Genomic DNA, 57,671 nt, shown 5'->3' on the forward strand with positions numbered 1-57,671 from the left:
ATAGCTATCAGAAATAGCTACCAGGGAATCAGACGCAGTATCACCCCACCCACGTGCAACCACCTTGAAACCCACGTGAACACCCCCCACCCACACACCCAGACACCCACGCGGACACCCCCGACCAGACACAACCCGACCCCGACACACCAGAAGAACGCCAACAAGCAAGAACCGCAGCACACAGACCCTGGCCGGTTGAGCGGACGCGGGCACCGGACCCCGTCACGCACGTACCGCTCGGGGAAGCCCTCGTCACACCAGAGCCCCTCCAGCCCGTCGACCTGTCGGTGGTCATGCTGTCGGCTGCGCGACCCTCACTGGGTCCCGTGGGATTGGTGGTACCTCGTACGAAGGCCGGGTTCGTGGGCTGTCAGTTCTTCATTCCGGCGGGCCACAGGTACGCGTCGTGGGGGATGGTGGTTCCACGGGCCCAGGCGTCGAAGAAGCCGGTGAGGTTCTTGCCCGCGACTTCGGCAGCGAGCTGCTCGAACTCCGTCCAGGTGCGGTGGGAGTTCGCGTAGCGCGTCGTCCATTCCTTGAGCAGCCGGTCGAAGTCCGTGTCTCCGATGGACTTGCGCAGGGCGTGCAGGGCGTACGGCGCCTTGGTGTACATACCCATGCTTGAGGGGACGATGGTCTGCCGCCACCAGTCGGCGTCGTCGGCCAGCGTCTTGATCTCGTTGCGGTACCTGGTGTCCAGGTCGGTTCCACCGGACGCTTCGGCCCACTGCCATGGTGCGTACGAAGCCAGCCCTTCGCTGATGGCGGCGTCGTCGTTGGTGGCCGGGGCCACGGAGTTGCCGAACCACGAGTGTGCCAACTCGTGCACCAGGATGCTGGGGTCGAAGCCGTCGGTAGAGGTCCCTGAGATGACCGCACGGCCCTGTCCTGCGTAGTAGGGCGTATTACGGTCGACCGGGTCCACGAAGATTCCGCCGACCGAGTCGAAGGGGTAGGCGCCGTAGCTCTCGGTCAGGTGTTTCATCATCGAGGGCAACTGGTCCGCGGCGGGCTTGGCCCTGTCTTCTGCGCCCTTGCCGAAAGCGTTGACGACCGGGGTACCGTCGTCGAGCCTGGAGCGTTCCAGCTTCCACGGCCCGACACCGAGCGTCGCATTCGCCGGCCTCAGGGGTGCGGCCGTACGCCAGCGGAAGGAATTCCGCCCGGCCCGGTCTTCGGCGGGCAGTTCGAGGCCGTTCGAGATCGCCACCCAGTTGGCGGGCACGGTGGCGGTGACGTTCAGCTGTGCGCGGGCGGACTTGTCGGTGCTGGTGGGAAACCAACTGCTCGCGGTGTCGGTGACGGTGACGGCGCCACCGTCCTCGGTCCTGGCCCATGCGGGATTGTCCTTGCCCGGCTGTCCCGCGTAGCGGATGCGCACCTTGACGTTCTTCCCCGTGCCGATGCGCTGGGCTGGAGTCACGCGCAGTTTTCCGTCGGAGGCGCTGAACGACCTGGCGGCTTTGCCGTTGATCTCCACAGCCACAGCAGGCAGCGCCAGGTTCAGGGTGAGCTCGTCCAAAGGCTTCTTGGTGGTCAGTTTCACCGTGGTGTCGCCGGTCAGTACCTCGGTCTTCGGTTCGTACGCGACGCTGACGTCGTAACCGCTCACGGCATACCCCGCTCCAGATCCCGCCGCACCCGAGGCCGCCATCGCCGACTGCGGGGTGAAACCTGTCGCCAGCACGGTCAGTGCGCACGCGGACGCAAACTTCTTGCGCATTCGCTGATCTCCTTGAGTTCGACAGCGTCATGCCATACGAACACTTCACTTTGACCGTTCTATGACCGCACTTGAATGAACCAGTCACGGTGAACTGTTCCGGGTCCGGGAGCGATCTCAGATGGCGCGAGCACAAGGCCACCACGCTCGCTCTGTCCGCTCCGGCTGCCAGGGCTTGAGTCCGGCGGTGAGGCCGCGGAGGTATCCGTGGACAGCCATCGTGGGTCGGTTTCGGGGCGGGCGTGGCCGGGAGGTCCTCGGCCAGGGCAGGCGCGGATCCCGCCGCCCGCGCGTCCCCTGCCCGGCCGTGGGCGACAGGACTGGGCCGGCTCGGCGAAGGCCAGGACCCGCGTAGCGGCCCCGGCTCTGGCCCATTGGCCCACTGCCCCGGCCCCGGCTCCAGCCGCAGCCCCAGCCGTGGGCATCCCGTCCGTCGCTCGACGTGTGACACGGCCCCGCAGGCACTTCCGCGCGTGTTGAATCATTCGGGTTGTCGGCGGCGAGAAGCGGCGTGTACCGGTGTGACACCTTCCGCGCCGCCGCCAACATGATCACGAAAAGGGGCGGCGCGAGGGGCGCGGCCCCGCGACTGAAGGGCACTCCCTTGCGACTGTTCATGCGCGCCGCAGCGGTCTCCGTCTGCGCGGCCGGCCTCGCGTTCTCCCTCGCTCCGGCGGCCCAGGCAGCCCAGGCGTCCGGCTGCCGCTACTACTACACCAGTTGGTTCACCGGCCCGAACGGCCAGACGACCGGCAGTGGCGAGTACGCGGAAGGCGACCGGGACCCCGAGGGCCGGATCTGCGAGAACGGCTGGTGGGTGTCCCCCCAGGACGAGCGTGACGGCGGCCCCTTCGGGCTCTGACACTCCACCCGACAGCTCCGCCGTGTACGCCCCCGCCTCGCGAGGCAGCGCGGCGCGGGCGTATACGGGTGGGGGCCCGCCGACAGTGTCGGGCCCCCAGCCGGGGAAACAACAGGCTCTGCCGAGGGGGGCATGCTCGCCGGTGCCGACGTCTGGCCGTAGACCCGGCCATGCCACAGCTGCTCGCCGTCGGCGTTCATCCGGCCAGTCTCCCCGCCACCAGCCACCCAGCCACCACCGGCATCGCGGGCCCCGCGCCAGGTTGCTTCACCGGGCGTGGCCGACCTCGGGGAAGTCGGGAGAAGGACCGTCGAGCAGGCGCCCACGGTCGCGGAGGTGGAGGTCGAAGAAGGCTCGCGGATAGGCGCGTTGGAAGGCCTGCGCCCGATGGCCGGGAATTGTCCCGACATCCTGCTCCAGATCGTGCGGTGACATGCCCAGGAGAGGGGCGATCAGCGGCAGGATCAGCACGTCGTCGCCGAACGACTGGTGCGCGGCTCCCCGTACGGTCAGATGCAGACGCCAGCCGCGCAGATGCGACCAGAACGTGCGCAGGGCGGGGTTGTTCTCCATGCCGCCCTTGCCCGGGGTGTCCACGACCAGGAACGGGCGGTCGAGCCCGGCGTCCACCACCGGGCCCGCCGCGCCTCCGTCCAGACTCGCTCCCGCCGTGATCCGCCCGTCGGTGAGCATCGTCGCGGCGGTGGTGGCGCCGCCCAGGGAGTGGCCGAGCATCCCGACGCGCCGAAGGTCGAGCGCTCCGCTCAGGCCTGGGGGCAGCGGGGTTCGGTGGACGCCAGGGTGGCCGCCCGAGCGCAGGACGGCGAGCCGGTCCAGGACGAAGCGGATGTCGGCGGTGCGGACCGCGAGGGCCTTGGCGTAGTCGCTGATCCCGCCCGCCGGGTTCGTCTCGACGCGTCCACCGGGGAACGCGACCGCCGCCGCGTCGTAGGTGTGGTCGACGGTGACCACCACAAAGCCGTGACTGGCGAGGTCTTCCACGATGCCCGTGCCGAACGACCGTGACGCGTAGGCGCCGGGCGAGTAGAGAACGACGGGCAGGAGGCTTGATGGGCCGCCGACGGGAGCGCCTTCGCGGCCGTGGGTGTGTCCCAGTCGTACCCGGCCGGGCGGCAGGCCGAGCAGGCTCAGGTACCGGTCGGCCGCCTCCGGGGGCATCCAGGGAACGGAGGGGCGGGTCGCCTTTCCGCGGGCGGGGTACCAGATGCTGATCATGAGCTCGCGGCAGGGCCGGGAGGGCACCCAGGGGTCCGGCCGCGCGGTGTCGGTCAGGTGCAGCGAGATCGTGCCGAGCGGGTAGGGCCCGTTCGGGGCCGACAGTTGGAACCGCACGGGTTCCTCCCGCCGCGGTCGCGCGACGGCCGTCGGTGCGAGCGGACCCGGGATCATCGCGGCGGCCAGGCCGACGCCCGAGGACAGAAGTGTTCTCCGATTCATGGGCTCCACTGTTCCGCCGGACGGGCCCGGCGGCTTCGTCTCCGGGGAGGAACCCGGTGTCAGCCCAGGAAGGTAGGACGGGCATCAGCCGCGCGGATGACTCAGCCCGCGAGATGACGTCCTCCGGGCTGACCGGCTCGGGGCCCTCGTCTGGATAGCGTGGTCGGTATGGACGACGGGGAGTCACGGCCGCTGGTGGCCAGACGTCTACGGGACGCGCACTGGCACGGTGTGGACACGGTCGCGGCCGTGCTTCTCGCCCTGGTGTTCGGCGCGAGCGAGGCGCGGAGCGGTGGCTGGGGCGCGGCGGCCGTGGCGGCGGCGGTCTGGCTGCCGGTCGCGGTACGGCGTAGGTGGTCCGTCCCGGTGCTGTACACGGTCCTGGCCGGAGCCGTCTGCGCCCTGGCGTTCACCGGATGGGAGGAGTCATGGCTCCCCGTCGGGGCCGCCCTGTACACGGTGGCGGCGCGGGAACCACGGCTGCGGTCCGCGACGGCGCTCGGCTGCTCGCTGGGCGCCGTCGCGGTGGCCATGGCCCTCGTACCGCGACCGGTCACGGTCTCCGAGGTCGCGTCGGGCGTCGTCTTCGCGTCCTTGATGATGACCCTGCCGTGGCTGGTCGGCACGGCGTTGAGAGAGCAGCGGTCGTACGCGGCACTCGCCGCCCGGCAGGCCCTGACGGACGAGCGCCTGCGGATCGCCCGGGAGCTCCACGATGTGGTGGCCCATCATCTGACCGTCATCACGGTACGGGCCGAGGTCGCCCGTGCGGTGGCCTCCACCAGCCCCCAGGAGGCCGAGCAGACCCTCGCGCTGGTCGGGGCCTCGGGCCGGACGGCGCTCACCGAGATGCGTCGGATGCTCGGCGTTCTGCGATCACCTCATGAGGCTGCCGAGTTGGGGTCCGCCCCCGGTCTGGCGGACCTGCCCGCGCTCGCGGACGGGGCGGGCCCGCGCGTGGAACTGTCCGTCGACCCGGGTCCGCCACTCCCCCAGGGCGTGGAACTGGCGGTCTACCGGATCGTGCAGGAAGCCCTTACCAATGTCGTCCGGCACGCGGGATCGGCGGACTGCCGGGTGACCCTGTCCCGGACGGGCCCCGAAGCCGTCGAGGTGGAGGTCGTCAACGACGCGCCGTCCCACCTCCCGTCCCGGCGTCCTGGCGGCGGCCACGGACTCATGGGGATGCGGGAGCGGGCGGCGATGTGCGGCGGGACCCTCTCCGCAGGTCACCTGGCGACGGGCGGTTTCCGGGTACACGCGCGGCTGCCCTGCGGACCGGGGACGGCACGGTGAACCGGCCGGTCCGGGTTCTCATCGCCGATGACCAGGCGCTGTTGCGGACGGGCTTCCGGCTGCTCATCGAGAGCGTGCCCGACCTCACCGTCGCGGGCGAGGCCGTCAGCGGCGACCAGGCCGTCGAACTCGCGCTGCGGCTGCGGCCCGACGTCGTGCTGATGGACATCCGGATGCCGGGCACGGACGGCCTGGAGGCCACCCGGCGCATCTGCGCGGACCCGGGCGCCGCCGACACCCGTGTGCTGGTGCTCACCACGTTCGACCTGGACGAGTACGTGTACGCGGCACTGTGCGGCGGGGCCAGCGGATTCCTCCTGAAGGACATCCTCCCCGCCGATCTGCTGACCGCCTTGCGGGTGGTCGCCTCCGGTGACGCCCTGCTCGCGCCCACGGTCACCCGCCGTCTGATCCACGAGTTCGCCGCACGCAACGAGCCGCGCCCGCGACTCGCCCGGGAGCTGGCGGGCGTGACCCCACGGGAACGGGAAGTGCTCCGCCTGGTGGCCCGGGGCCTGCCCAACCCCGTGATCGCCGACCATCTCGGGCTGAGCATCGCGACCGTCAAGACACATGTACGGCGGCTGCTGAGCAAGCTTCAGGCCCATGACCGGGCCCAGCTGGTCGTCATCGCCTATGAGACGGGCCTGGTCACCGCAGGCGACATGCCTCCCGTCCACCGGCATTCCCCTGGGCTGGGACGGTTGGCCTGAAGGGGGACACCTGCGGCGCGCCGACATCGACGAGAGCGGTCCAGGACGCGGAGGGCGATGTTCCCCGGGCGTGGTGGCGGCGTATTTCCCCAGCCGCTGGGCGTCGGCTCAGTGGTCGACCGTGCGGGGCGAGCCTGCGGAAGGATACCGATCGCACCAATATCCCCGGACTTCCGCCGCGCTTGAGACGCAGAGGGGCTCAGCCGCACCGTGAAAGGCCGTCCTCTAGCCTCGGGTTCCATGAACCGTCCCGCTGTGCCCCCTCCCCTGACCGAGGCCGAGGTGATCGAAGCCGAAGCAGATCTCGGTGTCGCCTTCCCCGGCGAGTATCGCCGCTACTTGCTGCAGGTGAGTGCGGGCGGAGCCGTCGCACAGCTTGAGAAGACAGAGAACGGTTGGTGGTGGGCGGGCCAGAGCGCTGGGCGCCGCGACCTTCTGCCCCTGCCCTTCCCGCACCCGGACTCCTATGAGGATGCCGAACAGGAACTGGACCAGCGCGAACCGAGGGTCGAGGGCTTCCCGGCCGACGACTCGTTCTCGCGGGCCTGGGACGCCTGGGACGCCGAGTATGAGGAATTCGAGGATCGGAAGACCGCAGGGTCTGCCGTTGTGCGGGAGCACGGCTGTGGATTCGCCACGCTCATGGTGATCACGGGTCCACTCGTCGGCACCATGTGGTGGGACGGGCGGGCGACCTGCGGCCTGATCATCCCGCTGTCCCTCGACCACGCCGGCGGGGCCCGACCTGTCACTTTCGGCGAATGGCTCGGCCGTGACTCCTGGAACCTGCTTCCGCCCGGTTGGGGCTGAGGCCCGGCGTCATCGAGCCGGTTGGGGGAAGACGGGGGTGACCTGCTCTGTTCGAACGTCGCACGGTGGAGCCGTCGTTGGAGGACGGCTGCCTCACGGCGGGTGATCCCGTCCTGGTAGAGGACCTGGAGGAAGTCCAGATGCCCGAGCTCGCCACCGTGGGGCGGGCGAGGCAGGCGCCCGGGGGCTCCGGCATCCCCGTCCTGACGTACAAGGCCCGCACCGGCGTCGGCGGAACCTTCCGAGTCTCCTCCGAACACCACCTCGGACGCCCCCTCACACCACCCGGGCCCATCTCACCGTACTGACGCCGGTGCAGGCCGAACACCGTCGCCCACCCCCGCCTCCGCGACGGGCGGCGCCGATCTTCGGCCCGGTCCCGCGCGCATGCCGCACTGTCCGGAACCGGACATGTGCCGCGGAGCGGCTGGGTCGCCGTCGCGGTTGCGGTTGTGGTTGCGGCGAACCCCGCGCTCCGGCCGGTGGCCGAGATCGCGCCCCTTCGATCATTTCCGGCCATTGCGGTGCGACTGGCCAACCTGACGGCGGGGCCGCCCGGTTGGGGCCTCAGGGAGCGAGGTCCACTCCGGACCCGGTTCCGTCATCAGGAGGAAAGTTGCTCAGAAGACGCCAGGAAGTCGGCAGAACCGTTGTCGTCCTGTCGATCGCGGTCGTCCTCGCGGCCGTCTCGGTCACCGGGTCACCCGGTCACGCGACCGCCGCGCCCACCGGATCCGGCGTGGTCCCCACAGGCGATACAGCACGATCGGGTCCCGGTTCCGTGATCACCCTGATCACCGGCGACCGGGTCAGGGTCGACGCCGAGGGAGCCGTCACCGGTCTCCAGCGGGCGGCAGGGCGGGAACGCATACCCGTACAGACCCGCATACAGCACGGACGCACCCATGTCATCCCGTACGACGCCCGGGAGCTCATCGCCTCGGGCACGCTCGACCAGCGACTGTTCGACGTCACCGAACTCAGCCGTGCGCAGAGCCGCGTGTCCCACCGCGACGGCCTCAAGGTGATCGTCGGCTACACCGGCGGACCGACGGCCGCCGCGGCCCGCACCGATGTGCGGACCCTGCCCGGCACCCAGCTCCGGCGCACCCTGCGGACCCTGAACGCCGACGCGGTGACCGCCCCTGCCGAGGGCCCCGCCGCCCTGTGGAAGACCCTCACAGCGCCGAAGGGGGACAGCGCCCGGACCGTCGCCTCCGGGATCGCCCGTATCTGGCTCGACGGCGTCAACCGGGCCTCCCTCGACACCAGCGTCGGACAGGTCGGCACCCCCAAGGCCTGGGCGGCCGGATACGACGGCACCGGCGTGAAGATCGCCGTGCTGGACACCGGGATCGAGGCGGCGCACCCCGACCTCAAGGGCCAGGTGATCGGCGAGGCGAACTTCTCCGCCTCCCCCGACACCAAGGACCGCAACGGCCACGGCACCCATGTCGCCTCCACAGCCGCCGGTACGGGTGCCGGGTCGGCCGGAAAGTACAAGGGTGTCGCCCCCGGTGCGAAGGTCCTCAGCGGCAAGGTCCTCGACGACGACGGCAGCGGCGACGACTCCTCCATCGTGGCGGGCATGGAATGGGCCGTCGCCCAGGGCGCGGACATCGTCAACCTCAGCCTCGGCGGCTGGGACACTCCCGGGACCGACCCCAAGGAAGCCCAGGTCGAGAAGGCCTCGGCGGAGAGGGGCGTCCTGTTCGCCATAGCGGCCGGCAACGACGGACGGGCGGCGCGGACCGTCGGTTCGCCCGGCTCGGCGCCCTCCGCGCTGACCGTCGGCGGCGTCGACGACAACGACGCGATGTACGAGATGTCCAGCGGCGGCCCGATCCCCGACGGCAGCGTCAAACCCGACATCACCGCTCCCGGCGTGGGCATCACCGCGGCTTCCTCCCCCGGCAGCACCATCGAGCGGATGTTCGGACAGAACCCGCCGGGCTATGTCACGATCTCCGGCACCTCCATGGCGACGCCGCACGTGGCCGGGGCCGCCGCCCTTCTCAAGCAGAAGAACCCCGGCTGGACGTACAAAGAGCTGAAGAGCACCCTCACCGCCTCCGCGCAGGAGGGCCCGTACAGCCCCTTCGAGCAGGGCTCGGGCAGGCTCGCCGTCGACCGGGCCGTCGAGCAGACCGTGACCGCCGACGCGAACACCGTCAACTTCGGCCGTCAGAACTGGCCGCACACCGACAACACCCCGGTCACCAGGACGGTGACCTACCGCAACCAGGGGTCCAGGGACGCGGTCCTCCAGCTCAGCGCCAAGGGCGTCGGCCCCGACGGCACGGCCGTCCCGGCCGGGTTCTTCACTCTCGGCGCGGACCGGATCACCGTCCCGGCAGGCGGCACGGCCTCCGTGACCGTCACGGCCGACACCCGCCTCGCGGGCGGGAACTCCGTCCCCGGCGGCTCCGGTTCCGGCTCCTACGCGGCGGCCCTGACCGCCACCGGTGACGGCCACACCGTCCGTACCACCGCTTCCGTGGAACTGGAGACCGAGTCGTACGACGTCACCGTCCGGCACATCGCGCGCGACGGCTCACCCGGCGACGACTTCACCACGGAGCTGCTCGCCAACCATTCCACGACCGAGTTCCGCTGGACGGACCGCGCGGCCGGGCTCGCCGTCATCCGCGCGCCCAGGGGCAGTTATCTGCTCCAGTCCAGCGCCGCCGTCGACCCGCTGGACGCCGGAAAGGGCTTCGACCTGCTCTCCCAGCCTCGGCTGACCGTCGACAAGGACATCACCGTCACCGTCGACGCGCGCACGGCCGAACCGGTCGACGTCACCGTCCCTGACCCCGCCGCCAGGTCCACGCACGCCGTCACGGGCTACACCCTCGACGACCCGAGCGGCGGCTGGCTCGCCTCCTCCTACTCCCTGGAGTCGTTCGCGGGTCTGCGCACCGCGCACATCGGACCGCAGATCACCGACGGTTCGCTCGCCCAGACGTGGAGCACCCAGTGGAGGAAGCCGTCCGGCGAGGAGTACCGGACCGTCTCCGGGGGCAAGGTGAACCGGTTCGCGACCGGGTACACCAAGCACTTCACCGCCGGTGAGTTCGCCACGGTGCGGGTCGGCCTCGGCGGCTCCGTCAAGGGCAAGCGGGGCGATCTGGACCTCAGGGGCACGGCGGGCGTCCCCGAGTCCGGCCCCCGCCTGTTCTCCCCCGAGTCGCTGCCCGCCTCCCGGACCCTGCTGCTCTCCACCGCGGATCAGGCCACTTGGGACATGCAGTACCTCCAGATCGGCTCGGTGGTCCAGGGAACGGTGTTCCAGGACGCGATGTACCTCCTCGGCGGTGCGAAGACCTACCAGGCGGGGAAGGAGTACCGGGAGACCTTCAACACCGGGGTCGTCCAGCCGTCGCTGCGCCCGGGTTCCGGTGTCTTCCGGGAGGGCGACCTGCTGTGGGGCAGGCTGGGCCTGTTCGACGACGCCCAGGGCCACGAGGGCCTGACGAACATCGCCTCGTCCAGGACCACGCTGCACCGGGGCACCACGAAGATCGGTGAGTACGAGGGCGGGCTCTGGGGCGCGCAGGGCTTCGAGGTGGCGCCCGAGGCCGCCGAGTACACCCTGACCAGCACCTCGACCCGTGCCCCCGACGTGTCCCGGATCTCCAGCCGGACCGATGTGAGCTGGACCTTCCGCACCGAGCGCCCCACCGCCGGTGCCAGGACCGAACTGCCCGTCTCCCTGCCCCGCTTCGGCGCGGTCGGCGGCCTCGACGGCACCGTCCGGGCAGGTGCCACGACGACCCTCCCGGTGACCGTCCAGGGCCCGGCGGCGGGCCGCAACCTCGGATCACTCGCCGTGTCGGCGTCGTACGACAACGGCCTGACCTGGCGGAAGGTCCCCGTCACGAAGGGCAGGATCACCCTGCTGAACCCGGCGAAGGACAAGTCCGTCGCGCTGCGCGCCGAGGTCACGGACGTCAAGGGCGGCAAGGGGACGGTGACGGTGTACGACGCGTACTTCGGCAAGTGAGCGAGCCCGCCCGGCGGCCGTGGGCCGCCGGGCGGGGGGGCCAGGTGCCGTGGGCGTCACGGCCGATTCCGTACGGATCACCGCCGGGCGATCACTCGTCCTCCGACTGGTGGCACTCCTGGTCGGTCTCGGCCCGTGCGGTATCCGGGTGGGAGGGATTCCACAGCCGGTCGGCCTCGCCACGGGCGAGGTGATCTTCGTAGATCCTCACCTTGTACCGCATGACGTCCAAGGTCTCGCGCAGTTCCCGGATCTGTGCCCGCACATGGCTTTCGTGCCGACGCAGCAACTCGAGGCGCTCGTGTTCGTTGCCCGGGCCCTGGCGGGCCAGCTCGACGTACTGCCGGATCATCGCCAGTGACATGCCGGAGGAGCGCAGTCTCGTGCAGATGGCCAGCCACTCCAGATCTGCCTCGTGGTAGATCCGACGGCCGTTGGACAGGCGCCGTACCGGGTTGGCGAACAGGCCCTCCCGCTCGTAGAACCGCAGTGCGTGAACGCTGAGCCCGCTGCGCTCAGCCACTTCGCCGATGCTCAGGTCCATGAGCGCCCCCGTCAGACAGCTATTGATCTAGACCCGACTCTAGCTTCTACCGTCGAACCGATGGCCGATGGGGCGATCGGAACGAGGAGAGAACATGAGCGTGTGGTTCGTCACCGGTGCCTCGCGCGGGCTCGGCGCGGAGATCACCCGTGAGGCCCTGGACCGTGGGCACAGCGTGATCGCGACGGCGCGGGACCGGGCGGCGGTGCTCCGGGCGTACCCGGACAGGCCGGACGGCCTGCTGGCGGTGAGCGCGGACGTGAGGGAGCCCGGACACCTGACGGCCGCGGTGGAGGCGGGCCTGGCGGAGTTCGGCCGGATCGACGTCGTGGTCAACAACGCCGGATACGGACTCGTGGGCGCCGTCGAGGAGGTCTCCGACAAGGCTGCCCGGGCGCTGTTCGACGTCAACGTCTTCGGTGTGCTGAACACGTTGCGGGCGACCCTGCCGACGTTGCGCGCCCAGCGATCCGGGCATGTCCTGAACATCGGCTCCGTGGGCGGCTTCGCCACCGCTCCGGGCGTGGGCCTGTACGGTGCGTCGAAGTTCGCCCTGGAGGGCGTCTCCGAGGCGCTGCACGGTGAGCTGGCCCCACTCGGCGTCCGTGTCACGATCGTGGAGCCGGGCGGCTTCCGCACCGACTTCCTCAGCAGTTCGAGCATGGAGGTCGAACCGGCCTCCATCGCTGACTACACCGCCGGTGCGGGGCCCGTGCGCGAGGCGCTGGCCCGGAACGACGGCCGCCAGCCGGGTGATCCGGCGAAGGCGGCGAAGGCCGTCGTCGACATCACCGAAGCCGCCGAGCCGCCGCTGCGCCTGCAGTTGGGCGCGGACGCGGTCGAACGCGTCGAGGCGAAGCTGGACCTGGTACGTCGTGAACTCGACGACTGGCGCTCCGTGGCACTCTCCACCGGCATCTGAGCCGCGGCGTCCGTCCGCCAGGCGCCCGGTTCGGGAACGCCACCGATTACCAGGCCCTTTCCCGTGAGAGCCGGGATGGGACGGAAACCGCGTGGCGGGAATCGCACCGGTTGCCGCTCGTGCCACTTCCCCCGCCCCTCGCCCTCCCGCTGCTGCGGCCCCGCTCCATGGGTCCCCTCCCGCAGGCTCGGCCCTCGCCGAGGCTCCCCGTCTCATGGACGACCGATCCGGCTGGACCCTTGTCTGTCAGCGCCTGACGGGACACGGCCTGATCCGTCCCGCACGGCCAGCGCTTCCAACTGACCACGATGCAGAGGGAGCTGGGGTGAGTGAGGCGGCTGAGGCAGTCACATGGTTGCGAGTGCGGGGAGCGAGCCGGGATACTTCGCGGACTCCCGACGGAAGGACCCCCGTGCCACGGATACGCCCTGTCTCGCTCGGTCTCGCCCTGGCCAGTACCGCGCTCGTCCTCGGATCGCCGCCGGCGTCGGCCACCGACCCGATCACGGGCGCCGTCCCGGTCACCGTCGAGGAGGCTCGGCTCGACCGGGCCGCGCCCCGGGAGATCCTGCGCCGCAGCGGGTTCGACGCCGTGGCGCGGGAGTTCGCGGACGCGCTGGCGGACACGGACTCCTACCGGGAGGCCGAGCGGACCGTCGAACGCCAGGGCGCCCGGCTGTGGCAACGCGCTGTCGACCGGGCGCAGGGGCGGGGGCCCGCCCGTGGCGATCTCAGCCGGGACGACGACCGGCCGCTGTACTGGGCACGCCTCGGCATGACCCGCGAACTGCGCTCCTGGCAGCCCGGATTCGCCCTCGACGACGCCGCGCGGGCCCGTCTGTCCGAGCGGCTCGAACGGTCCTCGCGGGGTCAGGACTCGATCCGATACCCGGGGAAGGGGAAGAAGAACAAGGCCGTCAAGCGGGTTCTCATGACGGGCTTCGACCCCTTCACGCTGGACCGGGACACCCGGATCAGCAATCCTTCCGGCGCCACCGCGCTGGCCCTGGACGGCACCTTGATCCGCACGGCGGACGGTGGCCTCGCCCGGGTGGAGACGGCCGTTTTCCCGGTCCGCTGGCAGGACTTCGTCGACGGGAGCGTGGAGCGGACGCTGCGCGCGCACCTGCCGGAGGTGGACCTGTTCACGACGGTCAGTCAGGGGCGGGTCGGCCGGTTCGACATCGAGCGCCACAACGGGGCCTGGCGCGGCGGTTTCCCCGACAACGAGAACGTCTCGCGCACGGAGACGGTCCCGGTGGCCGACCCGGCCACGCAGCCCCAGTGGACGACGACGACCCTCCCGTACGCGGCGATCGTGGCGGCGGACACGGGGCGGTTCCCCGTCTACGACAACACCACGGTCACCGAGGTGCCGGCCGGGGCGAGCGCGCCGGTGAACCGTGCCGACGGACCCACCGCGGGCTCCGCCGCCCGCGCGGGCGGCGGCGGGAACTACCTCTCCAACGAGATCGCCTACCGCGCCACACTGCTGCGCGACCGGCTGGGCCTGCCGGGCCTGCCCGGCGGCCATGTCCACACCCCGGTACTCCAGTTCGGCGCGAACAACACCGACCCGGCGACGGGCACGGTCACCGACCCGGAGTTCGTCCACAACCGCCTGGACATCATCGCCCAGGTCCGTGCCGTGATCGGGGTGGCCGCCTCGTCCTGAGGACTGCCCCGGTCGGACGACGCGAAGGACGACGCCCGACCGGGGCCTCCTCCCCTCCCGGGGACACTCCTGATCACGTGAGCAGCACCTCGACGCCGGGCGCCGCCATGACGTCTCCTCGCGTGTGCCATCGCGAGGAGACACGGTCACGGGACCGCCGTACGCGAATTCATGTTCCGCGCTGACTACGACTGCGCGGGACGGCTCGTCGACGCACGATGAACCACACAGAGATACGACGTCCCATCAGTGCCTGGCCGAATCGACACCCACTCCCACCACGGGAGAACCAACGGTCAAGAGCGGTGGGACAGTTACACCTCCCAAGGGCCCAACTGCCCGACCCCACTGGCCGGGTGACGGTTCCTGGATGCCCTTCCCCCATGATGCGGGCAGCGAGTACTGCCCTCGGGAGTGCCCTGCGGGCCCTTCTCCCGCGTCGGCTGCTCGGCTGGTGTGAGGTGATCCCTCCCTGACCGAAAGGCCCGCACATGATCCATGAACACCACAGTGCTCCTGCCGTGGACCGGCAGAGGAGCGAGGCTCCCGCGCGGGCGCCGCTACCCCGGCAAGGCCTGCTGTCCCTTCAGCGCACCGCGGGGAACGCGGCGGTGCTTCGGATGCTTCAGCGGGCCGGGCATCCGTACGCCCAGCACCAGCACGACCCGGGGTGCGGTCCCCGGTCCGAGCCGGAGACCGGACCCCCGGTCCAGCGCTCCACCGTCCATGACGTGCTGCGCGCTCCAGGCCGCTCCCTGGACGAATCCACTCGTACGGACATGGAGGCACGGCTGGGCGCCGACTTCTCTGACGTCCGTATTCACGACGGCTCGGCCGCCAGGGAGTCAGCCGCCGAGGTAGGTGCTCGCGCCTACACCTCCGGCAGTCATGTCGTCATCGGGGAGGGTGGCGGCGACCGGCACACACTGGCGCATGAGCTGACCCATGTCATCCAGCAGCGCCAGGGGCCGGTGGCGGGCACCGACAACGGCGACGGTCTACGCGTCAGCGACCCCTCCGACCGTTTGCCAACGCGCACCACGTCCTCGAAGGTCCGGCCCCCGACCTCCGGCACGCCCCCGTCGGCGACGCACGGGGCACGACGGCCGCCGGGACAGCGCGGCACGCGGATACGCGCACGGGTGCCGTACAGCGCATGATGCCCGCCCCCGCCGGGCAGGCACCCGCAGCCGTACCCGCACAGCCTCCCTCGCTCCAAGCGGTCAACTTCGGCATCAACAGGGACATAGCCGACGACCCGCTGGTGGGAACCGGCTACAACGTCACGTATCTGAGGAACGAGACGCCCACGGCCCTGGTCGAGGTGCAGGGCCTCGACGGTCTCACGGGGATCTCGCTCATGGCCACGGACGGCACCAATTTCCTGGGCACCTCGATGCCGCAGAATCCTGTGGCCGGCATGATGATCTTCGACGTCCCCCTGACCGCGCTGCCCGGTGCGGGCACCGTCGGAAACACGTCACCCATGATCGACTGGGTGCTCGTCGACGCCAACAACACCATGGTGCCGCTGCATCAGACGATGCACACGTTCTACCGCCTGTTCGACAACCCGACCACCGGGATGCGCATGGACGCGGTCCACGAGGCCACGACCATGGCCGGGGGCCAGAACGACGGCCAGGGCGTGGCGACCGCGCTGCGCGGGGCGATCAAGGCCAGAGTTCCCTACAACGGCGCCCAGCTCCTCTGCCCCGACCCGCTGGCCCTGCTGAGCTCGGCTCCTGCCGGAGCTGTCTGCTCGGACTTCGCCAACCTGCACATCATGCTGGCCCAGACCCTCGGCCTCCAGGCCAACGCCGTCATGTTCTGGGGCGGGTTCCAGCACGGTGGCCACAGCGTATGGGCGTCCGATGCCGCCACCGCGAACACGCTGACCAATGTCCGCGCCACCGATCCCGCGAACAACCCCGGCGGAGGTCAGCAGGGCTGGGACTTCACCTATCACGCCATCGCCAACATCGGCGGCACATTGCATGACGCGGCGCTCAACCGGGAGGGCTACGCGGCCGAGGCGATCCACGAAGGACTCCTGGTCTTCCTGCCCGAGCTCCTCCCCACGCCCGCGACGCCGTTCGCGGCCACCACGCAGAGCGCCTTCTCGGCGTCCCTCGCGGCCGACTTCGCACTGGAGACCGTCGGTGTCACACGTCGGCAGCACGGCGACCAGATCACGAACGCCGACTTCGCCGCCAACGTCCTCAACATCATGCCCATCCCGCCGGGCACACAGGCCGCGCACCAGGATCCGGTGCAGTTGACCGGCGGCGCCCTGCCGCCGGGCCTCGTACTCGACCCGGACGGCACCCTCGCCGGAACCCCCACTACCCCGGGCCACTACGCCTTCACTGTGTCCAGCAGCCTGAACACTCCCGTCACCTACTCCCTGGTGGTGAGCTGAGGTGCTCCAGTTCCTCACTCCCGAAGAGGTGACCCTCGGCGACCATCCGACCGGCGGCTACTCGTTCGCGGGCCTGGTGCCCCCCACCTCCGTATCCGTGCCCTCCCGGTTGAGGCTCCTCGGCGGGGCCGGGCTGGTCGTGCCGCCTCCCCTGGGCTCACCGGTCGACGGTCCGGCCGTCCTGGACCAGGTCGCGGCCGAACTCGGCGACCTACTCGGCGGGGCTTTCGACGCGGGTGCGGTGCTTCCTCTCACCCTGCACGACGCCCTGATCTCCCCGGAGACCCGGGCACAGTACGAGGCGCCCGGCCGCGCCCCGGCCTGGGACCGGCCACGAGAGGGCTTCTACCGGCTCGCGGCCCGGCTGGGCGACTGGCGGGTGCAGGGCTGTGGCGAGCCCGGAGACCTGCACTGCGTCTCCTTCCACCGGCCGGTGGAAGGTCCGGCGTGGGGCGGTCCGCCCGATGACCCGTACGCCATGACCGCGGAGCTGGCCCCCGCCCTCGCCCCCCGGCTCGGCGGACAGTTCTCCCCCGAAGACCTGCGGGACGTCACCGCCGCCTTCTCACCAGGGCTCTTCGGTGTCGTCCTCTCCGCCCCCGAACTCCGCATCCGTACGGGAATCCGGCAGACCCTCGGGGCAGACGGAACACCCCTCGGCCTCGCGCGGGTCCTCCGGATCGACGCGGGACCGGGCTGCCGCGCCTGGCCGGGTCCCTGACCGCGATCGCTCCTCCGGTCGATGCCGGGCCGCGCGAGGACAGCCAACCGCGCCTGCGGCCCGGTCTCACGGGCCCGTATTCCTTGGGGTCGTCACATGACTGTTCTCCAACTCCCCATCCATCCAAGCCCTCCTGTCTCCCTACACTTCCAACTCCCTTTCCCCTGCTGCCGATGATCGAAGAAATCGAGCAGGAATCCGCCTCCTCCACCCGTTCATGGTTCCATCGGCCGGGCCATGGCAGGATCCTTCGTGGGCCGGGTCGATCGGTGCGGCTGTGCGGGCGCGGGGGCGCCCAGTCTCGGGGGGAGACGTTCGATGACGCTGTTCTTCACCGGCAGGTTCCAGGATGCGGGGGCTTCCCGGCAGACCAGGCCTGAACGGACCTTCGAGGACCCCAGGGAGGCGCAGCGGTACCAGAAGACCATGGAGGCGAGGGCCCTCCAGGAGGTCGAGACGGTGAGGGTCTTCCAGGAGGCCGCCGACCGTTTCAGGGACTGCGACCGGCCGGCCGAAGCGGCGGACGCCGGATGGGGACTCTGGCCCGCACCCTTGGGACCGACGGAAGCGCTGTTGCCCAAACTGGCCCGGGTGCCCCGCACCGATGTGGTCGTCATGGGCGCCCTGGACCGGCTGCCGGGCGGTTCGACCAGGCTGTACAAGGGCAAGCCGGGACCCACGAACCCGGATGATCTGACGGACCACTCGGCGGGCGAGTTGAGCGCCTGGCTCGCCGACCACCCCGACGAGGCCCTCACCCTGTACGTGACGGTGTCCATCACCCCGACCGCCTTGCAGGAGGGCACGGTCGTGGAGATCCTCAACCACGAACTGGCCGCGCATGGCGAACCGTTCGCGGACTTCCTCATCGCGGAGTCGCATGCCCCTGGTACGGGCGTCCTCGGCACCGCGGTGGAGCAGCACGGACTGCTGCACACGGGCAACCCGCGCTATCGGCTGATCGGAGCCCGGTACGTGACGCGGTACGCCGACGCCCAGTCCTACCGCAATCGGATGCGCATGGACACCTACGCCAGAGCGACACTCCCGCCCGGCGTCTGAAGCGCCCTCGGCCGACACAGGGGGGACAGGCTCAGGGGACTGCATCCTGATGATGTCGGACACGCCAGCCCGACGCACAGCCGTTCCCCCCGTTCCACGCCGGGGAGTCGGATCGATTCGGGGACGGCGACGGCTCCCGCCCGGGGGGGTCCCCGGCGCCTCGCGAACGACGCGCCGGGGACCCCGAGAGGCATCCCTTGACCCGGCCCCCTACCCGACTCCTACCGGAACTCCCGTCGAGGAACCGGCGGGTGTCAGCGCTTCCAGGCGGTCGCACGCCAGGTCGTCGCGTTGCCCGCGCCGTCGGTGCCGACGGCGAACCCGGCGATCACTCCGGCGTCGTTGATCGCGAACGCCGCGGCATAGGGACCGAGGGGCGATGCCGGCAGCGGGACGACCGTGCCGTCGGGCTTCCACAACAGGGCCTTGTCCAGAGCCCAGTTACCGGCCGGAGGCCACGCATACCCGACGGCCGCCCCCCGGTTGTTGATCGCCAGCACCTCTCCGGCCGCCTCCGCCGGGTTGGCGAGCACGGTCCTGGTGCCGTTCGCGTTCCAGCGGGCCGTGTCGCCGTTCGGGTTGTCCTCCAACGAGGCTCCCACGGCGGTACCTGCCCGGTTGACGTCGTATCCCCGCCCGCGCCCGGCGTCGCGGACAGTGCCGTCGGCCGCCCACACCAGGACCCGGTCGTACTCCGTGCTCCCGGCAAGCCGCCCGTGGCCGAGGACCACGCCGTTGTCGGTGATCTGGCTCGTCCGCGCGCCGACGAATCCCGCGGGGAGGGGCAGCGCGCTCACGGCACCCGTCCTGTTCCAGCGCACCGGGTGCGCGGGGCCACCGGTGCCGTCGCGCTGCTCGGTCCACCCGACCGCTGTGCCCGCGTCGTTGACCGAGGTCGCGGTGCCGCTGTCGTCGCCGGGCAGCAACGGCAGGTCGGTCCTGGTGCCGTCGGAGTGCCAACGCAAGGGGCGGGAGCGGTTGCTCCCCTCGGACGCGTCGCCGACCACGACCCCGGAGTTGTTGACGGCCGACGCGTTACCGCCACGAGAACCGCCCGGAAGCGTCAACCGCGTCGGGGTGGCGCCCGGTGTCCAGCGCACGGGGTTGGTGTCGGGCAGGCTGTCGTAGGACAGGCCGACCGCCCAGCCCCGGTCGCTGAGCGCGGTCGTGCGGCTGAACTTCTGTCCGGGCAGCGGCGCCAGCCGGGTGTAGCCGGGGCGGCCCGCGTTCCACCGGATCGCGAGCGGCCCGTCGGAGCCCTCCACGTAGTAGTCGCCGACGACCGTGCCGCTGCTGTTAAGGCCCCTGACGAAGCTGTGGACTCCTCCCGGCGGGATCGGGAGCAGCCGTGAGGTCAGCGGCCGTTCGGAGGGTTCGGCCACCGCCACGGGCGCCGAACCGAGGAGAAGTAAGGCTGTTGCCGCCGCGGCGGCGAAGGGCATGGGTCGAGGGACGCGCAAGCGGGCCATTCGGACACTCCTGATCTCGTCAATGACATCGACGTACACATGCATGGGTAAGCGGTCTGTTTCCAGGCCCGGCGGAGAGCCCGTACTCCAGTTCCCCTTTCCGATTCTGGTGCCCTCTTGGCGGTCCGGTCTCCGAAACGACTGGATTCGTACACCGTCCACGCTCCGTGCCACCCGCTGCCCCGCTGCCCAGCTCTCGAAGAGCACCGCGTGGCAGTGGGCGGGCTCGCCCCGCTCAAGATCGGCGCGCAGCACGTTCACGGCTGGCTCCGAGGCGTCGCCGCCGGATCGGCCCTCCCCGGAGGGGCGAAGGCATCGAAGCGGAGGCCTTGCTCACCGGCCTTCCGGGCGGGCTGAAAGACTGTCCCGGTCACGGGCTGTGACACAGCCTTCGGGAGGGGATCAGGATGAGCACGAACAGGCGCGGAGCACGGCGCGCGGTCTCGGCGGCCGCGGTGGTGGCGGCCCTGGTGGTCACGGCGGCCTGCGGGGCCGACTCCGATGCCGGGAAGGCCGACATCGGGCTCTCGGCCGCGCTCGGCGGCATCCCGCAGGAGCGGGGCGGCCAGACGCTCACCTACTGGAACGTGCCCGAGGTGCTGCGCCTGACACAGCGGGACGGACAGTTGTACGCGGCGCTGTCCGGCTTCGGCATCCCCGAGGTGTCGCAGGCTCGCTACGAGGAGGAGCCGGCGCGTGACGCGCTCGGCTTCGACGAGACCATGGTCGACACCTCCGTGCAGGTCGGATCGGATGCCGCCCGCCTGACCGGCCGTTTCGACGTCTCCGCGGTCACCGGGGCGATGAAGGGACGCGGCTGGACCGAGACGGAGAGCGACGGGGCGCCACTCCTCACCCAGGACGGCGCGCGCGTCTCCGTGTCGCCGTCGGTCCGTTCCTCGGTCGCTTCCCAGAACACGGCCCTTCTGCCGTTGACCGGCGCCAAGGCGTCGGTTGCGGCGGACCCGGCCTACCGGGCGGCGGCCGGCTGCATCGGCGAGGACGCCTACCACGCCACGTTCTACGGCAAGAATCGTCAGGGCCAGTTGTCCGGGCTGACGCTCTTCGCCATCGGCGCCCGCGCCGGGGACGACGGCACCTCGACGGAACGGCTGTGCGCCGTGACGCGCTCGGCCGAGGCGGCCCGCGCGGTCGCCGCCGCCCTGCGGCCCGAGACAGCCGCGGGTGAACGGTTCGCCGGAGCGCGCGTCGAGATCGGAGGCGGTTCCGCTCCGGTGGTCACGATGCAATGGACGAACTCCGCCTCCGGGCTGCGGCCCGGATCCCAGAACCAGACCGCCGAGCTGCCCCGTCTGCTGGCTCCCCTTCGCTGAACTCGTCCCGCAGCCACGGCGGATCGGGCTCCGGATTCCGGAGTCCCCAAGGCCCGGGAACGCCCGTGCCGTCGCAACCGGTACGCAGGTACGCACGTATCAGGCGGCGGCAGGCTCACAGGGCCCCGCGCCGACAAGGAGCGCCCGGGTAAGGATGGAGTCCTGGACGACTCCGCCATGCAGTACGGCTGCCCCGAGCGGGGCCTGACACCCGGCCGGTGGTCGCCGCCACCAGGTCGCGATCTGCCCGCCGCCGAACCCGGAGCCGCCCCGCCAGGTGCCGAAGGCTGTGGCTGGACGGCTCCGGGGGCGGCGCCGGGCAGAAAGGGATACGGAGCTCCTGGCGGACCCGAGTGGTCTCGGTCGAGAAGCCGTCCGCCAGGAGTTTCGTTGTGCCGCATGGCTCTCGCCCACCGGCACCCCGGCCATGCGGCCGGGCCGGAAAGAACTCATTTCTTTAGCGCATCCACCGAGATCCACAGAAGAAACAGTTCAATTTCACTCGATCGAGAATTTCGGCAATTCATGTTGACGTGAGGTCAACCGCATGAAAAACGTCTCCCGGCAATCGCTCCACCGTCCGTGACCTGGGTGAAGAGCGATACACGAGGGCGCCTTACAGGGGGACTTCGCTGTTCCACCACGATCTCATGTAAAGGGCCCTTAAGATTTTCATCGAGACGGTTCTCCGCATCTCTGTGTACTCCTCATGAGCCGGGCGAAAGCCCCTTCCAGCGCTGAGAGCAGGGGATGACATTCACACATGACGCCGCCAAGAGAGCCACGTCCGACCCGCGCGGAACGCGGTCGGGTGTACTCGGCCGCCGTATCGTCGGCGGCCTGGGCGTGCTCGCCTTGGGAATCGGCAGTGGCTCGTTGGCCATGGCGCCTGCCGCGTACTCACAGGCCGACACAACAGGTTCGGTGACGGTCCGGGTGGTCCGGGCCGTGGACGACAGCGGGACGTGGACACCCGCTCTCGAACCGGGCATCGCAGGTGTACGGGTGACCCTCACCGACGACGCCGGAACGGGCGTCGAGGGAGTCACGGCCTCCGACGGCACCGTGACCCTGACTCCCGCACAGGGCGGGAGCACCACCGGCAAGCACCGCGTCCAGGTGATCAACCCGAAACCGGGCGTGCTGCACCCGGCCTTCGCCTCCCGCCGAGGACTGGACGGCGCGCCGAACCAGCTCAGCAGCAACGAGGAGTTCGTCGACCTCTCCGGGAACAAGACCGTGGCGTACACCACCGGGCTGTGGAACCCCGGCGACTACTGCCAGAAGAACGCGCCCCTGGTGACGACCTGCCAGCCCGCGACCCGCGAGGGCGGGACACAGCGCACGCTGGTCTCCTTCCCCTACTCGGCCCGCGGCCAGGACGGCGTCGACGTGAACGTCACGAACGTCGCCACCAACGCCGACACCGGCACCCTCTACGGCATCGCCTGGAACAAGGCCGACAAGCGGGTGTTCTCCTCGGCGGTAGCCAAACGCACCACGGACTACGGTCCCGGCGGCGCCGGGGGAATCTACGTGACCGACCTCGCGTCGAAGAGGACCGCGCTGTTCGCGGTCGTACCCGACGCCGGGACGACCGCGCACGGCCCGGGCACCGACGACGCCTTCCTCGGGGCCCCCGGGAAGGAGAGCCTGGGCGGGCTCAAGATCACCGATGACGGCCGGTACCTGTTCGTCGTCAACCTCAACAACCGCAAGCTCTACCGGTACGACGCCACGGCGGTGACCGCTTCGGCGCCCGAGACCGTCACGGCCGTACCCGATCCGGGCTGTCCCTCGGCGGCGGACTGGCGGCCGTTCGGTCTCGGCCTGCACGACGGCGTCGGCTACGTCGGCGGGGTGTGCTCCGGCGAGTCCACCGGGAAGGCCTCGGACCTGCGTGCCGTGGTCCTTCCGTTCGACCTCGCCACCGGCGCGTTCCAGCGGCCGGTCCTGGACCAGCCGCTGGACTATCCGCGTCAGTCCACGGTCGGCGCGCCGCCGTGCGACGGGGCGGGCTGGTTCGCCTGGACGAACACGTTCCCGACCTCCCAGAACGGCCAGGCCTGCGCGACCTACCTCGCCCAGCCCGAACCGCAGGTGGGCGAGGTCGACTTCGAGACCGACGGCTCCATGCTGGTGGCGTTCCGCGACCGCTTCGGCGACCGCGCGCCCGCGGGTCCGACGCCGGGCTCGGTCGGCACCGTCCTGTCCGGAGGCGACCTGAACAAGGCGTGCCTGGCGGACGGCACGTACGTGCTGGACACCAACAACGGCTGCGGCCGTTCCCCCCGGGGCACCCGCTTCTTCGACACCAGCCGGATGGGTGCCCATCACAACGCCTCCTTCGCGGGGATGGCGTTCTCCAGGGTCGAGGACACCATCGCCACCTCGGGCTTCGACCCCAACAGCACGGCCTTCGGGTACGGCACCACGTTCAACAAGCGTGACGGCAGCCAGGACCCCCAGTCCGGTCTGCGCCTCAACCCGGCGGGAACCCCGGCCCCGTTCGGCAAGGGCGCCTCGATGGGCGACCTGGAGGTGCTCTGCGACCGGGCACCGCTCCAGATCGGCAACCGGGTCTGGTACGACCCCGAGCGATCGGGCCTCCAGAAACCGGGCCAGCGCCCGGTCGCGGGCGCGACCGTCCACCTGTACGACGGGACGGGCAGGCTCGTGGGGACGACGGTGACGTCGGCGCGCGGCGAGTACTACTTCGACGACTCCAACGTCACCGGCGGCCTTCAGCCGAAGACCAAGTACACCATCCGCCTCGACAACCCGGCCGACTACGCCAAGGACGGGCCGCTCCATCAGTGGGTGCCCACCGAGGCGGACGTGGGCGACAACCGCTTCATCGACTCCAAGGGCATCGTCCCGCGCGGGGGCACCTTCCCCGAAAGGGCGCTGACCACCGGCGGTCCGGGGCAGAACGACCACACGTACGACTTCGGCTTCCGGCAACAGGAGGGTGCGCTGCGCCTCATCAAGCACGACCAGGGCGGCAAGCCACTCGCCAAGGCCACGTTCCAGCTCTGGAAGGAGACCAACGGCACCGGGGGCCTGCAGATGTCCGGGGTGGCGCCGGACACCCGGGTCGGTGGGCCCTGTGTGACCCGGAGCAACGGGCGCTGCGGCGGGAGCGGCACGCCGGGCACCTACTACTGGCAGGAGGTCAAGGCGCCGGACGGTTACTCCCTTCCGCAGAACCCGGTGTTCGGTCCGCTGGTGCTCACCTCGGACAACCTCGACGACGGGGTCTCGGTGACGGCGGTCAACAAGCGGGCCCACAAGCCGACGCCCAAGCCGACGCCGACGTCGAAACCGACCACACCGGCGCCGGGACCCCCCGGGGCTCCGGGTGCCCCTGGAGAACCGGGCGGACCGGGAGCGCCGGGCCACGAGTCGGGTCCGGGTGGTCTCGCGGCCACCGGCTCCGGCCTGGCGGGGCCGCTGGCGGCAGGCTGCGGCGCGCTCGTCGTGCTCGGCTCGGCGCTGGTCCTGACGATGCGTCGCAAGCGCGGGAGCGAGCGGCCGTAGCCCCTGAGCGGGCCTGCCGGAACCGGTGACTCCCCGGTCCGGCCCGGGCGGGTTCGCGTACCCCTGGTGCGCGAGCCCGCCCTCGTGTGCGACCGACGACGCGAACCACGAGAGGACGTGAGTGCGTGAAGAGAGGGAAGAGACCGGACGGCGGCCGTGCACCGCGTCGCGCCTTCTGGCCGAGAACGCTCATCGCCGTCATGGCCTGCGGTGTCGTGATCGGTGGCCTGACGGCCTGGCGGGCCTTCTCCACGGACACGGTCACCGACCGGCCGGTCACGACGGAGGAGGCGTCCAGGCTGGCGCTGTCACGGCTGGGCCTCTACCAGGCCAGCCCCGTGGCCGTGCGGCTCACGGCCGCCGAGGGCGGCGACGTCGTGGTGCGGGTGCGGGGGGTCGTGGACTACCGGAACCACAGGGCCGTGGGCCGGTACCAGGTCAGCGGCGCCTCGGGGGCCTCACCACGGCCGGGAACCCAGGGACCGTCCTCGGGGCAGCTCGACCAGGGCCTGATCGTCTGGGACGGGGGTGGCCTGGGTCTGGCCCCCGCCCACCAGGACGACGGCAGCCCCTTCTGGGAGCAGGCCGAACGCATCCCTCGCTCCGGCTGGTCGGCGCGCTCCTACACGTCCGATCCCCTGGACGCCGGACTCCAGTTGATGATCGGCCTGGGCGCGGACCGCCCCGACAACCCGCTGCTGCTGGCGCAGTCCGGGGCGCGCTGGCTGGCGCGCGAGCGGGTCGACGGCCGTGACCACGACCGGTTCGCCGGGCCGCGCGCCCGGGGTGCCGCGCCGGGTCCGGGGTCCGACGGCGGCCGGTCGCCGCTGACGTACTGGGTCGACGGCGACGGCGGTCTGCGGCGGGTGACGATGCGGATGCCGGGCCTGGGCGTCCCGACCACCCTGGAGTTCCTGGGCCACGACAGCCGGGCCAGGCTCCCCGAGGCCCCCTGGGCCACCCGCTGATCCACCCCGGCTCCCGGGCCTGAGACCTCCCCCGGACCGGAAGGGGAGGCATCGGGTTCCTCAAGGGCCCGCCCGGTGGCCGTGCGACGGCCGGGGAATCCGCGCATGGCCTCCGGGAAGTGGTCAGCGGGTATCCGGACAGTGCTCAGCGGGGACGCGGTACGGCGTCCACCGTCTCCGGGAGCGGGTAGTCGGCCGGGGTGACGGTCCCGGGCAGACCGGTCGCGGGGCGGCCCGGGGCAGCCGGGTCCGGCAGGGACGGCTGGGCCGGCGGGGCCGGTACCTGGCTGAAGGGGATGCCGGGCGGCGCCTGCACGGGAGCCGTACGGCCCTCGGGCGGCGCCCCACGGCGGCGGGTGCCGCAGCCCGCGAGTCCCTCCAGGCCGTCCGGGCTCTGGGTGGCGGGCCGATTGCCCCTGAAGCAGTTGCCGGGGTCGGCCGATGCCAGGACGAGGTCGGTGCCGTTGCCGGTGGCTCGGTTGTCCTCGATCCGGTTTCCGCTCGCGGGGTGCCCCGGCGGGTCGGTCACCAGCATTCCGGCCGCCCGGTTGCCCCGTACCAGATTGCGCTGGACGCGGTTCCCGGTGCCACCTCCGATACCGATCCCGATCCCGTACCCCCCGTCCGCCTGCTCGGGCGTGTCGGCCGCGTTGTTGTCAACGACCGCGTTGCCCGCGATCACCGCCCCGCGCTGGGGGGCGAGGGCCTCCAGGTCATTGGAGTTGACCGTGATGCCGACCCGGTTGCGGAGGACGCGGTTGCCCAGCACGAACAACCGGTCGGAGGCGTTGGTCAGTTCGACGCCGACGGCGTTGCGTTCCACGGTGTTGCCCCGGACCACGGTGTGGCAGGGCTTGCACTGGCCGACGTAGATCCCGGAGTCGGCGTGCCCCGAGGCGTACGAGCCCTCGATCACCCCGTCGCGCGCGTCGAAGGCGTAGATGCCGTACAGGCCGTTGTTGTACGCCGTCACCGCGGTCGCGCGGAACCCCCGGAGCGCGGGGAAGCGCTCGGTGTCCAGCGGGTCGTACGCGGACCCGCCGCCGCCACGCTGTTGCAGCCGCTCGTCCGTGACACCCGTGAACAGCACGCCATTGGCCAGGTAGCGGCGCACGGTGAGGTTCTCGACCACGGAGCCCGCTCCGGTCACGGTGATGCCGTTGGCCAGCCGCACACCGCCGTCGAGGACCACCTTGTTCCGGTCCGTCCCGCGCAGCACCACACGGGGCGTGGTGACACGCACGCTCTCCCGGTAGGTGCCCGGGCCGATCAGCACCGTCTCGCCCTCACGAGCGGCGTCCGCGGCCTCCTGCACGGTGGGATAGTCCTGCGGGACGCGGAGCACGCTCCCCGGCGGGTGCCGTGCGTCCGGGGCTGTCGTCTCCGGGCCGGAGCAACCGGTGAGCGCCAGCGCGACCGCGACCGCCGGTACCGACAGTCTCCGTGCCGCCCGCGACCCCGCCGACGGGCCACTCGAACACATCAACACACCTTGTAAGGACAGGATTTGCATGCGTGTTGTTCTATCGTCTCCAATAGGCACATGCCCACCGAACAGGGATTAGAGCAGAATTCACCCCATGCCTCGGGGGCCGGGGTGGGACGGCGCAGGGCTCTGCTGACCGGAGGGGCGGTGCTCGCGGCCGGCATCGGCGCGGCCACCGGTGAACTGGCGCGAGGGGCCCGTACGGACGTCCGGGCGTCCGACAACGCCCCCGCCGCTCCGATCCCCTTCCACGGCGCACGTCAGGCGGGCGTCACGACGCCTCAGCAACCGGCCACACAGGTGGTGTCCTTCGACCTCCCCCGGACCTCCGCCGAAGCGGACCGGAAGACCCTGCGCGAGGTCCTCGGTGCGCTGACCGGCTCGCTCGCCGCGTCGGCGTCCGCCGCCCCGCCCGACGCGCGGCTCCAGGGTGGTGGCACGACCCGGCTGACCTCTCTGGTCGGGATCGGCCCGGCGCTCGCCGCGCGCCTGCGTCTCGACGTCCCCGCTTCCCTGACCGCGCTGTCCGCCTTCCCCGACGACCGTCTCGACCCGCTCCGCAGCGACGGTGACGTCCTGGTGCAGTTGTGCGCGGCCGACCGCTGGAGCCTCACCGTCGCGGCGGAACTCGTCGGAGCCGCCGCGCGTGCCGCCGGTGCCACGACACGCTGGACACAGTCCGGCTTCCTGCCCCACACGCCCCCGGGCAGCACCCCCCGGAACCTGTTCGGCTCCAAGGACGGCACCGCCAACCCCGACCGGGCGGCGGCCGACCGGTGGGTCTGGGGTCCGCCCGGAGCCCACCGCGACGGCACCGTGCTCGTCTACCGCAGGATCCACATGGACGTCGCGGGCTTCGCGGCCCTTCCCGAGGGTCACCGCGACCGGGCGATGGGGCGCCGTATGCGCGACGGATCCCCGCTCAGCGGCACGGCGGAACACGACGAGCCGGACATCTACGCGAAGAACCCGAACGGTTCCTACGTCGTTCCCGCCACCGCCCATGTGCGGCTCGCCAGCCCCCGCTTCGACGGCGGCGCCCGTATGCTCCGCCGGAGCTACAGCTACGACGACGGTCCGGACGACCGCGGGCTGCTCTTCTGCGCCTTCATGCGCGATCCGCGCCAGTTCACCCGTGTCCAGGAACGGCTGAGCGCACGCGACGCCCTGAACCCCTTCCTCGAACACCGGGCGTCGGCCGTGGCGTACGTCCTGCCCGGAGCGCCGAGTGCCGGAGTGCTCGGCGAGCGGCTCTGGACCTGAGGCGGCCCGCGCTCCCGGGGATCCGGGGCGACGGGGCCCCGCCCGGTCCGAGATGACCGGGCGGGGTCTCGCCACCGTGACCGGGCGAACCCGGGACGGTCTCGGCGGATCAGCTCGTCAGCGGGTGCACCTGAGCGCGGCGTAGCCGTCCCACCAGCCGTATCCGGCCCGGGAGGAGTAGGCGTAGAGCACCACGCACTGCTCGTTGGTGTAGCCGCTGATCAGCGCGTGCCGCCGGGTGGTGTTCTCCGCCTCCCGGGTCGCCTTGCCGGCGCTCTGCTCGTACGAGGTGGCCGTGAACACCTGTGTCTCCTGGATGCCGGCGTCGGCGTGGGCGACGGTCGGCGTGAGTACGGCGAGGGCCGCGAAGGCGAGGGCCACTCCCCCGCGGATGAGTGTCGAAGTCATGTCGTTATCCCCATTCTTGATGAACATTCGGTGTGGTTCAGCGCTGGCAGAACAACTCGGCGACGGCGGAGTACAGACCACCGCCGGTCGACCTGACGCTGGTGGCGCGGACGTGGCACTGGCTCGTCTGCCAGCCGGCCGACTGGGCGATCCGGTAGGTCGCCCGGACCGCGCTGTCCACCGCCTGGGACGGCGAGCCGCCGATGCCGGGGCCGGTGAACGTCCTCACCTCGGTCGCGGCCGAGTTCTGCCGGAGGTCACTCGTGCAGGTCTCCTGACAGGTGACGGTCACGAAGTCGCGGTACTGGTGAGCGGTTTCGGTCGCACCCGGCGCGGCTCGGGCGGCCGTCGCACCTCCGACGAGCGTCGCCGTGGCGGCGAGCGCCACGGCGGCGGACCGGAGGCGTAACGGGGACGGACTGGACACGGGTGCTCCTCGGTGGTCGCTTCGACGGGCGTGGAGGCGGTGAGCGCCGCTTCCTCCGGTGGGTTCCTCCGCTGGGCGCCGCACGGCGGACGTGGCCGGGTGGCCGATGCCGGGCAGCGGTACGCGCTCCTTTCTGCCGACGTGAGGGAGAGACCGCTGGGCCACTGGACCGCTGGACCGCGGTTCAGCGGTGAGGTGAGGGGGGCGAGCAGCCGCTCGGGCCGCTGCCCCCGTCGAGTGCTCGGCTCGACGGCCAACAGCTTCGGCGGCCGACACGGGCGGCGGCAAGCGTCGGAGGCGGGGGTGGAACGCTGGAACCGTTCCACCCCCGCCGACGTGGCATTACCCGACGGGGGTGGAACGCCGCCCCGGAACGCGGGGGGCTGGAACGATTGAGTGCGTCAGAGTCGGAGACCGAGGTGTTCGCGCGACGGCTGCGGGAGCTGCGGAAGGCATCGGGGCACAGTTTCGGAGCCCTGGCGCGCCGGGTGGGGGTCAGCGCCTCCACCCTGCACCGCTACTGCTCCGGCCACAGCGTGCCGCTGGAGTTCACCCCGGTCGAAAGGCTGGCGCGGCTGTGCGGCTGCCGGGGTGAGGAACTCGTCTCGCTGCACCGTCTGTGGGTGCTGGCGGACGGAGAGCGCCGCAGGCGCCAGGCGGCGGCTGACGCCGGGGCGCGAGGGCCGGGCGCGGCAGGGGCTCGGGGCTCGTTGCCGGGCCGGGACGGAGGCGGTGGTGGTGGCGGCGGTGGTCGTGCGGCTTCTCCCGAGACCCCGGAGACCGCAGGGGGCCCGGATGCCCCGGGGACACCGGGGAGCGGAGAGGCCTCAGGGACCCCGGAGATACTGGAGACGCTGGAGACCAGGGACGGCGCCGGGGCCGGGGCCGGGGAGACCGTAGAGGCTGCTACGGCTGTGGAGCCCCCTGAGGCCATCGGGACCACGATGAAGTCGGCCACCCCCACGGCGGATTCCCAGGATGACGCCGTGGGTCCGGAGAGGCCGCAGTCCGGCGCACGGTCGGAGGAGCGGCCGAGCGGCGCGTTACCGGAGGCGGCAGGGGCCGTGCCCTCGCGGAAGACGCCACGCCGCCGCCTGGTCTCCCGAGCCGCCGGGCTGGTCTCCGCCACGACCGTCCTCACCCTTCTCGTCCTGCTGGCCTCCGAGCGCTCGCTCTCCGCCCCGAAGGGCCCTGACGCCCGGGGGCGGGCCGCAGGTCCGCAGTACGCGGGTGCCGCCTCCCCCTCCGTACCGGCCTCCGGTCCCACGGCGACCTCATCCGTCTCGTCCGCCGGGCCCCGGGCGGCCGTTCCCGTACGTCCGAGCGGCACCTCGGCCTCCGTGGACGGGAACCGCACGGGACCCCGGGCATCGGCCACGGCCAGAAGGCCCGCCGCTGCCGCCCTGCCGTTCACCTGGCACGTCGACGGCCATGTCTGGCGGGGCGGCTGCGAACACGCCTATCTCGTCGACAGCGCGCCGCGAGCGGTCCCCCCGCCGCCCTCCGAGTCCGACGCCGAGCCCTGGGCCCGCGCGCTGGGGGCGGTGCACGGGGGCGAGACCCTGGTCAGGGTGACCGTTCAGGGCCGTGGTGAGCAGACGGTGGTGCTGCAGGCGCTGCGGGTCCGGGTGGCCGCCAAACGCTCTCCGGAGCCCGCGAACCTCTACCGGATGGGCATGAGCTGCGGAGGGACGCTGAGCCCCCGGAGCTTCGACGTCGACCTCGACGCCGCCCGCCCGGTCGCCCGTCCCGTGCCCGGCGACGACTCCGGGACGGAGATCCCCGCCGTGTCGTTCCCGTACCGGACATCGGTGCGGGACCCGGAGGTCCTGCTCGTCACCGGCCGTACCGTGACGTGCGACTGCGACTGGTACCTGGAACTGGAGTGGAGCAGCGGTGACCGCTCCGGCACCGTGCGGATCGACGACGACGGACGACCGTTCCGTACGAGCGGTGTACGGAACGCGCCCGTCCACCTGTACGACAGCGGCGCCCGGAGCTGGTTCCGGGCGGAACCGTCGGAAGAGGTCCCGCAGGGGGGAGGAGCCCCGGGTCCCCGGCCCCCGACGGAAGAACCGGTCGGCCCGCCTGCCGAACCCCGGGGCCTCCCTCCGTTCACGCCGGACGCGGCGGCGCCACGCATTCCAGGCGGTCGGGGACAGCCGGCCGGAGCGTCCGCCCCGTAGCCACCGGAGAACCGGACGACCGGGAATCCGTCATCAGCCGGCTGTCCGGGCGGAACTGTGGCACCGGACCCCCTGCCCGTGGCCGCCACAACGGCCGGGCACTCCTCGATGAGCGTCGTGGCTGAGATCCCGGGGCGAGGACGGCGGCGAGGGCCGCGAGGGGGTGGCGTTGTCCGTGGACAACGGGTTGTCCACCTCTCTCGGCTGCCTGACCTGCTCCGACAGTAGTGGGCGGGCCAGGACAATCCCGTTCACCCACACCGTCGTGACCTCACAGGCGGCCACGAGGGCCGCCACGACGAGGGGGAAGCATGTCCGCACGCCCATTTCGAGCTGTCCCGCGGAGGAGTCGCCGCGGCGGAACTCCGCGATCCGTGGCACGGCGCCTGACATCCGCCGTCATGGCGGGCACGATGGCGATCACCCTGCTGGTGGGGTCCGAGGCGGCGTTCGCGGCGCCCACGGAACCCGAACCGTCCGGGAAGACGCCTCAGCCGGTCTCCGCCGTCGACGACATGGCGTCCGCGCGGCTCGCGGCGAAGCTGTGGGGCAAGCCGGTCGAGGTCCTGGGCGCACGCACGGAGACGTCCACGACACGGGCGAACCCGGACGGGACGCTCACCACGGAGACGGCCGCCGGGCCGACCCGGTTCCGCCGCGGCGCGGCCTGGGTCGACGTCGATGTGACGTTCGCCGAACGGCCGGACGGGACGGTCGCGTCCGGGGCCCATCCGCGCGACCTGACCCTGTCCGGGGCGAAGGGGCGGACGGCGACATCGTTCGCGGCGGCATCGCGGGCCCCCGCGCAGGAACTGCTGTCGCTGTCGGCGGGCGACAAGAGCATGTCACTGAAGTGGAAGGGCGGCCTGCCCGCACCGACCCTCGACGGTGCCAAGGCGACGTACCGGAACGTCCTGCCGGACGCGGACCTGGTGATCGACGCGACGCGCACCGGCTACGAGCAGTCCCTGGTGCTGAGGAAGCGGCCCGACGGCCCGGCCGCGTTCACCCTGCAGATCCACGCCCCGGGGGTGACGGCCCGGCAGCGGGCGGACCGCTCGGTGCTGTTCACCGAGACCTCGACCGGCCGCAGGCTGTCGTGGATGCCCGCGCCGGTGATGTGGGACGACACCGTGGACGTCCGGTCGCTGGAGCACACCCGCAGGACGCCGGTGGGCCTGAAAGTGGTGCAGTCCGGTGATGACATAGAACTGCGCCTGACCCCCGACGCCGGATTCCTGGCGGACCCGGCGACGAAGTACCCCGTCACGGTGGACCCGTCGGACGCCGTCCTGTCGGACGTCTTCGACACCCTCGTCCAGCGGGGCGAGACGACCGACCAGTCGAACTCGACCGACCTGAAGATCGGCTGGCCGGGCGACTACGCCGATCCCGGTCCGAACACCAAACCCCGGGTGGCGCGCTCGTTCATCACCTGGGACATGGCTCCGATCAAGGACGCGCTGGTCTCCAGGGCGACGCTCTCGCTCTTCAACTACCACTCCTGGGACTGCACCAAGCCCACGTCCTGGGACGTGTGGGACACCGGCCCCGCGAACACCACCACGGTGTGGACCGCGCAGCCCAACTGGTACCAGAAGTACGGCACCTCGACCGAGACCAAGGGGCGTAACTGCTCCAACGGCGGATACGTGAACGCCGACGTGACGTCGCTGCTGCAGTACTGGGCCGGGCAGCCCACCGTGTCCCGACAGGGCCTCGGGATCCGCGCCGCCGACGAGTCCGGCACCCTGGGATGGAAGCGGTTCTACTCCGGCAACGCCGCCGCGACGCAGATCCCCAAGCTGTCGGTCACGTACAACTACCGGCCGAGGACGGGCGCCGACCTGCAGGCGGGTCCGCCGTTCTTCGCCCGTGACGGTGGCTACGTCGTCAACACGCTGACGCCGAACCTGCGGGACACCTTCACCGACGCGAACAACGACCAGATCAACGGCACCTTCCAGATATTCGACGGCACGGTGGACACGCAGATCGGAAACCTGCTGGTCTCCCCGTACGCGCCCAGCGGACAGCCGGTCTCGGTGACCGTACCGGCCGGTCTGCTCCAGAACGGCAGGACCTACCGGTTCCGCACCAACCCGTACGACGGCACGCACTACAACATGGCCTGGTCGGCGTGGAAGACGTTCACCGTCGACACCACGGCCCCGTCCGCGCCCGCCTCGGTGACGTCGACGGACTATCCGACGACCGGCTGGGTGAAGGGCATCGGGCAGACCGGCACGTTCACCGTCACTCCACCGGCCTCCGACCACCGGTGGATCGAGTGGTCCCTGGACGGTACGGCGTGGACCAGGGTCGCCACCGACGGCGGCTCCTCCCTGGTCGCCCTGCGGCTGACCCCGGACAGGGGCGGGACGAACACGCTGCAGGTCCGTGCCGTCGACAGGGCCGACAACACGTCCGAGCCGGTCCCGTACGTCTTCCACGTCGGCGCGGGCGGGATCAGCTCCGTCAGCGACGGGCAGCGCACCCCGGCCCGCCTGCCGCTCGCCGCGGAGGCCGACGCGTCCAGGTACGACAGGGCCACCTTCGTCTGGCGCCGTTCCGACGCGGACCCCTGGACGCCGATCCCGCCCGGCCATGTGACCCGGGCCAGCCAGCCGCTGGCCGCCTGGCCGGTCGCCCTCACCGACGGCGCGAGCCCGCACCTGGTGTGGAACGCCACCAGCACCGCCGACCCCGACGGCGCCGTCCAGATCAGGGCCGACTTCAGCGGACCCGGCGGCAACGGCAGCGCGGACGCGCTGCGCGTGGTCGTGGACCGCACCGCCGACGGCGCGGCCACGGCAGGCGTCGGCCCCGGCACCGTCAACCTCCTCACGGGCGGCTACGGCCTCGGCGGCAACGACGCCTCGGCGTTCGGCATGACGGTGACCCGCAGCGCGAACTCACGCACCCCGGACGCGGGAGCGAAACAGGACGGCCAGGCACCGATCTTCGGCAAGGAGTGGGTCTCGGGAGTCCAGACGGCCAGGACCAACCCCGACCACACCGCGGTGCGCAGGACCTCGGACACGTCACTCGACCTGGTGAAGAACGACGGGACCACGCTCGGATTCACCGCGAACACCGCGGGCACGGGATGGATCCCCGAACCCGGGGCGGAGAACCTCACCCTGACCGGCGCCTTCACGGGTGGGTTCACGCTCACCGACAACGACGGGGCCGTCACCACGTTCGCGAAGGCGTCCCCGGCCGCGACCGTGTGGACCGTGACCACATCGCTGTCGAACGGTCTGGCGAACTCGACGACCGAGGTGATCTCCGAGACCGTCACCGCACCCGACAACACGACCCTGGCCCGCCCCAAGCGGATCATCGCCGCCAGCAGCGCGGTCACCCTCGCCGACTGCGAGGCGAACCGGACCGTCCGGGGCTGCCGGATCCTGGAGTTCGGCTATGCCGACACCACCACCGCGACCGCTTCGACTCCGGGCGACTACGCGGGTCAGGTCCGCACGATCCGTCTCTGGGCCACCGCGCCGGGAGCCACCCAGTCCACCGCGACCGATGTGTCCCGGTACGCCTACGACAGTGCCGGAAGGCTGCGCGAAGTATGGGATCCGCGCATCAGCCCCGCGCTGAAGACCACGTACGCCTACGACACCGCGGGCCGCGTCACACAACTGACCCCGGCGGGCCAACTGCCGTGGACCTTCTCCTACGGTCAGGCCGGCGGATCGGCGACGGCCGGTGACGGCATGCTGCTGACCGTGGCCCGCCCCACCCTCGTCCCGGGCAGCGCCGACCAGAGCGACGGCACCGCGACCACCACGCTCGTCTACGGTGTCCCGGTCACCGGTACGTCCGCCCCGCAGAACCTCGGCGCCACGGCCGCCGCGCGCTGGGGCCAGGGCGATCTCGCCACCGACGCCACCGCGGTCTTCCCGGCCGACCAGATCCCGGTCTCCAGCAACGGGCCCCAACTCGGTGCCGGATCGTACGGGCGCGCGACCATCACCTACCTCAACGCCTCGGGCCGACCGGTGAACACCGTCCAGCCCGGCGGGAGCGTCACCACCACCGAGTACGACCGTACGGGCCACCCCGTCCGGGAGCTGACCGCGGGCAACCGGGACCTGGCCCTCGGCAGCGCGCCCGGGGCAGCGGCCACGCTCGACGCGCTGGGCATCAGCGGGCTCTCCACCGCCGAGCGCGCGCTGCAGCTGTCGACCCAGCGCGTCTACGGCCCTCAGGGCATCCGCGAGACGGAGGTCCGCGGACCCCTGCACATGGTCACCCTGGCCGGGGCCCTCGTCGACGGCGCCACCACCGTGGCGGCGGGTACCGCGCTCGCGGCCAGGACCCGTACCGTGAACGAGTTCGACACCGGCCGTCCGACCGACGGGACCGCGGTGTCCCGCGACGAGATCACCAAGACCGCTGTCGGCGCGCAACCGCGCGCGAACACGGCGCTGTTCGCGGACGTCCGTGAGACCGCCACCGGCTACGACTGGACCAAGGGCCTGGCCACCAGCACCACCCAGGACCCCGGCGGCCTCAACCTCACCAAGACCACCGCGTACGACTCCCAGGGCCGCGTCACCAGGACCACCCTGCCGGCCTCCGACGGCGCCGACGCGGGCGCCACCGTCACCACGTACTACAGCGGCGACGGCGCGGGTCCGTGCGGCGGCAAACCGGAATGGGCCGACCTGGTGTGCACCGTCGGGCCTGCCGGAAACATCACCGCGGGTGGCGCGAACCCCGCCCAACTGGTCACCAGGAAGAGCGAGTACGGTCTCTTCGGCCAGACCAGCAAGGTGACGGAGACCGCCAACGGCATCACCCGCACCACGACCACCGACCACGACCCGGCCGCCAGGCCCACCACCGTCACTGTCACCGGTGGCCTCGGCACCCCCACTCCGGCGACCACCACCGGATACGACCCGGCGACCGGCCTGCCCACCACCAGTGGCTCCCCGACAGCGGGCACCATCACCAAGGCCTACGACCGGCTCGGCCGTCTGATCTCCTACACCGACGCCGACGGGGGCCTGACCACCACCCGGTACGACGCGCTGAACCGACCGGCCGAGGTCACCGACACGGCGCCGTCCTCCACCAGCTACACCTACGACACGGCGATCGACCCCCGCGGCCTGGTCACCTCGACCAGCGACTCGGCGGCGGGCACCCTCACCGCGCGCTACGACGCCGACGGCGCACCCGTCAGCGGCGGTCTTCCCGGCGGCTACACCATGCGGCAGACCAAGGACCCCGCCGGAAACCTCACCGCCCGCACCTACACCCGGGACGCCGACAACGTCACCGTCATGAACGACAGTGTCACGGTCACCGCGCACGACGAGTGGGCCGCCCACACCGGGACCCCCGGACAGGCATCCAACCAGACGTACGTCTACGACGCGATCGGCAGACTGACCCAGGTCGCCGACAGCGCGAACGGTGTGTGCACGACACGCACCTACGCCTTCGACAGGAACACCAACCGCACGGCCCAGGCAACCGCCAAGGCCGCGCCGGGCGCCGCCTGCTCGACAGCCGGTGCGACCACCGCCACCCACACCTACGACACCGGCGACCGGCTCACCGACGCCGGGTACGGCTACGACGCGCTCGGCCGTACCGTCACACAGCCCGGCGCCACCACCGCCTACTTCACCAACGACCTCACCCAGCAGCAGACCGCGGGAAGCGACCGGCAGACGTGGACCCTGGACGCGGCGCTGCGCTTCCGCGGCTGGACCACCGAGACCGACAACGCCGGCACCTGGTCCCGGACCGCGAGCAGGCTCAACCACTACGGAACGGACGGCGACAACCCCCGTTGGATCGTCGAGAACACGACCACCGGTGACACCAGCCGTCAGGTGACCGCCCCCACCGGCTCCCTCGCCGCGATCACCACCAGCGGCGGCGCCACCGCACTGCAACTCACCGGTCTGCACGGCGACATCAACGTCAGCCTTCCCCTCGGCTCCACCCAGGCGCCCCAGGTCCTGGACTACGACGAGTACGGCGTTCCCAAGTCCGGCGGAACGGGCCGCTACGGCTGGCTCGGCGGCCATCAGCGGTCCGCCGAGACCCCCACCCGCAGCATCCTGATGGGCGTCCGTGTCTACAACCCGGCCACCGGACGCTTCCAGAGCACCGACCCGGTCCGCTACGGCAGCGCCAACGCCTACGACTACGCCGACCAGAACCCCGTCACCAACCAGGACCTGACCGGTCTGTGGCGGGTGCGGTTGTGCTGCGGCAACTGGTACAGCGTGGGCATCCGCTGGGATCGCGACTTCACCTTCGCCATCATGCTGAGCACCCTGTCCACGGCCTGGATCAGGTTCCTGGTCCCACCCCCGTGGGGCTGGCTCGTCTCGGGCGCCATCTACGTCGGGGCGTGGAACGCACGCCAGGCGATCAACAAACGCAAGTGCGCCTACAGCAGGGTCTATCTGTCCGGGTACGTGGCGTGGGGGAACACCCCCTGCTTCTGACGCCCGACCGACCCGGGGCGACGCCCCCGGGCATCTGACGTGATCCGGCCCGACCCACCGCGCGGCCCGCCGAACGACGAGCGGGCCGCGCGCGTGCCGGGGCCCGCTGACCACCGGGTGGGGAGCAGGACGGGGTCAGGGACGCCACAGCATCCAGGGGTCGTCGGAACAGGACGACTGGAGCGCCTGTTCCAGATCGGGGCCGCCCGGCCGGATCGCGACGCACTTGCCGCTGTTGCGGTTGACCAGTTGCCAGGCGCGGTGCGACGGACGGTAGTGGAAGGACCAGAACTGGTCGGGGAAGAGCCCCGATTCGTCACCGCAGGGGTACTGGGTGACGATCGCGTCGTCCGTCGTCCGCGCCGCGTCGACCGAAAGGCACAGGCCGCTGAACCGGTTGCGCATCGAGTACACCGCCCCACCGGGGCCTCCGGTCTCCGGCGTCAGTCGCCAGAACTGCTCTCCGTCCGGGGTGCATGTCGTCTGCACCATGCCGGCCGCGGGGATGTCGCTGCCCCGTGGCGCGGACAGACACATGCGGCTCGCCACGTCCGTCAGCCGGAACAGGCCGTCCGGCAGCGGAGGAGCGGAAGGGCGGCCCGGGCCGGGCCGGTCCGTGCTCACCGGGACGGAGGGGGATGCCTGGGTCGGCGCAGGCGCCGGGGTCCTGTCCGCGGGGGCGGTCCGGTTCGGCGTCCCGCCTCCTGCGAGAGGCATCCTCTTCCCAGGCCGCGGTGAACCGGGGGTCGGCGTGGCGGCGCTCGGCGGGCCGGCGCTCGTGCCGCTGGGCGGTACCCCGCCGGGGGTCGGCATCAGCAGGGTGATGTTCACCCGGGGCGGTGCACCGGCTGTCGCGTCACCGGCGGGCACGCGCCCCGCCGCCAGGAGCGTGCCCGCCGCCGCGGACACCAGGGCCAGACCCAGCGCCCCCGCCGCGTAGGGCCGCGTCGATCGGCGGTCCTTCGAGCCTCGGCCTCTCCACAGTGCTCGGTCCGACGGTTCCTGGCCCGCTGCGGGCGTCCGCGCCGCCGGTCCGGTCCAGGGCGCCAGCTCACCGACGTACGGTCCGAGGGCCTGACCGCTGATCCGGCACTGCAGCACCATCACCTGATCGCCGTGGTGCTGGAGCAGGCCCGACAGCCGTGCGAGTGCCAGGACATGGCCGGATGCGGCGGCGGGCTCTCCTCCCCGCACCATCAGCTCGATCTCGGCGACCAGCCGGGCAGCCATGACCTGCACCTCCCGCACAGCGGCGAGCCGAGCCAGCGCGTCGTCGGTCCGGACGGCGACCGCGGCCCGTGTCGCACCGGCGACGGCGGGCGGTCCGCCCGGGTCGCCGCCCGGGTCGTCCGCGCGGACCGTGGACTCCTCACCGGCCACCGCGGTCAGGAAGGGGCCCTGGAGCAGATGGATGATGGTGAGCAGCACCCCGACGAGCACGGCCGCGTCGGCGGCTGCGGTCTCGGCCCGCCGGAGCGTCTCCGCGGCGGACACCTCGACGTCGGCCACCGCCTGCCCGGTCAGCGCCGCTTCGTGCAGCAGACGGGCCCGCTCCAGCATGGCCGCCCTTCCCCGCGCGTCTCGGAATCGGTCGCGGACGACCGCGTTGAGCCTTCCAAGAGGCGCGAGACGGGTACCCGAGCGGTAGTCGCTCCACAGGGTCCGCCCTCCCCCGAAACGATCCGCCAGCTCGCGTACGGTGAGGTGCGAGGTGATGTCCCGCAAGAATCCGGCGAGTTCGTCCGCTGCCGGACTCGCTCCCCGCACCGGCCCCTGCCGCCGTCCCGCCCGCGCCATCGCACGACCTCCTCGGATCACGTCCCACGGATGGACCGACCAGAGACAACCGGCCCGCGCCACCTCCGTCCAGACCTCCGGGGCGAATTGGCGGAATGCCGTGAAGTGGCGTGATCCGCGGATCCGGCACGGCTGTCCGGAAGTGACGGGGTAGGGGCCGCCGACCTCCGATTGGCCCTCGACCCGCGGGGGTTCTGCTCCGAGACTGGTGATCTGACGCTGTCATCGGAGGAGTTGTGATGCAGGTAGCCGTGGTCACTTTCGACGGGTTCAACGAGTTGGACAGCTTCATCGCGTCCGCGCTGATCAACCGGTGCCGCAAGGACGGTCTGGAGGCCTTCATCACGACGCCGACTCCTGTGGTCACGTCGTTGAACGGCGTCGAGGTGACCGGGCAGCGCCCGATCGGGTTCGTGTCCGAGGCGGACGTCGTGCTGATCGGCAGCGGGGTGAGGACGCGCGATGTGGTCGCCGACGGCGAACTGCTCTCCATGCTGCCGCTCGACCCGTCGCGCCAGCTGATCGGTTCCCAGTGTTCGGGCGCTCTGGTACTGGCGCACCTCGGTCTGCTGGACGGGATGCCCGCCTGCGCCGACATGACGAGCAGGCCGTTCGTCGAGGCCCGTGGCATCACCGTGCTGGACGCGCCCTTCCACTCCCGGGGGAACGTCGCCACGGCGGGTGGCTGCCTGGCGTCCCAGTACCTCGCCACCTGGGTGATCACCCGGACGCTCGGCGAGGACGCCGCGCGGGGCGTCCTCGATTACGTGGCCCCGGTCGGGGAGCAGCGGGAGACCGTCGAGCGGGGTCTGCGGGCCGTCCGGGCGGGCGAGCTCGCACTGCGAGCCGGTGGCTGACAGCGGGGCGGCCTCCTGCCCGACCGGTCCGGTGCCTCACGCCCCGGCGCCGGGCCCCGAGCGCTGGGGCGGGTGGCTTCGGTATGCGCCGACACCAGGCCCTGCCTGGGGCTGTCCGGCATACGGCCGTCCGGGAGGCGCCGCGAGGGCGCCGGGGGACGTGGATCATCATTCCGCTGGATTCTCGGTAGCGTGGTCGTCCGCCGCATGGAGTGTCCATGAGTACGGCAGGGCCGTCGGGAGGTTCCGGCGGAGAGCGATGAGGCTGTGATGAGTGAACTGACGAAGCCCGAGGTCGTGGTGCCCGAGGGGGATGCTCCCACCGAGTTGGCGATTCGGGACCTGGTCGTCGGGGACGGTGCCGAGGCGAAGCCGGGCATGGTGGTCAGGGTCCACTATGTCGGAGTCACTTTCGAGTCCGGGAAGGAGTTCGACGCTTCCTGGGACCGGGGGCAGCCGTTCAAGTTCGCCCTGGGCGGGGGCAGGGTCATCAAGGGCTGGGACCGGGGAGTGAGAGGGATGAGGGTCGGTGGCCGACGCGAGATCGTGGTTCCCCCACGTCTCGGATACGGCAAGCAGTCACCCTCGCCGTTGATCCCGGCCCATTCGACGCTGGTCTTCGTGGTCGATCTGCTCTCGGTCTGAGCCGGGTCCGCTACCGGTCGGCCGGGGTGGGACAACCCGTCGAGGCGCCCGCCCGCGGTCGGCGGCGTCCTCGGCACGCTCCCGGCAGGGCTCGTCGGCGGCCCGGCTGTCGGCCGGGGCATGGGCCTGTTCGCCGTACGGGGGTGCGAGAAGGCCTGCCGACGGGGTTCGCGGTCACATCGCGGCCGGGGGGTTCGGACCGGTGCCCTGTGACCGGCCGGTCCTCGCCTGTTCGAGTGCGTCGGCGGGCGGCAGGCGGCGGGGGTGGTCCTGGTCCCCGTGTCCGTCGCCGGGTGCCGGTCCGTGGTCGAGCGGCCGCCGGTCCGTCCCCTCGGGCCCAGGAATCTCGGCCGCCACCAGTTCGGCCGCCCGTGCCGGGTCCCCACCGGCGCGGGCGAGCAGCGCGGCCACGTCGTAGCCCGTGCCGACCGTCTCCCGGTGGGTCACTCTCATCGAGTGCACCGACTCGTAGCGCGGTGAGCTGAGCGCCGCGCCGATGTCGGAGCACAGCCGTTCCAACTCCACGACGACCGACCAGGCGTCGTCCTCCATCCGGGCTCGCCGCGCCGGATCGCACGCCGCCACGGCCTCGTCGGATTCGGGAGTGCCGGGCTCGCAGGTGTCCAGTGCGGGCAGGAGTTCGGGGACGCCCAGGATCGCGGCCGCGTCGAGGGTGAAGCTCCGGGTCCGGTCGTCGGAGCCCAGCAGCCGAGCGATCAGCGGGACGGACCGTGGGTCGTGCCGTCTGGCCAGCCCTCGTGCGCCCTCGTGCCGGACCTCGCCGCTCTCGTCCGTGGTGCACCTCCACAGCGCTTCCCTGATGGCGGTCGTGTCCTGTTCCCGTTGGAATCCCAGCGTGAAGGCCGCCCAGTTGCGGACATCGGCGTCCTCGTCCCGGGTGAGCCGTATCAGGGCCCGGACATCGGGCCCGTCGGGCAGTCCGCTGCTGACGAAGGCGAGTTGCGAGGCGACCTGACACCGCAGCTCGGCGAGCTCGTGTCCCGCGCATGCCACCAGTACGGGAACCGCGCGCGGGTCCCGCGTCCAGCCCAGGCCGCACACGAGGGACACCAGGACGCCTGCCTCCGTCTCCACCTCGGACAGGGCCATGAGGGCGGTCGCCGCCTCGCTCCGCAGCGCTTCGTGCCCGCTGGCCGCGTTTCCCAGAAGATCGCAGCCCACCTTCCGCTCCAGGACATCGGCCGACTCCAGCAGCCTGGACCCACAGCGCAGGGCGGTCTCCCCGTTCCCCTCCTCCGCCATCTCCCAGACCAGGGACCCGTAGTCGTGCGCGTCGGCGTCCGACTCCGTGGCCGACGCCACGCGCGCCGCCGTCAGCAGGCGTCGGGTCAGCCCCGCCATGTTCTCCATGCGCGCATTCTTGCCCGGGGGGCCCGGTGCCGTGCACTGGTTTTCTCCGTCGGCCCCGCACCCGGCGCTTCCACCGGTCGAGGGCTCTCGCTCCGGCTCTCTCCCGAGCGGCGCCCTCCTCTGCTCGCGGATCCCGCCGTCGCTCCACCGCAGAGCCGTTGACCGACGTGTTCAGTGACCTCGGCCGTGGATCGCCCTCGCTGTCGGAAACCGCTGCGGGCCGAGCCCGATCAAGGGCGTTCGGGTCGTGTGGCCCCGGCCGGAGTGGTGGCTCGTGCGGTGAGGTCAGGTGGCTGGGGCGCGGGGTGGGGCCGCTCGGTGGACAGGACGGCGAAGACCCTTCGCCATGCGTCGCAGGACTCGGTGCCGCAGCTGACGACACCTTCGACGGAGGAGAGCTGGGCGAGGATCCGGTCGTCGGGCTCGGCGCCGTTGTGGCTGAGGACGGCGACGAGGAGCCGTCGGTCCTGGTCGGCGAGGTGGACGCTGATCCGCTTGCCGTCGTCGCGGACCGCCTCGGCGACCAGGAGACGTACGGCTTCCTCCAGCGACTCGCCGACGGGGTACGGGTAGCCCCACGCCCGCACGGTCGCCTCCACCTGCCGGGAGGCCTTCCCGGCCGTCCACCGGTTCGTCTCGAACGGCCAGGCAGCGGCACGCCGGTTCCTCACGACCATGCCGGGGCGCCGGGCCTCGGCCCGGGCCTGACCCGGGCCGGGCGGCGGAACGCTCTTGGTGACGGGCTTGGTCCTCGGCTCCGGCCGGGGTGCTTCGACGGGCTTCTTCTGCGGAGGAGGGGTTTTGGGAGGGTGGCTCGGTGGGACTTTCGGTCCCTTGCTCTCCATCGGATCGTTCACCGGTGCCCCTCACGCTCGACCAGCCGTTCCTACCCGTCGTGACACCGGTTCATCGCCCGTACGGGGGGAGAACTCACGTCCCCTCGCGGCCGACCCGGTGGTGCGTGACGGCACATGTCAGAACGAGGCGGGTGAACCGACCGCGCTTGACGGCTCCCTCCGGGATCTCGCCGACGGCACGCGGTCGGGTGCGGACCGGCGACCCGGCTCCGACCGGGCCCGTCCTCCGGGGCGCGGGGCCTCCCGCCGTCCCGGTGTCCGCCGCTGATGTCCTCGACGCTGCCCCTTGCCGAAGGCCGGTCGGCGCCTGCCGGACGGAGCCGACCCGAGCCCGCCCGAAGTCTCCTGCCGGGGCTTCACGTCCCGGACGACACAGCCGCACCCGGAGCCGTCGTCGGCATCGTCGTACGGGCCGTCCTCATGGAACCGGTTCAACGAGACCGCCTGGTCGTGCTGCTCGGTGAGCAGTTCCGCGACGGCCAGCATGGTCTCGTGCCGTCCGCCGGTACGAGGGCCGAGCCCGGCGCCGCGTGCAGGGCGCGCACGGCACCGGGGGCGTTGTGCTCCACCAGGGCGTGGGCCTGGTCCGCCGCCAGCCGCAGCGTCAGCAGGACGTCACCGAGGTTCTCCGGGGGTCCGGGCCCGGCCGGGGCGGGCACCCGGGTCTCGCCGCGCTCGGCGATCCGCCCGACCGGCCTCCACCAGGGTTTCGGCCGTGTGCTGGAGCTGGACGAAGAGCGCGGTGGCCCCGGCGGTGGCGCGGGCCGAGCCGGGGAACCGGCCGGGCATCAAGGGCAGGCGGAGCACCCGGGACCGGACTCCGATGGCGTTCTCGTACGGCACTGTCCTGATCGCCGGTCCCGACCGGACCCGTGCCGCGATCTCCCATCCGCTTAAAAGCCTTGACGCCACATAGGCGCAGTTCAGAGACTCGGATTTCTGGTTGACCCAGATTCCGGTACGGGTGATAGTTGCGCTCGCGGCCGCGTTCCGTCCGGCCTGCTGTACCAGGGTGGGGACTCTTGAACGACAACAGTGACGCTGTGCGTGATGACGTGCGAGGGCGGGTCGACACGCTTGTCGCCGCCGGTCGGGTGGCCGAGGCGCGGAGCGTCGCGCGGGACGCGCTGGATGCGGACGGGCCTGACGCCGGTCTCTTCCTCGCGCTCGCCCGCGCGCATATGTCCGAGGACGACGATGACCACGACGACGAGGCGGAGCAGGTGTTCCGTGAGGGGCTGGACTCCTTTCCGGACGACGTGGGTCTGCTCGGTGGGTACGCGGAGCTCTGTGTCCGCACCGATGCGCTGGACCGGCCGGGGCGGCATGCGCGGGGCCCCGCGCTGCTCGCGCGGCTGCGCGAAGTGGCCCCGTACGCGCCGGAGGTGCGGCGCGCCGAGGCCGCGGGCAGCTCGGTGTCCACGCACACCAGGAGCGGTGCCTCGGCGCGGCGGGTGCAGTCGTTCGACGCGGCCCGTGCCTTCGCCGGGGCGGCCACCCCGCAGGCCGCCGCCGCTCAGTGCGCGCGGTGGGCCGACTCGGCGCCGAGCGATCCGCGGCTCGCTGTCCTCGCCGAGACGACCGGGGCCCTCGCCGCCCCCGGCCGGACCGGGTCGCGCCTGCTGCTGCGCCGGGGCCTCGAATACCGATTCGCCGTCAGTGCGGCGGTCGCCGTGCTGGTGGCCTTGCGGATCACCGTCGCTCCAGCGGTGCCGTACGGCGTGCCGATCGCGTTGGGGCTGCTGGCGGGACTGCCGCTCCTCCGGCTCCGCAGTCGGCTGCGGGCCGCCCGCGAGCGGGCCGACGCCCGGCTGGCCACAGCCGTACCGGACGGCGAGGCCGTCGCCGGGTCTGACGCGTTCGGACCGCCGGAGCTGCCGCCCGTACCCCGGGCCACTCCGCGCGAGTACGTCTTCGCCGGTGGCGGGCTCGCGCTCCTGGTGATGGTCGGCGGCGCGGCGTACGCCTCTTCGCTCGCGTATCCCCGCTACGACATCGTCACCCACGAGTCCTACCTGGGCCTTGAAGGCCATGTCCTCCGGGAGGAGTACGGCCCGTTCACCGCCATTCCCGACGACAAGCGGGGGCAGTCGACCGTGCAGGTGTACGTCCCCGAGGGGGCCGCCCCGGACACCCCGGCCGAGTATCTGGTGGCTGTGACGACCGGTGACTTCCACGAGATGCGCGAGTCCTACCTGGGCGACGGGACCGATCTCATGGGCGTGGACACGCAAGGGGCCGGAAGCATCCACGACATCTGGCGGGCCGAGGGCGGTCCGCACGGCAGCTGGATGCGCTGCCTGCGCTACACCGAGACCGCCAGCGGCACGCTCCGCGGGATGTGCCTGTGGGCAGACAAGGGCAGCCTCGGCATGGTCCTGTTCACCGCCGAGGACAAGAACCGCGCCGCGATCGAGGAGACGGCACGGGCCGTCGGCGCCGACTTCCTCCAGCCCACGGAGGACTGACGGAAGACTGACCGGAGGCCGTGCGTGCGTGGTGCGTGCGTGGTGCGTGCGTGGTGCGTGCGTGCGTGGAGCTGGAACGCCATGCCCGGCACCCCGGCGAGCATCACCCCTATCCGTCTCGACCCGTGCCCGTCTCGGTTCGCCGGGGACCGGTCGGGCGGTGTCGGACTCCATGGCGGTCGGCTGACCGCAGGTGGCGGGGACACGCCATCGGGTGGTGGTGACGGGTTCCATGGCGGTGCCATCCGATCCGGCCGGAAAGGTGCGGTGGGGCGCGAGGTTCTCGAACGAGATGTCGACGCGACCCGCGGCGGCGGGGAGACCTTCGGGGCATTCGGTCCGGATTCTCCTTCGATCACCCCTTGCCCCTGTCGGCCTCACCGCGTTGTGCGGCAATGGCCGAACGCGTGAATACCGAACAAGCTGTTGAGCATTCGTCGCTGTGATTGATGGAGCTCGATATTCCCCTTCGACCGGGAGTGACGCCTGTTTGCACACCGGCATCAGGCGCCTCACCGATCGACCGGCCAGAAATGGCCATTCTCGGGATATCCCATCCGTCACTGCGGGCCCACTCTTCTCCTATGCGTCGCACCGGGCACTTACCGTGCTCGACACCGATTTTCAGGCGTGCGATAGTCATTTTCGGACGCGTCTCGTTGAACAACGGCAGACGTTGTCACTGGGTTTTGGGTCTGCGGACACACGCATCCGAGAATCTGGGCGAACCCTTGATCTTAAGGAGCACGAGTTGCTCGTTTCCAGGCGTTTGATCTCGCCCGAGGGGCGCATCTGGGAGACAGATGAAATCATGGCCCGTGTATTCGGCGCCATCGAAATCTTCGCACGCCGTGGTATCGAGCCCGGTTCACGGGTGATGATGAGCGGGTCGAATTCTCCGGAATGGGTCGTCGCTCTGCTCGCCCTCGTCCACCTCGACGCCTCGGTGGTCCTGACCGATCACCGGGCCACCCCGGCACAACGCTCGCAGATCCGTTCCCAGGCGCGCGTGGTCTTCGAGATCGGTGACGGTGCGGACGGCGACGCGGCCCCCCGTACCGCCTGGAACACGGCAGCCGTCCCCGATGTCGCGAGGTGGGCGCGGCGCCAGGACGCGGCGATCTCCTGGTCGTCGGGGACGACGGGGAGACCCAAGGGCATCGTCCGCTCGGGCCGCTCGATCCTGGACAACCTGACGCTCAGCGCGGACCGCATGGGATACCGGCCCGACGACGTCTTCCTGCCCGTCCTGCCGTACTCCCATCAGTACGGTCTGTCGCTCGTCCTCTGCTGGTGGCTGGGCGGCGGCACACTCGTGGTCTACGGGCCCGCGACCCGCCTGGACCGCGCCCTGGAGATCGGTGTGGACCACGGTCTGTCCATCGTCGACGGGGCCCCGCCGACCTACTACAGCCTCCTGAACCTGCTCGACCGCCGCCCTTCCCTCGCCACCGCGGTGGCGGGCGTACGGGCCTGGTGCGTGGGCGGCGCGCCACTGGGGCGCAGCCTGCGCGACCGGTTCCACGCCCGTACGGGCCGGCATCTGCTCGACGGGTACGGGGCCACTGAGACGGGGAACATCGCGCTGGCGCCCCCCGCCGATCCCGTGGGGTGCGGCACGCCGCTGCCCGGTGTGGTGGTCGAGGTCCACGACGAGCACGGAAGGCCGCTTCCCCCCGGTCGGCTGGGCGAACTCGTCGTACGCGGCGACGGCCTGATGACCGGCCGCCTCTCGGACGACGGGGAGGTCGTTCCGGTGACGGGTCCCGTCCACCGCACCGGCGACATCGGTCTGCTCGACGACGCCGGACGGGTCTTCCCGGTGGGGCGGAAGCGTGCCGTGCACCGGGACGGTCACACCCTCTACCCCGACCACCTCGCCGAGCGGGCCGAGTCGACCGGTGCGCGGACGGAGGTCGTCGCCGTCCCCGACGCGCGTGTCGGGTCTCGTCTCGTGTTCGTGATCGCGGACCCGGACGGGCATGAGCCCGGCCACTGGAAGCGGCTGCTGCGCCCTGTGCTGGCCCGCTACGAGCAGCCCGATCACATCGTCGTGCTTCCCGAACTGCCGCACACGAACACGGGGAAGCCGCACCAGGCCCTGCTGGAGAAGATCGCCATGACCTCGCTGTCCGCGTCGCGCAGGACGACCACCGATGTCACGTCCGGCCCGCCCGCCGGCGCCACCGGCCTCCACCCCTTCTTCGCCGAACGGGTGGAGGCCCTGCGCGCGGTGCGGCGGTACGTGGCGGACCATGAGGAGGCGGTGCTGGGCGTTCTCACCGAGATCTCGCCCCATCGCACCGCCAGTGCGGAGGTCCGTTCGTTCCTCACGACCCTCGACGGAGCGGAGGAGGAGATCCGCCGCGCCCGGCCGGGATTCGTCCCCCGGACGGCGGTCTTCATGCCCTCCAACATTCCGCTCTATTCCTACGCGCTGTACATCCTGGTGGCGTCTCTCTACAGCGACGCCATCACCTTCCGGCCGTCTTCCGAGATCAGCAGTCAGATCCAGCGCCTGCACGAAATGCTGGCACCGGTCCATGGATTACCCGTCACGCTTTCCGAACTGAGTCAGCGAAAGTTCGTGACCGGTCCCGTACGCGAAGCGGACCTCATCGTCTTCACCGGAAACTACGTCAATGCCGAGACCGTCAGGGAAGGCCTGGCGGAGGACCAGCTCTTCCTCTTCTTCGGCAACGGCATCAACCCCTTCGTACTGGCACCCGACGCCGACCTCACGCGCGCTGTGCGCGATGTCATGCGCATCCGGCTCTACAATTCTGGCCAGGACTGCTTCGGTCCCGATGTGGTGTTCGTACCGAAGGGCCGCACCGAGGAATTCGTCGACCTCCTGTCCGCCGAACTCGCCTCGCTCCGCTTCGGCCAGAACGGTGATCCTGTCGCCGACTACGGTCCGATCTTCTACGACTCCGCCCTGGTGAACTGCTCGGACTACCTGGTGCGCCATGCGCGCCGCATCCGGCACGGCGGGCGCATCGACCTGCCGTCCCGCAGTGTCGAACCGACCGTGCTGCTCTGGGGCTTCGACGAGAAGATCCCCCTCCAGGAGATGTTCGCCCCGGTGTTCAACGTCGTGTCCTACCCCAGTGCCCGGCTGCTGCGCGAACGCCTGTCCAGCCCCTACTTCAACGAACGCGCGCTGGGGGCGATGGTGTACGGGAACGACCCGGAGACGGTGAACGTCCTGTCCAGACGTCACCGGACCTGCGTCAACCACACCCTGCTCGACGCCGAGGACGGCAACCGTCCGTTCGGCGGGTTCGGGCTGCGGGCCAACTACCTCTCCTACGGCGGCGAGCGCCGCGCCGAGCCCCTGCTCATGTCCCTGGCCGTGGCACAGAACCTCCCGACGGCCGCCCCTGACACGGAGGACGAGACATGACGCGGACGACCGAGCGGTACGCCGACGCGTGGTGCGCCGTCGTCGACCTGCTGGTGGCGAACGGCGTGGACACCTGCTTCGGGCTGCCCGGCGACGACCTGGAGCTGCTGCGCGCCCTCGACGCCGCCGGACTGGACCTCGTGCCGTGCCGTGACCAGCGGAACGCGATGTACATGGCGACCGGCTACGCGCTGCAGTCGGGGCGGCTCGCCGTATGCCTCCTGGGCAAGGGCCCCGCCGTCACCCACGCGGCCACGGGGCTGCTGGAGGCGAGGGAGTCCGGCGCGCCCGTACTCGTGCTCGCCGCGGGTGCGCCCGAGCGGCGGCGGGGCAGCGGCGGATTCCAGGAACTCGACCAGGTCGCCGTCGTCGCGCCCCTCGTGCGGTGGGCGTACCGGATCGGGCATCCGGACCGGGTCGTCCCCGCGACGGTGACGGCGCTGACGCGAGCCGTCGGGCCGCCGTCGGGGCCCGTGTATCTGGAGGTGCCCGACGACGTCCGTACGGCGGAGGTGCTCGTCACGGGCCCCCTGCCGACACCCCCCGAGACGCTGACGCCGGAGTCCGCTCCCGTGCGTCGGGGACCCGCGTTCGCGGCGATCCGCGCGAGCCGACGGCCGGTGGTGCTGGTGGGCGGCGGGATGCGGCACCGCAACGGCGGCGGCGCGGTCGAGCGTTTCGCCGAGCGGCTGGGCGCGGCACTCCTCACCACCGCGTCCGGGCGGGGTGCCGTCGACGAGCGGCATCCGCTGTTCTGCGGCGTGGCGGGCCTCTACGCCTCGGCCCCCGCCCGGGAACTGCTGTCCTCCTGCGATCTGGTGGTCTCGCTCGCCGGACGGCTGGAGGAGACGGTCGTCGAGGGCGGCACGCCATGGCCCTCGGTCACGGTGGTGCAGGTCAACGTGGACGCGGCCGGGCTGTCCTCGGAGTTCTCCGGCCCTCGGGTGCTCGGGGACGCCCGGCACGCCGTGCTCGGCTGGTCGCAGGCGCTGGACGAGGACGGCGGGGCCGGACGCACGGAGGCGCCGGAGGTGTGGGCGGACAGGATCGCCGCCGCCCGCGAGGCCATGTCGCTCCAGGCGGAGGCGGAGCTGGCCCGTGCGGCGACGCTGCCGGGGATCCGTATCGCGGAGCTGCTGGCCGTGCTCGACGCCACCGCCGCCGAGCCCGGTGTGCTGGTCCAGGAGAACGGGCTGCAGGACATGTGGTCGTACGGCTTCCCCTTCCACGTCGGCGGCGGGTCGATCGTGCCGTCGGAGCAGACTCCCCTGGGCTTCGGGGCGGCGGCGGCCATCGGGGTCAAGCGGGCCGCCCCCGACCACCAGGTCACCGCGTTCGTCGGGGACGGCGCGTTCCTCTCCGCGCGCGCGGACATCGCCGTCACCGCCACGGCCCACGGCGGGGTGCTGTACGTGGTGCTGTGCAACGGTGGCTTCGGCTGGCTGGACGCCCAGCGTGCCCGTCTCGGTCTCGACGCCGACCGCTATCCCTTCGCCCGTCCGGGGGCGCCGCCTCCCGCGGTGGACGGCCCGGACATCCACTGCCGTGTGCTGCGCGACAAGGCCACGCTCACCGAGGAGGTCCTCGCCGCGCGGCGGTTCTGCTCCCGGGGAGGCACCGCGGTGCTCATGGTCCCCGTCGCCCCCGACGACATCCTCCCCGCCCTCCGTGACGCCGCGGTGGTTCCGCAATGACGGACGCGAGCGGGGGAGACGGTGCCGGACGGGCCAGGACGCGCCGCCGGGTGGTGGTCACCGGGTACGGGGCGGTGACGCCGCTCGGCCACAGCGCGGGCGAGACCTGGGCGGCGATGCTGGCCGGACGCAGCGGCATCGACACCGTGGAGGGGATGGACGTGACCGGCCTCGGCGTCCGGATCGGCGGGCAGGTCCGCGGCTTCGTACCGGGCGACCACATGCCGCCGGCGGTCAGCCGCCGCGCCGACCCGTACGCGCGGTTCGCCCTGGCGGCGGCGCTGGAGGCCTGCGAGCACGCCCGCCTCGTCGTCGACGCCCGGCTTGCCCCGAGGGTCGCGGTGATCATCGGCAGTGGTTACGGCCCGGTGGGGTCCATCTACCGCGCCGCGAACACGCTCCGCGACAAGGGGCCGCGGTCCATCAGCCCCTTCACCCAGGTCACCACGGCCATGGACAGCGCCGCCTGCGAGATCAGCATGCGCCTCGGCATCCAGGGCCCCAGCCGCGCCCAGAGCACGGCGTGCGCCAGCGGCGCGGACGCGGTGGGCGCGGGGATGCGCATGATCGGCGGCGGGGAGGCCGACATCGTCCTCGTGGGAGGCGCCGACGCCTGTGTCACCACCGTCGACCTCGCGGGCAGCGGCAACGCCCGCGCGCTGTCCCGGCGCAATGACGATCCGGCCGGGGCGTGCCGCCCGTTCGACGCGCACCGCGACGGGTTCGTGATGAGCGAGGGGGCCGCCGTGCTGGTCCTGGAGGCCGCCGGGGTCGCCGAGAGACGGGGTGCGACGGCCCTGGCCGAACTCGCTGGCTACGGCGCGAGTTCCGACGCCCATCACTGGACCGCCCCGCATCCGGAGGGCCGTGGCGCGTGCCTCGCGGTCGAGGCGGCGCTGCGCGACGCCGGGATCACGGGAGCCGACGTGGACTATGTGAACGCCCACGGCACCGGGACGCTCCTGAACGACACCATGGAGACGGCCGTCCTGCGCAGGGTGCTGGGTGAGCGAGTCACCCGTATCCCCGTCAGCTCCACCAAGTCGATGACCGGGCACATGATCGGCGCCGCCGGGGCGGTCGAGCTGGTGGCCTCGATCCTGGCCCTCCGCACAGGTGACGTGCCGCCGACCATCAACTGTGACGAGCCGATCGACCCGGACATCAACTTCGTGCCGCACCGGGCGCAGCACCACGAGGGCCTGCGGATCGCGCTCAGCAACTCCTTCGGTTTCGGCGGCCACAACGCCGCTCTCGTGGTCCGAGCGGTATGAGGTCCCGGCCATGAACCACCTTCCGGAGACGCCCCCGAGCCCCACCACCGTCGTCCGTGGCGGGCCCCTGACCTGGATCCAGCAGTGGCACTGGTTCGAGCGCGGCATTCCCTCGCCCCGGCGGGTGAACCCGACGCCGCTCGCCGACCACTGCCGTGTCCCGCCCCCGGCGACCGTCGCCGACGTCCACCGGGCGCTCGCGGACCTCACCGCCCGTCACGAGGCGCTGCGCACGACCGTGGACCCGCTCCGTACCCTTCAGCACGTCCACCGCGCGGACTGGTCCCCACTGCCGGTCGACCACGTCGAGGTCCCGTCGGCCGACGCCGCCACGCTGGAGGCCGCCACCGCGGCGCTGGCCCGCTGCCCGATCGATCCCGAGCGGAACCCTCCCTGGCTCGCCCGGGTGGTCCTTGAGGCGGGGAAGCCACGTGCGGTCCTGGTGGCCGTCCACCACGTGGTGATCGACGGCTGGGGGCTGGCCGTGCTGCTCGACCGACTGCATGGTCTGCTCCGCGGCGACAGCGCACCGGCGGGGCCCCTCACGCATCCGCTCGACGCCGTCGGCGCCCAGTCGCCGGTACGTGCCCGCGCGGCGGAGCACGAGTGGCTGACGCGGCTCGCGGGCAATCCGACCGGTGTGCTGGCTCCCTTCGGCGGGACCGAGGGCGGCGGCGGGCGCCATCGCCTCCAGTACCGCTCGGTGGGCGCGTACGACGACCTCGGTCGTGTCGCCCGGCGTCATCGGGCCAGCCGGGAGGTCGTGATGCTCGCGGCGCTGGCCCACGACGTCGCCGCCCGCACGGGCGAACACCGGTTCCTCGCGTCGGTGGTGGTGTCCAACCGGGCTCGGGTCGCGCTGCGGAACAGCGTGGACGTCCGGGCCCTGACGGTCCCGGTGCAGATCGATCTCCGCTCGGGCGCGGCGTTCGGCGAGGTGGTCGCCTCGGTGGCCGCCGCCTCCGCCGCCGCCTACCGGTACGGCGAGTGGCGGCCCTCGGAACTGGTCGCCGCCCAGGCGCGCGCGGATCGCCGCCGAGGCGCCGTGAGCGTCCCCACCCTTGAGTACAACTGCTACTCCTGGCCCCGTGACTACCTGGTCCCCGCGCGGAACGCCCCGCCGGGCGGGTCCACCGGCTGGATGCGCAGCACGCCCGACGCGCCCTGCGACACGCTCTACGTCGACCTCGCTCTCGACGCCGGGGTCCTCACCCTCGATGTCACCGTCGGGGACCATCTGCTCGACGCGGAGCAGACGGCGGCCCTGCCGGTCCGTCTCCGCGGCTTCCTGCGCGCCGTCGCCGACGGGGCCGAGTGCCCGGTTCCGGCCCGCTCGCTCACGCCGCCCGCCTCCGGGTGGTGGCGGGCGGCGCGGGGATGGGTGTGCCTTGCCGCGGTCGAGGAGGTGCTGCGCGGTCATCCCGGAGTGCTCGACGCGACGGTGACGCCCGGCGGGGACAGCGAAGGGGAGGGCCCTGAAGGGAAAGACCTCGAAGGGAGGGGCGGCGAAGTGAAGGCGGGGGAAGGGACGGACGCGGAAAGGTCGGACGCGGAAAGGTCGGACGCGGAAAGGACGGACGCGGAGCGGAAGGCCGGGGAGCGGAAAGCCGGGGAAGGGAAGGACAGGGCGCGGGAGGGCGGCGAGCGGCAGCTCGTCGCACGTGTCCGCGTCGCCCCTGGTGTCACCGTCGGCGACCTGCACCAGCATGTCCTGGACCGTCTCGACGAGGTACCCGGTGTCATGGCCCCGGGCCGCTACCTCCTGTCCCCCGAGGGTCCCGCGTCGGGCCGCCCGCCCGGTCGGACCCGCCCCAGCCGCGCGGACTCTCCGCGGGTCCCGGCCCGCCCGCCCGCGACGGACGCCGAACGGGCTCTGGCCGCCGCCGTGGCCGCCGTCATACCCGGCCGCCGGACGCCCGGCCCTGCCGACAGCCCCGGCCCCGGCCCTGTGGACATGAACCGTTGTCTCGCCGAACACGGGGTCACCCTCGTCGGTGTCCCCCGCCTGCTGGCGCTTCTCCGCCAGCGGGGCTTCACCGGGATCGCGTCGGACGAACTGACCGGAACGGCCTCACTCGGCCACCTCGCCACAGCTCTGGAGCCCCTGCCGCTCCGCTCCCCTCGTGCAGGAGGAACCCCACCATGACCGCGTCCCGCATCCCCGCACGGTCCACCGACCGCCTGGCCCCGTGGGCCTTCGCCTCGTTCGTCGAGGCGAACACCCACGACACGGCGTACCGCCCGCCGGTGGTGGACGGTCCCGTCGGCCCCACCATCGTCCGCGGCGACCGCGAGCTGGTGAACTTCGCCAGCATCAGCTTCCTCGACCTGGAGCGCCACCTGCCGGTACGCCAGCACTTCGCCGAAGGGGCGCTGGCCCACGGCCTGAGCACCAGCGGTTCCAGGATGACCCAGGGCATCTGCCGCCCGCACCAGATCCTTGAGGAGACGATCGCCCGCCACACCGGCAAGGAAAGGGCCATCACCTTCGCCACGGGCCTCCTGGCGAACATCGGGTTCGTCCATGCCATGAGCAGTTCCGCGCACTTCGACGCCGGGATCGAGGTGCGCAACCACGACACCGTCTTCGTCGTGGACCGTGACGTCCACTGGAGCATCTGGAAGGGCCTCGAAGGGCTCGCCTACGGCCGTAACGTCCATGCGTTCCGGCACAACGACGTCTCCGACCTGGCCCGTGTCCTGAACCGGGTGCACGCCCGCAAGACCGTGGTGATCGCCGAGAGCATCTACTCCGCCGACGGCACCATGGGGCCCATCGTGGAGATCCTCGACGCGTGCGAGCGGCACGGCGCCGTCAGCATGATCGACGACGCGAACGGCTTCATGGTCTACGGACCGGAGAACCGCCCGTACGCCAGGGAGGCGGCCGCGATCCGGGAGCGGGCCGACTTCGTGATGGTGTCCCTGTCGAAGGCCATCGGTCTGGAGGGCGGCGCGCTCGCCGGGCCCGCGGCGGCCGTCGACGCCTTCGAACTGCTCTCCGGCACCTCGATGTTCACCGCGGCCATCCAGCCGCCGACCGCCTACACCGCCGAGCGCACGATCGGCGTCCTCGCCGACAGCCCGGGGATCGTCGACGACTATCTCGCCCATGCCGCCCGCTTCCGCCGGCAGATGCACGAGGCCGGTACGCCGACGACCCCGACCGATTCGTACATGCTCTCGGTACCGATCGGAAGTGACGCCGCCGCCCTGCAGATGCGGGAGTGGTTCGTCGAGGACGGCTATCTCGTCCCCGTCTTCTCCTACCCGGCCGTCACCCGCAACCAGGCGCTGCTGCGCCTGTTCCCGCACGCGGGTCACACGGAGGAGCAGATGGACGGCTTGCTGCGCACCCTCCACACCTACCGTCGCCGCCTCGGACTCTGACGCCCGCCGCCCGGCAGCGGCACCGCCCGACCGCCGACGGGCGCGACCGTGCGCACCGGCCCGCCGAACCCGGTGCGGGCCCACGCGGAAACCACGCCGTGGCCGACTCTCACCGGCCCCACCCCCAGAAGGAGGAACCCGTGATGGACAACACCGACATTCTTCATGCCCTCGCCGAGATCGTCGAGGAGGTCACCGGCCTTGAATCCGCCGAGGTGACCGCCGAGAAGTCCTTCACCGAGGATCTCGACATCGACTCCCTGTCGATGGTGGAGATCACCGTGGTGATCGAGGACCGGTTCGAGGTGAGGATCCCGGACGACCAGGTCGCGGAGTTGCGGACCGTCGGCGACGCCGTGGACTACATCGCCGACCACCAGTGAGGGCCGAAGGGCGGCCCGGCACCGTCCGGCTCGTCGGGCAGCCATGAGCGTCCTCGACAGCTTCCGCCTCGACGGTCGTGTCGCCGTGGTGACCGGCGCCTCCTCCGGCCTCGGTGTCGCCTTCGCCCTCGCGCTGGCCGAGGCCGGTGCCGACGTCGTGCTCGGGGCCCGGCGCGCCGAGCGGCTGGAGGCCGTGTGCGCGGCCGTCACGAGGCTCGGTCGCCGGGCCGTCTGTCTCCGTACGGACGTCGCCAGGCCGGAGGACTGTCACGCGCTGGTCGACGCGGCCATGGGCGCCTTCGGGCGGGTGGACGTTCTGGTCAACAACGCCGGGATCAGCGGTGAGCGACCCGCGGCGGAGGAGACCCCCGGGCAGTTCCGCGAGGTCATCGACGTCAATCTCAACGGCGCCTACTGGATGGCCCAGGCCGCGGGCGCGGTGATGCCGCCCGGCAGTTCCATCGTCAATGTCTCCAGCGTCCTCGCGCTGGTCACCGGCGGTCTCCCCCAGGCCGCCTACTCGGCGTCGAAGGCCGGGCTCCTCGGCCTCACCCGGGATCTGGCGCAGCAGTGGACTCCCGGCAGGGGCATCCGCGTGAACGCCCTCGCACCGGGTCTCTTCGCCTCTCCGATGACCAGCGGTTACGCCGAGGGCTACCTTGAGGAGATGATGCCGCGGGTGCTGACGGGGCGGATCGGACGGCCCGAGGAACTCGCGGCGGCTCTGGTGTTCCTCGTCTCCGACGCGGCGTCCTACATCACCGGCACCACGCTGACGGTCGACGGGGGCACCCATATCGCGTAAGGCCGTCCGCCCGGAGGCCGTCGGCATGACCGGCCCAGGTCCCGTCTCGACCGGCGGGCGGGCGGTGAGCGGATGGGCGGGCGGGCGCTGGTGACGGTCCGTGCCACGCCCCGGCTTCACCCGGCCCGAGGACCGGTGGGGAAGACTCCTGTACCGGGGTCTTCCCCGGCCCGAGCAGCGCGTCCCACCGAAATCGGCGAGCGGATGTGGTCATGTTGACGATGAGTGAGCGGGACGGCCGGGCCCGGCCCGGCGTCGGCGGGCCCGACCGGGGCGGCACCGACGACACGGGTGCCGGGCTCGCGGTACGGCGTTCGGGCGGGCCCGACCGGTCCGCCCTCGGACGGCGCGCGGGGCATCCGGCCGTGCGGGCCACTCGGACGAACCCGGCGCGCGGGACCGGCCCGCTCGGCGTTCAGGGGAGGCAGCGATGACCACGGAACCGACCGCCCGTTCCGTCCCCCGCGCGTCGGAGGGCCATGCTCATGTGCGGCGCCTGATCGTGGGCCAGGGGCTGGCGGCCGTGGTCGACGCGCTGTTCCTCGTGTGGCTCACGCTCTTCGTGCTGGAACTGTCGGCACCGGGGGTGGGCACCGGGCTGGTCCTCGTGGCCGTGGCGCTGCCGAGAGCGCTTCTGCTGCTTCCCGCGGGAGTGCTGGTCGACCGCCTCGGGCCCGCCCCCGTCATGGTCGTCTCCGCGTGGCTCCGGGTCGCCGTGCTGCTCGGTCTCGGCGCCCTGGTCGTCTTCACCTCGCCGTCGCTGGCGACGGTCGCGCTGCTCGGCGGGCTGCTCGGCGTCGCGGACGCCGCGTACTTCCCGGCGGCCCTGGCGCTGCTGCCCGCCGTCGTGCCGGACGAGAAGCTCGCCCGGGTGAACGGCTTGGTGCAGGGCGCGGAGTCGGGCGGTGATCTGGTCGGTCCGGCGTTGGCGGCCGGGT

General features: G+C 71.8%; 39 protein-coding genes and 1 pseudogene (1 of these 40 running past the window's edge). 30 read left to right on the plus strand and 10 right to left on the minus strand.

The window, feature by feature from the left end; translation table 11 throughout:
- Window positions 1-373: 373 nt before the first annotated feature.
- A complete protein-coding gene (locus ACIRQY_RS32055; protein ID WP_403931464.1) occupies window positions 374-1,726 on the minus strand; it encodes a M1 family aminopeptidase in 1,353 nt (450 codons plus the stop codon).
- A gap of 616 nt (window positions 1,727-2,342) precedes the next feature.
- Between ACIRQY_RS32055 and ACIRQY_RS32060 the strand changes: the two genes are divergently transcribed.
- Complete coding sequence (locus ACIRQY_RS32060; RefSeq protein WP_351794201.1) at window positions 2,343-2,588, plus strand: hypothetical protein; 246 nt, start codon at window positions 2,343-2,345, stop codon at window positions 2,586-2,588.
- Between the two features lie 267 nt (window positions 2,589-2,855).
- On the opposite strand, the gene ACIRQY_RS32065 is transcribed toward ACIRQY_RS32060, so the two are convergent.
- A complete protein-coding gene (locus ACIRQY_RS32065) occupies window positions 2,856-4,046 on the minus strand; it encodes an alpha/beta hydrolase family protein (protein WP_403931465.1) in 1,191 nt (396 codons plus the stop codon).
- 168 nt (window positions 4,047-4,214) lie between these two features.
- Here ACIRQY_RS32065 and ACIRQY_RS32070 point away from each other — a divergent pair, with 168 nt between their 5' ends.
- The 5 genes from ACIRQY_RS32070 to ACIRQY_RS32090 all read left to right on the plus strand — a co-directional run bounded on the left by ACIRQY_RS32070 (window position 4,215) and on the right by ACIRQY_RS32090 (window position 10,871).
- Window positions 4,215-5,342, plus strand: a complete 1,128-nt coding sequence (locus tag ACIRQY_RS32070) for a sensor histidine kinase (protein WP_403931467.1) — start codon at window positions 4,215-4,217, stop codon at window positions 5,340-5,342.
- Window positions 5,339-6,055 (plus strand): response regulator, encoded by a 717-nt coding sequence (locus ACIRQY_RS32075; protein WP_403931469.1) that lies wholly within the window; start codon window positions 5,339-5,341, stop codon window positions 6,053-6,055. The genes ACIRQY_RS32070 and ACIRQY_RS32075 overlap by 4 nt, the downstream gene beginning before the upstream one ends.
- A 240-nt stretch (window positions 6,056-6,295) precedes the next feature.
- Window positions 6,296-6,865 (plus strand): SMI1/KNR4 family protein, encoded by a 570-nt coding sequence (locus ACIRQY_RS32080; RefSeq protein WP_403931471.1) that lies wholly within the window; start codon window positions 6,296-6,298, stop codon window positions 6,863-6,865.
- A gap of 65 nt (window positions 6,866-6,930) precedes the next feature.
- Complete coding sequence (locus tag ACIRQY_RS32085) at window positions 6,931-7,173, plus strand: hypothetical protein (RefSeq protein WP_403931473.1); 243 nt, start codon at window positions 6,931-6,933, stop codon at window positions 7,171-7,173.
- Window positions 7,174-7,481: 308 nt separating this feature from the next.
- On the plus strand, window positions 7,482-10,871 hold the full coding sequence (locus ACIRQY_RS32090; protein ID WP_403931475.1) for a S8 family peptidase: 3,390 nt from the start codon (window positions 7,482-7,484) through the stop codon (window positions 10,869-10,871).
- Window positions 10,872-10,962: 91 nt separating this feature from the next.
- On the opposite strand, the gene ACIRQY_RS32095 is transcribed toward ACIRQY_RS32090, so the two are convergent.
- On the minus strand, window positions 10,963-11,415 hold the full coding sequence (locus ACIRQY_RS32095) for a MerR family transcriptional regulator (protein WP_403931477.1): 453 nt from the start codon (window positions 11,413-11,415) through the stop codon (window positions 10,963-10,965).
- A 94-nt stretch (window positions 11,416-11,509) separates the two neighbouring features.
- On the opposite strand from ACIRQY_RS32095, the gene ACIRQY_RS32100 reads away from it, so the two are divergent.
- From ACIRQY_RS32100 to ACIRQY_RS32125, 6 genes are all read left to right on the plus strand, one after another.
- Window positions 11,510-12,337: an oxidoreductase gene (locus ACIRQY_RS32100; RefSeq protein ID WP_403931479.1), complete on the plus strand. Its 828-nt coding sequence runs from the start codon at window positions 11,510-11,512 to the stop codon at window positions 12,335-12,337.
- 412 nt (window positions 12,338-12,749) lie between these two features.
- Window positions 12,750-14,012 carry a pyroglutamyl peptidase gene (locus ACIRQY_RS32105; RefSeq protein WP_403931480.1) on the plus strand — a complete coding sequence of 421 codons (1,263 nt, stop codon included), beginning with the start codon at window positions 12,750-12,752 and terminating at the stop codon, window positions 14,010-14,012.
- Window positions 14,013-14,632: 620 nt separating this feature from the next.
- Complete coding sequence (locus ACIRQY_RS32110; RefSeq protein WP_403931587.1) at window positions 14,633-15,172, plus strand: DUF4157 domain-containing protein; 540 nt, start codon at window positions 14,633-14,635, stop codon at window positions 15,170-15,172.
- Complete coding sequence (locus ACIRQY_RS32115; protein ID WP_403931481.1) at window positions 15,169-16,434, plus strand: Ig domain-containing protein; 1,266 nt, start codon at window positions 15,169-15,171, stop codon at window positions 16,432-16,434. The genes ACIRQY_RS32110 and ACIRQY_RS32115 overlap by 4 nt, the downstream gene beginning before the upstream one ends.
- A 1-nt stretch (window position 16,435) precedes the next feature.
- On the plus strand, window positions 16,436-17,155 hold the full coding sequence (locus tag ACIRQY_RS32120) for a hypothetical protein (protein ID WP_403931482.1): 720 nt from the start codon (window positions 16,436-16,438) through the stop codon (window positions 17,153-17,155).
- A 318-nt stretch (window positions 17,156-17,473) separates the two neighbouring features.
- A complete protein-coding gene (locus tag ACIRQY_RS32125; RefSeq protein ID WP_403931484.1) occupies window positions 17,474-18,217 on the plus strand; it encodes a hypothetical protein in 744 nt (247 codons plus the stop codon).
- A 254-nt stretch (window positions 18,218-18,471) separates the two neighbouring features.
- Here ACIRQY_RS32125 and ACIRQY_RS32130 read toward each other — a convergent pair whose 3' ends face one another.
- The gene (locus tag ACIRQY_RS32130; RefSeq protein ID WP_403931486.1) at window positions 18,472-19,659 is read right to left on the minus strand and encodes a hypothetical protein; all 1,188 of its coding nucleotides are present in this window, start codon (window positions 19,657-19,659) and stop codon (window positions 18,472-18,474) included.
- A gap of 434 nt (window positions 19,660-20,093) precedes the next feature.
- Here ACIRQY_RS32130 and ACIRQY_RS32135 point away from each other — a divergent pair, with 434 nt between their 5' ends.
- The 3 genes from ACIRQY_RS32135 to ACIRQY_RS32145 all read left to right on the plus strand — a co-directional run bounded on the left by ACIRQY_RS32135 (window position 20,094) and on the right by ACIRQY_RS32145 (window position 25,528).
- A complete protein-coding gene (locus tag ACIRQY_RS32135) occupies window positions 20,094-21,020 on the plus strand; it encodes a hypothetical protein (protein WP_403931488.1) in 927 nt (308 codons plus the stop codon).
- 846 nt (window positions 21,021-21,866) lie between these two features.
- The gene (locus ACIRQY_RS32140; RefSeq protein WP_403931489.1) at window positions 21,867-24,560 is read left to right on the plus strand and encodes an SdrD B-like domain-containing protein; all 2,694 of its coding nucleotides are present in this window, start codon (window positions 21,867-21,869) and stop codon (window positions 24,558-24,560) included.
- Between the two features lie 125 nt (window positions 24,561-24,685).
- Window positions 24,686-25,528, plus strand: a complete 843-nt coding sequence (locus tag ACIRQY_RS32145; protein ID WP_403931491.1) for a hypothetical protein — start codon at window positions 24,686-24,688, stop codon at window positions 25,526-25,528.
- A 145-nt stretch (window positions 25,529-25,673) separates the two neighbouring features.
- Here ACIRQY_RS32145 and ACIRQY_RS32150 read toward each other — a convergent pair whose 3' ends face one another.
- Window positions 25,674-26,843 carry a right-handed parallel beta-helix repeat-containing protein gene (locus ACIRQY_RS32150; RefSeq protein ID WP_403931493.1) on the minus strand — a complete coding sequence of 390 codons (1,170 nt, stop codon included), beginning with the start codon at window positions 26,841-26,843 and terminating at the stop codon, window positions 25,674-25,676.
- A 228-nt stretch (window positions 26,844-27,071) separates the two neighbouring features.
- On the opposite strand from ACIRQY_RS32150, the gene ACIRQY_RS32155 reads away from it, so the two are divergent.
- Entirely contained in the window at window positions 27,072-28,277 is a 1,206-nt protein-coding gene (locus ACIRQY_RS32155; protein ID WP_403931495.1) for a Dyp-type peroxidase, read from the plus strand.
- Between the two features lie 117 nt (window positions 28,278-28,394).
- Here ACIRQY_RS32155 and ACIRQY_RS32160 read toward each other — a convergent pair whose 3' ends face one another.
- Together ACIRQY_RS32160 and ACIRQY_RS32165 are read right to left on the minus strand one after the other, a co-directional pair.
- Entirely contained in the window at window positions 28,395-28,685 is a 291-nt protein-coding gene (locus ACIRQY_RS32160) for a hypothetical protein (RefSeq protein WP_351794244.1), read from the minus strand.
- Between the two features lie 37 nt (window positions 28,686-28,722).
- Complete coding sequence (locus tag ACIRQY_RS32165; protein WP_403931497.1) at window positions 28,723-29,112, minus strand: hypothetical protein; 390 nt, start codon at window positions 29,110-29,112, stop codon at window positions 28,723-28,725.
- A 419-nt stretch (window positions 29,113-29,531) separates the two neighbouring features.
- Here ACIRQY_RS32165 and ACIRQY_RS32170 point away from each other — a divergent pair.
- The 3 genes and pseudogenes from ACIRQY_RS32170 to ACIRQY_RS32180 all read left to right on the plus strand — a co-directional run.
- A pseudogene (locus ACIRQY_RS32170) lies at window positions 29,532-29,708 on the plus strand (helix-turn-helix domain-containing protein); the annotation flags it as partial.
- Window positions 29,709-30,176: 468 nt separating this feature from the next.
- Entirely contained in the window at window positions 30,177-31,298 is a 1,122-nt protein-coding gene (locus tag ACIRQY_RS32175; protein WP_403931593.1) for a hypothetical protein, read from the plus strand.
- 374 nt (window positions 31,299-31,672) lie between these two features.
- Window positions 31,673-37,786, plus strand: a complete 6,114-nt coding sequence (locus ACIRQY_RS32180; protein ID WP_403931499.1) for a DNRLRE domain-containing protein — start codon at window positions 31,673-31,675, stop codon at window positions 37,784-37,786.
- Window positions 37,787-37,921: 135 nt separating this feature from the next.
- Here the strand turns inward: ACIRQY_RS32180 and ACIRQY_RS32185 are convergent, their stop codons facing one another.
- A complete protein-coding gene (locus ACIRQY_RS32185; RefSeq protein ID WP_403931501.1) occupies window positions 37,922-39,346 on the minus strand; it encodes an RICIN domain-containing protein in 1,425 nt (474 codons plus the stop codon).
- A gap of 476 nt (window positions 39,347-39,822) precedes the next feature.
- On the opposite strand from ACIRQY_RS32185, the gene ACIRQY_RS32190 reads away from it, so the two are divergent.
- Complete coding sequence (locus ACIRQY_RS32190) at window positions 39,823-40,440, plus strand: DJ-1/PfpI family protein (protein ID WP_403931503.1); 618 nt, start codon at window positions 39,823-39,825, stop codon at window positions 40,438-40,440.
- A gap of 270 nt (window positions 40,441-40,710) precedes the next feature.
- Complete coding sequence (locus tag ACIRQY_RS32195; RefSeq protein ID WP_351794257.1) at window positions 40,711-41,085, plus strand: FKBP-type peptidyl-prolyl cis-trans isomerase; 375 nt, start codon at window positions 40,711-40,713, stop codon at window positions 41,083-41,085.
- A 174-nt stretch (window positions 41,086-41,259) separates the two neighbouring features.
- Here the strand turns inward: ACIRQY_RS32195 and ACIRQY_RS32200 are convergent, their stop codons facing one another.
- Together ACIRQY_RS32200 and ACIRQY_RS32205 are read right to left on the minus strand one after the other, a co-directional pair.
- Window positions 41,260-42,456 carry a hypothetical protein gene (locus tag ACIRQY_RS32200; RefSeq protein ID WP_403931505.1) on the minus strand — a complete coding sequence of 399 codons (1,197 nt, stop codon included), beginning with the start codon at window positions 42,454-42,456 and terminating at the stop codon, window positions 41,260-41,262.
- Between the two features lie 230 nt (window positions 42,457-42,686).
- On the minus strand, window positions 42,687-43,133 hold the full coding sequence (locus ACIRQY_RS32205; protein ID WP_403931507.1) for a hypothetical protein: 447 nt from the start codon (window positions 43,131-43,133) through the stop codon (window positions 42,687-42,689).
- A gap of 1,223 nt (window positions 43,134-44,356) precedes the next feature.
- Between ACIRQY_RS32205 and ACIRQY_RS32210 the strand changes: the two genes are divergently transcribed.
- The 9 genes from ACIRQY_RS32210 to ACIRQY_RS32250 form a co-directional block, all read left to right on the plus strand.
- The gene (locus ACIRQY_RS32210; protein WP_403931509.1) at window positions 44,357-45,781 is read left to right on the plus strand and encodes a hypothetical protein; all 1,425 of its coding nucleotides are present in this window, start codon (window positions 44,357-44,359) and stop codon (window positions 45,779-45,781) included.
- 811 nt (window positions 45,782-46,592) lie between these two features.
- Complete coding sequence (locus ACIRQY_RS32215) at window positions 46,593-49,187, plus strand: aldehyde dehydrogenase family protein (protein ID WP_403931512.1); 2,595 nt, start codon at window positions 46,593-46,595, stop codon at window positions 49,185-49,187.
- On the plus strand, window positions 49,184-50,881 hold the full coding sequence (locus ACIRQY_RS32220; RefSeq protein ID WP_403931515.1) for a thiamine pyrophosphate-binding protein: 1,698 nt from the start codon (window positions 49,184-49,186) through the stop codon (window positions 50,879-50,881). The genes ACIRQY_RS32215 and ACIRQY_RS32220 overlap by 4 nt, the downstream gene beginning before the upstream one ends.
- A complete protein-coding gene (locus ACIRQY_RS32225) occupies window positions 50,878-52,155 on the plus strand; it encodes a beta-ketoacyl-[acyl-carrier-protein] synthase family protein (protein WP_403931518.1) in 1,278 nt (425 codons plus the stop codon). The genes ACIRQY_RS32220 and ACIRQY_RS32225 overlap by 4 nt, the downstream gene beginning before the upstream one ends.
- 10 nt (window positions 52,156-52,165) lie before the next feature.
- A complete protein-coding gene (locus ACIRQY_RS32230; RefSeq protein ID WP_403931521.1) occupies window positions 52,166-54,301 on the plus strand; it encodes a condensation domain-containing protein in 2,136 nt (711 codons plus the stop codon).
- Window positions 54,298-55,545, plus strand: a complete 1,248-nt coding sequence (locus tag ACIRQY_RS32235) for an aminotransferase class I/II-fold pyridoxal phosphate-dependent enzyme (protein WP_403931525.1) — start codon at window positions 54,298-54,300, stop codon at window positions 55,543-55,545. The genes ACIRQY_RS32230 and ACIRQY_RS32235 overlap by 4 nt, the downstream gene beginning before the upstream one ends.
- Before the next feature lie 143 nt (window positions 55,546-55,688).
- Window positions 55,689-55,928: an acyl carrier protein gene (locus ACIRQY_RS32240; RefSeq protein ID WP_351794281.1), complete on the plus strand. Its 240-nt coding sequence runs from the start codon at window positions 55,689-55,691 to the stop codon at window positions 55,926-55,928.
- A gap of 43 nt (window positions 55,929-55,971) precedes the next feature.
- Window positions 55,972-56,733 carry an SDR family NAD(P)-dependent oxidoreductase gene (locus tag ACIRQY_RS32245; RefSeq protein ID WP_403931528.1) on the plus strand — a complete coding sequence of 254 codons (762 nt, stop codon included), beginning with the start codon at window positions 55,972-55,974 and terminating at the stop codon, window positions 56,731-56,733.
- A gap of 430 nt (window positions 56,734-57,163) precedes the next feature.
- Window positions 57,164-57,671, plus strand: partial view of an MFS transporter gene (locus ACIRQY_RS32250; RefSeq protein WP_403931530.1) — the 5' end (the start) only. It continues 737 nt past the right edge of the window; only the first 508 of its 1,245 coding nucleotides appear in the window; its start codon is at window positions 57,164-57,166; its stop codon lies off the right edge, out of view.

It is taken from the genome of Streptomyces sp. NPDC101490 (assembly GCF_044767145.1).
Taxonomy (GTDB): Bacteria; Actinomycetota; Actinomycetes; order Streptomycetales; family Streptomycetaceae; genus Streptomyces.

Bases quoted from the DNA above. Each gene is read 5' to 3' on its own strand.
- ACIRQY_RS32055 (WP_403931464.1), bottom strand. From the start codon at position 1,726: ATGCGCAAGAAGTTTGCGTCCGCGTGCGCACTGACCGTGCTGGCGACA.
- ACIRQY_RS32060 (WP_351794201.1), top strand. From the start codon at position 2,343: ATGCGCGCCGCAGCGGTCTCCGTCTGCGCGGCCGGCCTCGCGTTCTCC.
- ACIRQY_RS32065 (WP_403931465.1), bottom strand. From the start codon at position 4,046: ATGAATCGGAGAACACTTCTGTCCTCGGGCGTCGGCCTGGCCGCCGCG.
- ACIRQY_RS32070 (WP_403931467.1), top strand. From the start codon at position 4,215: ATGGACGACGGGGAGTCACGGCCGCTGGTGGCCAGACGTCTACGGGAC.
- ACIRQY_RS32080 (WP_403931471.1), top strand. From the start codon at position 6,296: ATGAACCGTCCCGCTGTGCCCCCTCCCCTGACCGAGGCCGAGGTGATC.
- ACIRQY_RS32095 (WP_403931477.1), bottom strand. From the start codon at position 11,415: ATGGACCTGAGCATCGGCGAAGTGGCTGAGCGCAGCGGGCTCAGCGTT.
- ACIRQY_RS32100 (WP_403931479.1), top strand. From the start codon at position 11,510: ATGAGCGTGTGGTTCGTCACCGGTGCCTCGCGCGGGCTCGGCGCGGAG.
- ACIRQY_RS32110 (WP_403931587.1), top strand. From the start codon at position 14,633: ATGCTTCAGCGGGCCGGGCATCCGTACGCCCAGCACCAGCACGACCCG.
- ACIRQY_RS32115 (WP_403931481.1), top strand. From the start codon at position 15,169: ATGATGCCCGCCCCCGCCGGGCAGGCACCCGCAGCCGTACCCGCACAG.
- ACIRQY_RS32125 (WP_403931484.1), top strand. From the start codon at position 17,474: ATGACGCTGTTCTTCACCGGCAGGTTCCAGGATGCGGGGGCTTCCCGG.
- ACIRQY_RS32130 (WP_403931486.1), bottom strand. From the start codon at position 19,659: ATGCCCTTCGCCGCCGCGGCGGCAACAGCCTTACTTCTCCTCGGTTCG.
- ACIRQY_RS32135 (WP_403931488.1), top strand. From the start codon at position 20,094: ATGAGCACGAACAGGCGCGGAGCACGGCGCGCGGTCTCGGCGGCCGCG.
- ACIRQY_RS32155 (WP_403931495.1), top strand. From the start codon at position 27,072: ATGCCCACCGAACAGGGATTAGAGCAGAATTCACCCCATGCCTCGGGG.
- ACIRQY_RS32160 (WP_351794244.1), bottom strand. From the start codon at position 28,685: ATGACTTCGACACTCATCCGCGGGGGAGTGGCCCTCGCCTTCGCGGCC.
- ACIRQY_RS32185 (WP_403931501.1), bottom strand. From the start codon at position 39,346: ATGCTGGAGCGGGCCCGTCTGCTGCACGAAGCGGCGCTGACCGGGCAG.
- ACIRQY_RS32190 (WP_403931503.1), top strand. From the start codon at position 39,823: ATGCAGGTAGCCGTGGTCACTTTCGACGGGTTCAACGAGTTGGACAGC.
- ACIRQY_RS32195 (WP_351794257.1), top strand. From the start codon at position 40,711: ATGAGTGAACTGACGAAGCCCGAGGTCGTGGTGCCCGAGGGGGATGCT.
- ACIRQY_RS32200 (WP_403931505.1), bottom strand. From the start codon at position 42,456: ATGGAGAACATGGCGGGGCTGACCCGACGCCTGCTGACGGCGGCGCGC.
- ACIRQY_RS32205 (WP_403931507.1), bottom strand. From the start codon at position 43,133: ATGGTCGTGAGGAACCGGCGTGCCGCTGCCTGGCCGTTCGAGACGAAC.
- ACIRQY_RS32215 (WP_403931512.1), top strand. From the start codon at position 46,593: ATGGCCCGTGTATTCGGCGCCATCGAAATCTTCGCACGCCGTGGTATC.
- ACIRQY_RS32220 (WP_403931515.1), top strand. From the start codon at position 49,184: ATGACGCGGACGACCGAGCGGTACGCCGACGCGTGGTGCGCCGTCGTC.
- ACIRQY_RS32225 (WP_403931518.1), top strand. From the start codon at position 50,878: ATGACGGACGCGAGCGGGGGAGACGGTGCCGGACGGGCCAGGACGCGC.
- ACIRQY_RS32230 (WP_403931521.1), top strand. From the start codon at position 52,166: ATGAACCACCTTCCGGAGACGCCCCCGAGCCCCACCACCGTCGTCCGT.
- ACIRQY_RS32235 (WP_403931525.1), top strand. From the start codon at position 54,298: ATGACCGCGTCCCGCATCCCCGCACGGTCCACCGACCGCCTGGCCCCG.
- ACIRQY_RS32240 (WP_351794281.1), top strand. From the start codon at position 55,689: ATGGACAACACCGACATTCTTCATGCCCTCGCCGAGATCGTCGAGGAG.
- ACIRQY_RS32245 (WP_403931528.1), top strand. From the start codon at position 55,972: ATGAGCGTCCTCGACAGCTTCCGCCTCGACGGTCGTGTCGCCGTGGTG.